The sequence below is a fragment of the Vibrio fluminensis genome (assembly GCF_015278125.1).
In the GTDB taxonomy this organism is placed as follows: domain Bacteria; phylum Pseudomonadota; class Gammaproteobacteria; order Enterobacterales; family Vibrionaceae; genus Vibrio; species Vibrio fluminensis.
In genome coordinates, this window is sequence record NZ_JADILO010000025.1 from 1 (window position 1) to 57,671 (window position 57,671).

Consider the following 57,671-nt stretch of genomic DNA (forward strand, 5'->3'; position numbering starts at 1 on the left):
TTCTGTATGCCTATGTAATGAATGGAAGCTTCTGCGCACGGTATAACAAAAAATATCGCGATCGCGACCTACGGTCGCTTCCAAAAAAGAACCCCGCTTGAAAAAGCGGGGTTCGTCATCAATCTGAAGCGCCATCACTGATGGCGCTTTTTTGTATCTGTACGTTTAGCGCTGGGAGCATCTCTGTATCACGTAGTTTTAAGTGTATCAATAAATGGAAACTCAATTAACAAACAACAAAAATACCTGATTAAGTGGTTAAATTGTTGTGTAAATCATTGCAATGATTATTTGCCACAATAATATTGACTGAGTTTTGTTCAAGCATGATATTTCGAGATGTACTGATGATGGATAGTTTAGTTAACCGATTTTTGCGTTATGTCTCTTTTGATACGCAATCTAATCCTGAAAACCCATTTTGTCCGAGTAGCAAAGGGCAATTTACTTTTGCTCATGAGCTAAGCAAAGAACTCATTGAACTCGGTTTAAGCGACGTGATATTAGACGATAATGGCTACGTTATGGCCCGTTTGCCGAGTAATGTTGATTACTCTGTACCAGCAATCGGTTTTATCGCTCATATGGATACCGCTCCTGATGCTTCAGGAGCGAATGTTAAACCCCAACTGGTTGAGAATTACCAAGGCGGCGATATTGCATTGGGAACAGGGGAAGAAGTGCTTTCACCAGTGCAATATCCAGATCTGAATAAGTTACATGGTCACACATTAATTACCACAGATGGTACGACTCTACTTGGTGCTGATAACAAAGCAGGGATTGCTGAAATCGTCACTGCGGTTGCCACTCTAATTGCAAATCCTGATATTCCTCATGGTGATGTTTGTATTGGTTTTACTCCAGATGAAGAGATTGGCCGTGGTGCGGATTTGTTTGCGGTAGAGAAGTTTGGCGCACAATGGGCATACACTATTGATGGTGGTCCGGTTGGAGAGTTGGAGTATGAGAATTTCAATGCCACAAATGCTGATGTGATTTTCTATGGCAATAACGTTCATCCAGGGACCGCAAAAGATAAGATGGTCAACTCGATGAATCTTGCGGCTCGTTTTCAGATGATGCTGCCTGCACAAGAAACGCCTGAGTGCACAGAAGGCTATGAGGGTTTCTATCACCTTAAATCCGCTCAGATGTCGGTAGCAAAAAGTGAATTGGGCTACATTATTCGTGACTTTGATCGCGAAGGGTTAGTTCAGCGCAAGGCGTTTATGCAAAATATCGCTGACGAAATTAATGCAAGCCTAAGCCGTGGTCGTATTGAGCTTAAAATGACAGATAGTTACTTTAACATGAAGGAAATGGTAGAGCCTCATCCACATATTATTGAGTTGGCGAAGCAAGCGATGATTGACTGTGATGTTGAGCCAATGATCAAACCAATTCGTGGTGGTACAGATGGTGCTCGCTTGTCTTTTATGGGACTGCCATGCCCTAATATTTTCACTGGTGGATACAACTTCCATGGTATTCATGAGTTCATTACCGTGGATGGAATGAAGCAAGCTGTTAACGTGATAGTAAAATTGGCAGAAAAAACTGCTTTAGAATACCGATAATAGCCTGAATGCTCTACGATTTAACTGTTGGAGCCAGAGAGTGGAGTGCTTTGGCTCATAAGCTATTATCAAGGAGCGTTTAATGCGAATTCTATTACTGATAAGTTCTCATCTTATCTTTGCTGCTGTGGGTTTTGCGTTAGGGATATATGCATTGCCCATTCTTACCCAACCGCAAGCTCCCAAAGTTGAAGATATTCAGGGCATCTCTCAACACGCTCTGTTTAATGCCACGTTTCAACGAGATCGTCTTGATAGCGATTTTCTTCATTGGGGAGAAGGGTCGGTTGCCATCAGTGATACCCAGATCGTATTCATGGGCGAATTGGCTCCGGGGCCGGACTATAAGCTCTATCTATCGCCAGTATTTATTGAAACTGAGGCAGCATTTAATCAATACAAAGATACCATGATTCAAATTGGTGATGTGCGAACGTTTGAGCGATTTAGTTTAGATTTACCGCCTGAGGTTAATGTTTCTGAATACAACACAGTGATAGTATGGTGCGAAAGCTTTGGCGAGTTCATCACATCGGCTCGCTACAATTAATTCAACATTGAATGAATCAATGTAAACATACAAACTGCTTACAGGAGTAACTCGTGGAGAAAGTACAAGTTGTAATCGATTTTCTTCTTACTCACAAAATAGTCTTTTCTGTTTTAATTATTACCTTTATCTCAATCATTCGTCGTATTGCCTTATCAAAAATACGTGGAGACGTCGCCTTCGTCTCTGAAGATCAACGAAAGTGGATGTCACGTACCAAAAATGGGTCTTTTACAACCATCGTCTTGTTGCTGTTTATCCTATGGCAATCTGAACTCAATGAGTTTGCACTCTCACTAACCGCTATTGCTGTTGCTGTTGTAGTAGCCAGTAAAGAGATCATTCTCTGCTTTACAGGCTCTATTCAACGAGCAAGTTCTCGCTCGTTTCGCATTGGTGACTGGATTGAAGTCGGCAAATTGTGTGGTGAAGTCATTGAACATAATATGATGGCGACGGTCATTCAAGAAATTGACTTATACCACGGTCAGTATCATTTTACGGGGAAGACAGCGACATTACCTAACAGTATGTTTTTTACCTATCCGGTAAAAAACCTGAATTTCATGAAGCGATTTGTTTATCACGATTTTTCTGTTGTGGTACGAGACTTTGTTAACCTATACCCAATGTTGCCACCGTTGACCGAAAAAATAGAAGAACACTGTCAAGATTTTATCGAAGTCGCGCGTCGATATAACTCGATCATTGAGCGCCATGCGGGTGTTGACCTACCGGGCTCTGAGCCACATATTCACATCAATAGTACCCCTACGGGTGAGCAAAACATTCACATCATGATCTTTTGTCCAACCGACCAAGCAAACCATATCGAGCAGCAAATTAGACAAGATTTTATGGTGCTATATGAAGAGCGTTTTTCCAACAAAATAGAGCAATAATTCAGCAGGTTACTACTACTTTAGGTCTGTTGGCTTAATTGTGATCTTGTTAATCGTTATGACAAAAAATCCCAATGGAAGTTTGGTTCCATTGGGAGTACTGTGCGCCGACTTGCTTATATATCACCCTGTGTGCTTATGAGTAAGTGAATTGATAATGAATAGTCAATTTGGCGCTGTTGATAGACCAACCACCTCTTAATTAAAGAGGCGACACCACAAGGAATGAATGGGGCGGCGTTTCTATTTGCACGGCTTATAAAAAAGCAAATAAAGAGAAAAAGCCCAACATGAATTTAAAATCGTTGTATCGCTTTATCGCGAGCACATCTGAGAACAGTTACATTAATGGCTTATGTAATGTGTTCTTAATGCTGTTGCCTATCAGTTTGATATCGGCTTTCTGTATGCTGCTAGGGAATGGCCTTAATGTCATTGGCCTGACAGGACTTTCAGAGAAAATATTGTTCACTAGCACCTTGATTTGGAAGTTGTTCCCGATCTTGTTGGTGGTCTATTACTCGCAGTTCTTGGCAACACTACACAAAACGTCTCGCACAAATGTAATCACACCTTCGCTATTGATCTACGTAATTTTGGGTCACGAGTGGGGCATGTTGCATCCAGGCACTTTTATACCTACTAATTATCCTCTTGCCATCATCATTCCTCTTTTGGTTAGTAAAACCACACAAATTTTAGAGCGCAAGAAGTTGTTTATGGAGAGCGATCTACCGAACGTCGTCGACCAGACGATTAACTTGGTCGGTGCATGTATTTTCATGGTAGTACTCTACGCTGGTGCAGGCTTTTTGTTCAAAGGCTGGATACAGTCGTTTAGTGAGTTCGCCCGTTTAATCCCTAGCCTAAATGAATACTCATTGGGTGATGCATTACTGTACGAATTGGTGCGTAACCTTTTTTGGAGTATAGGTGTGAATGGGCACATCATCCTAGCGCCATTAAAAAGCGAGCTTTACGAATTTAGTCTCCAGAGTTATGAGCTCTACCATTCATTTGGTACAGAGCTGCCAATTTTAACCAGCAATTTTTATGATATTTATGCGGCTATGGGCGGTTCTGGCAATACACTTAGCTTAGTGCTTTGTATGCTCTTTTTTACTAAAAATAAAGGCTACCGCACGTTAGCGGTGGCGACTTTGGTGTTGAGTATCTTTAACATCAACGAGCCCATTTTGTTTGGCTTACCGATTATTTTTAACCCTGTATTGGTTATCCCATTTTTGTTGGCACCACTTGCAGGCTTAACCATTGCGTACTTCGCGACATCAATGGGATTTGTGGCCCCAGTTTCTGGCTTTATTAGTTGGATGACTCCTGCATTTTTTAGTGGTTATCTTGCGACGGGCAATGATCTAGCAGCTCCAGTACTTCAGTTAGTGATTATTTTATTGGGTATGCTCATTTACCTACCGTTTTTCAAACAGATGGATAAAGTCGCCGGTTCCAACGAAATATTCACCAAGGGATTGTCGGATAACTTTTTTAATTACCGTGATTTGGGGAATAACCGTTCAGTTATGGGCGTGTTACCACAAATGAGTGCAAACCTATCTGCTCAGCGTGAAATCAGTCAATTACAAAAAGAGGGGGATTTTATTCTGTATTATCAACCTCAGTACGACATGAGCCGTCAGTGCGTCAATTCACTTGAAGTGTTGATTCGTCATAAAAGCTATGACGGTAAAATTACGCCTCCTTGGTTCTTATCGAGCTTTGCGAAACTAGGGTTAACCTCCGAGCTAGACCTTTGGGTTGTGAAGCAGGCATTGAATGAAGTGAGTTCATTGGCGGTAAATCCAAACTTTAAAGTTTCAATCAACATTTCACCCGATACGTTTCTCGTCGAAAATTTCGCGGGTATTGTGACTAATTTGATTGAGAAAAGCAGTTTGTCGTTTAAGCAAGTTGAATTTGAAATTACCGAAGATCTGTTGATCCAAGATGAAACGCGGACTTGGGGAGTGTTTCAAGAATTGCGTAACAAAGGTATCCGAATTGCGTTAGATGACTTCGGTACCGGTTACTCATCGATTGGTAACCTGAGTCGCTATGAGTTCGATAAAGTGAAGATTGACCGTTCATTGGTATTGAACTTGAACCAGAAGAACGGCAGAGAAATGTTCAGTCTAACTAGCCAATTGGTGAGAACCACCGGTGCAGAAATTGTTGTCGAAGGTGTAGAGACGCAAGAAGAGATTGATTTTATGTTAGAGCAAAACATCAATTTGATTCAGGGCTTCTATTTCTACAAGCCAATGCCATTCAGCGAGGTCGTCGAAGGCAAAATGTTCTGCTAAAACAAGTTCAGAGAGAATAGGAAAAGAGGGAGTTATCCCTCTTTTTTGTTATGTGAAGCGGTTTAGGCTTTGGCGAATATTGGGTAGCGCTGTTTTAGTTTCAGCGCGACATTCACTAATGCAATCAATACTGGTACTTCGATGAGTGGACCAATGACGCCGGCAAAGGCTTGGTCTGAGTTGAGGCCAAACACTGCAATAGAAACGGCGATAGCTAATTCAAAGTTATTACCCGTTGCAGTAAACGCGATAGAAGCATTTTTATCGTATTCAATCCCCATACGTTTACCAACAAAGAAACTCACAAAGAACATTAATACAAAGTAGATTGTTAGTGGGATTGCTACGCGAACTACGTCCATTGGTAACTCTAAGATCATTTCGCCTTTCAAGCTAAACATCAATACAATCGTTGCGAGTAATGCAATGAGCGTGATTGGTGAGATAGCAGGAATAAAGCGCTCGTTATACCAAGTTTCGCCTTTCGCTTTCACTAATAGTTTGCGGCTTAGGAAACCTGCTAAGAAAGGAATACCAAGGTAGATAAGCACGCTCTCAGCAATATCAAGCATTGAGATATCAACCGCAAAGCCTTGATAGCCAAATAATGGTGGCAACACAGTGATAAACAACCAAGCCATAAAGCTGTATGTCACGATTTGAAACGCACTGTTGATGGCAACTAATGCTGCGCCATACTCTTTGTTACCACCACCAATATCATTCCACACTAGCACCATAGCGATGCATCGAGCCAAGCCGATTAAGATGATGCCAACCATGTAACCAGGGTGATCGCCCAAAAATGTTAGCGCGAGAACAAACATCAGAATTGGACCCACAATCCAGTTCATAAACAGCGACAGTTTGATCGCCTGCTTATCTTTTTTAACTTTGCCGAGTAGGCTGTAGTCAACTTTAGCTAGGGGTGGGTACATCATTAGGATTAACCCGATTGCTAGAGGGATATTGGTTGAGCCAATAGACATTGCTTCATTCCACTGCGCTATTTCAGGAAATAGAGCGCCCAATGCAACGCCAATAGCCATAGCAAGAAATATCCATAGAGTGAGGTAGCGATCTAGAAAGCCCATTTTGGGTCTTCTAAATTGGTCAGTTGTAGCATTCATAATGTTTCTCTTCGTTTATCGTCGAATGGCGATTTAATTCGTTTAAAAAAATTTGTTGGTTTGGAGGTCATCCCCCCAAACTTAGTTCACTACTGAATGATTTGCTCAAAAATAGCGGTAAATTCTTTGGTCGCTTCAGGTGCAACGCGATAGCAGATTTTTGGTGGATTTGGTTCAGCAGTGATAAATCCTGCCGCTTTTAAAACACGTAGGTGCTCTGATACCGTAGACTGTGCTAGACCTAATTGAGATACCAAGTCACTGTTTAGGCATCCGCCCATACTTTCTAGAACGAGCAGTATTTTTAGAATACGAACCCTCGCAGGGTGTGCGAGAGCTTTTGCTTGCGCGGCAAACTTTTGTTCCAATTCTAACTGAGAGGGAGTGGCCTCTAGCAGTGATGAGTCAGTGGTATTGCATTGCATCATAGCGCGCCTGATAGTTAATCGTCGAATAACGATATGATGCGAGCCGAATATCATTTTGTCAACCTGTTTTACTTTATTGCGAGTATGCAGTTTTGAAAAATAGTGGCTAACTTCTGCTATGTTTCAGCCTAAATTTTGTCTGAATCGCAATTCGAACACTTTTTTTAACAATGGATAGGTCATTATATAGCCGTCACCGCAAAATACTTGGAGTTCTGATACTGTTGATACAAGCTTTTTTGGCAACTAGAGAGCTTGTTTGAATAAGCGTTTGTAATCCCATGTTAAGGAGGCTAAATGAAATGGAGACTTATTGCTTTGTTGCTCGCTGTTTCTACGGCTAGAAGTGTTCTTGCTGATACAAGTGTTGGCTATTACTCAAACGTTACATCACTTTCAGGAGAGCTCTCTGGTATAGAGTTTTTGGTCGTTAATAACGGGCGAGCAGGCTCCTGTGATAAGTCAGTGCTAGTCCAGATTTTTGAAGGGTGGCCACAGCAGCCCGAACTGCTCGATTGTTGTCAGTGTAACTCTAAACTGATTCGCTTTAAGTCCCCCAAATTGGGTACATTTGTGGGGGCGTTGGATACATCAGGCTTAGAAGGTCAATTTGTTGAATCAAATTATCAGGTTACTGCCCCTAAAGGTTTGAGTATTTGGCAAAGGCTGCCTTGAGTTTAGTCGCTAATTTACTCTGCAAATTTCGACTTATTGATTTGGTTCTATTGGCCTCTTTGGCTGATAAGGGCAATAACATGACGCTGAAATTTTCCTGCTAAATACTCTTTCTATAGTAGTGAGTCATTAAAAGAAGGAGAGAGTGATGCGGATGACAAAACGAGTGGCGATGATTTTATTGGTTTGGTTGGGAGCGATATCGACCGCTTTTGCGCTTGAACCTGTCTATAGCGATTTCTTTGGCAAAGCGATAAAAGGTTATGACCCTGTGGCTTATTTTTCTGACGCGAAGCCAGTGAAAGGATCAAGTGATCATCGCTATGACTGGAATGGCGCGACTTGGTACTTCTCATCAAACGCTAATCTAAATATGTTTATTCAAGATCCACAAAAGTTTGCACCACAATACGGAGGCTATTGTGCTTGGGCTGTGAGCGAGGGTTATACAGCAAGTATTGACCCAGAAGCTTGGTATATTCATGACGACAAGCTTTATTTAAATTACAGCCAATCCGTGCAGCGAACTTGGCAAAAAGATGTCACAGGCAATATTAATAAAGCGGATGCAAACTGGCCAAAATTACTGGTTCAGTAGACCGCAGCCAAGTGGGTCAGACTGATTTTTGTTAACCTATTCAATCTAAATGCTCAAAGCAATCATGCTTAATAAAGTAATCAATTTGCTTGGGCACGAACGAATTGTAAATCAAGCTGGTATGGGTACTTGGGCTGAGGATATGGTCTGTCATACCTTCGATTTTGGTCTCTTCTACCGTAACCGTTCCATCAGAAAGCATGGATTGATCCATTCCAAACAGTGCTCGAGCACCGAGTGGGATTGTGCCAGCAATGCAGCCGAGCTTTTGTTTAAAATCCCAAAGATCATCATGCAGGTTTAGACCATGTAGCGGAGAGTTGCCAAGCATGCCGCCAATGCCTAGCTGTTGCATGCGCTCGACAATCGAAGCCCCTCTTATCGGGCTGCCGATAGCGACGACGTGGCTGACTTTATTAAGGTTTGTTTGCCTCTCATTTAAGTAAGCTTTGATGATGAGGCCTCCTAAACTATGTCCGACTAAAACATTGGTTTGGTCTGAGCTAAGTGCACTGTCGATTTTCTCAAAAACGCGTTGTTTGTCGATCGCAACCGTGTTGTAGGTCAGAACTTGAGTTTGATAGCCTAATTTACGCAGTTTATGACTTAAGGGCTGCATGACTAAACCATGCATATACAAACCGTGCAAAATAATGATTTTCATCGCCACCTCAAATACATCCGTACAACATGAGCAAGAAATTATAAAGCTTGCTAAGCACTAACGCTATGGTCGGTGTCGCGATATTGGCTCGAAAATACAGTGGTGATATAACGGGATAAGTATCGATAAAAGGTTGGCACTGATGTTCGTGAGGGAGCGAAAGTAGAGAGCACAATCGCAGTCTTGTCGGACGTAATGAACACCAGTGCCAATTTGGAGAGTTAAGCGCTGCTGCTTAAAGCAGCGCCTTTACCAATTACTTCATTAGTACATCAGTAAATTGGAAACCATAGATAATGATTAAGCCAATGATGCCCGTCATCACCAAGTAGTAGAATGTCGGGATCACTGTCTTACGTAAGGTGGCACCTTCGCGACCCAATAGCCCCACGGTTGCAGAGGCTGCGACCACATTGTGAATCGCAATCATGTTACCCGCCGCAGCGCCTACAGCTTGTAATGCAACCACTACAACACTAGAGATAGTTAGCGTTTGTGCGACTTCAAATTGGAATTGACTAAACATCATGTTTGAGACGGTGTTAGAGCCCGCAATAAACGCACCCAGCGCACCAACGGTTGCACTCAACGCCGGGAAAGCGGTGCCAACAATACCAGCGGCAAAGTTCGCTGTTGTCACAGGCATGCTGGCGAGATCCGCACCGTTAACACCGGAATTGATGAAGATACGCACCATAGGGATAGTAAACAGCAGTACGAAACCGGCACCAATCAAAGTTTTACTTGATTCAGTAAATGCCGCGCCCAGTGGTTTTAAGCTCTTCGCTTGCATTAATACCGCAACTAGAGCAACGAATACCAGGATACCACCAGGCAGGTAAAGCGGTTGAATTGCCGTGCTAATCCCTGTTTCACCGAGGATATTAGTGAACGACACGCTGACACTGGTTAACATAGCTTTAAATTCAGTGCTGACACGGCTTGCGACTAAAACTACTGCTAACAAAACGTAAGGCGCCCATGCCATCACTAAGCTCATTGGCTTGCTTTGGTTATCTTTTAAGTCAATTTTTAGAGAGCCTAACCATTCCGCTGGCCATTTATCTTCTGATTCGAAATCCCACTTGGTTTTAGGTACTAAAAAGCCCTTTTTCGCTGCTGAGACAACGATAGCGAGACCAAATAGACCGCCAATCAGTGATGGAAACTCTGCGCCCAAAAATACGCCTGTTAACGCGTAAGGAACAGTAAATGCTATGCCCGCAAATAGCGCAAACGGCAGAATATCAAGACCTTCACGCCAGCTTTTATTTTTACCGAAAAAGCGGGTCAGCATCATAGCCATGAGTACTGGGATTAAGGTACCAACAATCGCATGAATAATCGCCACGCTAGAGGTAATTTGCTGTAGGTAGGCATTCCACGTGGAGCCATTTTCAATCAGTACATTACCAATTCCGTGAGTATCCAGACCTTTATTCACCCCGACAATGATAGGCGTGCCGACCGCGCCAAACGAAACGGGTGTGGACTGAATCATCATACCCATTAAAACCGCCGCAAGGGCAGGGAAGCCAATCGCGACCAACAGTGGAGCCGCGATGGCCGCAGGCGTACCAAAGCCAGAGGCACCTTCGATAAATGAGCCAAAACACCAAGCGATGATGATGGCTTGGACACGGCGATCTTCTGAGATGTCGGTAAAGCCGTTGCGAATGGTGGTGATAGCGCCGGTGTGTTTAAGAGTGTTAAGTAAGAAGATAGCGCCAAACACAATCCAGAGCACAGATACGGTAATACCAAGCCCTTGGAAAATCGAGGCGAACACACGGGTTGGTGACATGTCCCAGAGGAGTATTGCAATGAATACGGTTAAAGCAAATGCAATCGGCATGGCTCTTTTCGCTGGCCAGTTAAGACCAACCAATAATATTGCCGCCACCACAATCGGTGAGAATGCGGCTAGGGCAAGTAGGGTTTCATTCATAGGGAAATTCCTTTCTCGGGCAGAATAATCAAATGCTGACGAATGGTTTCTAGTTATATTTATTGTGATTTATGTGTTAATTGGATGTGAATGTTACGCTTTATTTTTTGTTAATATAGGGAGATAATGAAAATTATTAGTTCCAAAAATGGTGTAATGGATGCGAGCGGACGATTTGATTTTGTTTTCACAAGTTTTTGAACTGGGGAGTTTTAGTAAAGCAGCTGAGCAAAATAATCTTACAAATTCGGTAGTTAGCAAGAGAATTGCGCGATTAGAAGAACAAGCCGGCGTTCAGTTACTCTACCGTACGACTCGTAAACTTACTCTGACGGAAGCGGGACGCGCTTTGTTACAAGGTGCTAAAAATGTGAAGCAAGCCACGCAAGAAGCGGCTGACTCTGTCTCTGGGTTTGGTGAGAGAGTAACCGGTCACATCAAAATGTCTGTGCCAACCATTTCTGGTGATCTTCTTTTGGCTGATGCGGTGGCAGAATTTTGTAATACTCACCCGGGTCTAACTGTTGATATGTCGCTTGATAACCGCTTTGTTGACTTAGTTGATGGTGGCTATGATCTGGTGATCCGCACTGGTTATTTAGAAGATTCAAGTCTCATCGCACGACATATGCTCGACTCACAATGGGTGGTGTGTGCGTCTCCCGCATATATCACTAAGTTTGGTCGTCCGGTTAAACCGAATGATTTGCTAAACCATAACTGCCTGCAGTATGCGTATCAGACTACTGGGGCGAGTGAGTGGGAGTTTAAAGGCCTAAAGCGCAACCAAATAATCAGGGTTTCCGGTAATTTCTCCACCGATAATGCCACTGCGCTACGCAAAGCGGCGATGGGGGGGCATGGTATCGCTTATGTACCGCGCTGTTTGGTCTACCATGATCTTAATGACGGTGAGCTAATTGATCTATTTCCTGAGCAGGTCGGTAAGCGATTGGGGATTTATGCGGTGTATCCGTTTACACGTCAGCCGCCTAAAAAAGTAAAAATGCTGATTGAACACATTAAGAATCGTTATCTAGAAATCGCCCACTACTTCTAGTGGGCATAAATCTTAATCATTATTCACTATCAATGTATTAAGCGACGAGCTCATTATTATCCTCGAGATCAAAAGAGGCACTAATGAGCTTTTTAGTGTAGTCATGTTTTGGGTTAGCGAATATCTCATCAGCGGAACCCTGCTCCATGATTTCACCTTTTTGCATTACGAGCACTCGATCAGAAAGAGCTTTGACAACACTGAGGTCATGGCTGATAAAGAGGTAGCCGATATTGTGCTTGAGTTGAATCTCTTTTAGTAGATCAATCACTGTCAGTTGTACCGAGCGATCTAGAGCTGAGGTTGGCTCATCGAGCAAGATGAATGAAGGCTCTAATATTAGAGCTCGCGCTATCGCAATACGCTGTCTTTGACCACCCGAAAATTCATGAGGATAGCGATTGATTGCATTTGGGTCTAAACGTACTTCCGTTAACGCTTTTCTTGCACGAATTAAGCGTTCACTTTTACTAAGCTGAGGCTGGTGGACTGTTAAACCTTCAGTAATGATCTCGCCGATAGTCATTCGTGGAGATAGTGAACCATAGGGATCTTGGAACACCATTTGAATATCTTTTTTTAATTCGTGACGCTGCTTGTTACTGAGTTGGCTAAGATCTTGCCCTTTATAGACGATTTTTCCTTCGCTCGGCAACAGGCCGATAATCGCTCTACCGAGAGTGGATTTTCCTGAGCCTGACTCTCCTACAATTCCTAAAGTTTCGCCTTGCTTTAGTTGCAAAGAGATCCCTTTTACCGCTTCAAAATAGACGTTATTACTCGCAATAAAATGAGGTTTTACTAGGAATTTTACTCTTATCTTTTCGGCTGATAATAGTTGTATCGCATTATTATTTACCGTTTGTTTACTCCCCTTAGGGATGGAATTAATCAACATCTTGGTGTAACTATGCACCGGATTATCAAATAGTGCTTGGCATGCGCCGGACTCCACGATTTCTCCGCTGCGCATTACAACCACACGGTCAGCAAAGTGCTTTACCACACCGAGATCATGGGTGATAAATAGAATTGCCATTCCCATCTTTGTTTGTATTTCTTGGATGAGATTGAGTACCTCTGCTTGAACCGTTACATCTAAAGCGGTTGTTGGTTCATCAGCAATAAGGATGTCAGGCTCGTTAATTAAAGCCATTGCAATCATGATGCGTTGCAATTGACCGCCTGAAAACTCATGAGGAAACTTAGTATAAGCTGTCTCAGGGTCTGGTAGGTGTACAAGGTCGAACAACTCAAGTACTTTCAGCTTTGCATTGTGTGCACTGATTGTCTTGTGGCATTTGATCGCTTCAGCGACTTGCTCTCCAACCCTCATATATGGATTCAGTGATGTCATCGGCTCTTGGAATATCATCCCAATTCGGTTGCCGCGTATCTTACGCATCTCGCGCTCTGATAAAAGAGAAAGGTCTCTGTCTTCAAACTTAATACTCACATTAGGGTCAACCAAAGCATTGGCAGGTAGTAAGCGCATGATTGCGCTAGTAGAGACTGATTTACCGCTGCCTGATTCACCAACTATCGCAAGTGTTTCACCCTTGTAGAGTTTGAAGTTGACGTTTTTAACGGCGTTAACCGTACCATCATTGGTTTTAAAGTCGACAGAGAGATTGTCGACTTCAAGGATTGGTCTTTGTGACATTGTACTTCCTTATCAATTAATCACATGAGTTCTTGTTGACTTGTATTGCGCGAACTTTAGGTTATCAAAGTAGTGTTGAGCTTTTTGTAGCAGCTCATATTCAAACATCCAACTGGCATTCCGCTGCGATGAACAAAACGCGCCAATATGGTGCAGTAAGTCATCACTCGCTTTGGTAATTAAGTGTTCTGTCGCGCGGATTAAGTCCCCTTGTTCAATCGAGAGAAATTGAAGCAAAGCATGGGCTTGATTTAGGCAGTCGAAAGCAGCTTGATACTGTCCCATTCTATTGAGTATTTGTGATTGAGAGACGGTAGCATCACGATAGCCAGTAATCAGGCAAACAAACTGACACGGTTTAGTTTGTGAACATTCTGCCGCATTTTGAATATGTGTTGGCATATGAGAGAGCACTTGGTCGTATAAATACTGAGCTTCGGGCCAATGGCCTTGCTCTAACAGTTGCTCTGCTTTTTGATAGTGACTCCAGCACTGATTTAGATCCATATCAGTGAACTCCTTAAAACGGTAATGCATGCAATCAAAAGTAACTGCTGTTATTTAAATGCAATTGAATATCAATTGCAAATAATTATCATTGCAATCTATATTGGTTAATGTTTGAGCTGTTGGGCGTGATTACAGCCTAAGTCACTAAAAGCTAAATAAATTTAAACTAGACTTGTTTTATCCATGTTGCTTAGTAGGCTGGATTTAGATTCTCAAAGTCGATGAAATTAGAAGGTCGAATGAGTGAGAAGGTTTAAGGCGCAGTATTGAGGGAATAAAAATGGCGATTGAAAAGCTATTGGCAAGTCAGCTGTACCATTCTACAGAGTTAGAGCAGCTGCCGAGCAAGTCGACAAAGGATTTACCGCCGATTGATGAGATAGTCGGTCAGGAACGCGCGCAAAAAGCGGTTGAATTCGCGATGTCCATAAAAGAGAAGGGTTACAACATCTACGCCATTGGGCAAAATGGCTTAGGTAAGCGCACCATGATTTTACGCTATCTGAATCGACATAAAAATGATGTCGCTGAGCTTTATGACTGGTGTTATGTCTCGGATTTTTCCAACAACCGAACGCCTAAAGTGCTTAAGCTCCCTTGTGGGGTAGGTAAGACGTTTAAACAAGATATTGAGAAAATGATTGCGAAGCTTGTGGTTGCAATGCCACTTGCGTTTGATAACGAGCTCTATATTACTCGCGCGGAAAAGCTAAAAGCGCAACTTGCGCAAAAGCAAGCGATTGAGCTTGAATCAATCAGTAAAGAAGCAAAAGAAAAAAGTATCAGTCTTACTGTTACCACCCAAGGCGATTATCAATTTGTCGCGATGGATGGAGAAGAGCTGCATACCGAAGAGAGTTTCGACCAATTATCTGATAAAGAACAAGAACTTTTCAGTAGCTCGATTGATGAGCTTGAAGTTAAGTTGCGTACGATGGTCAGAGAGCTGACTGAGTGGGAAGAAACATTCAGCGAAAAGATCAAAAAGCTTAATGATGACGTAACGCTGGACGTAATCGCACACTTTATCAAAAAACTGAAAGCGGACTATTCTCAGTACCCAGAGATTAAAGGTTACTTGTCTGAACTGAAGAAAGATATTGTTGAAAATGCAGATATCTTTTTAGAGCAAGGGAACGAGCAAGCAGAAATTGCGGCGGCGTCTTTGGACAAGAAGTTGCCGCGTCGATACAAAGTCAATATTTTGGTCAATCGCAATGGCTGTGAATTTCCAGTGATTGTTGAGGAAAATCCGAATTACCACACTTTGTTTGGCTACATTGAGACCGCGACCTATAAAGGCACAGTATTTACCGACTTCTCGCTGATCCGCGCCGGTAGTTTGCATAAGGCCAATGGTGGTGTATTAATGATGGATGCTCAGAAGGTACTAGAGCAACCTTATGTGTGGGATGGTCTAAAACGGGCGCTTCGCTCACGTCAATTAAGTTTCACCTCTTTAGAGAAAGAAGTGACCTTGACCGGGGCGGTTACGTTGGATCCTGAACCAATCCCATTAGACGTTAAAATTATTCTTTTTGGCGACTATCGCACATACCAATTGCTGCAACACTATGATCCGGAGTTCAGTGAGCTATTTCGTGTGACGGCTGATTTTGAAGATGAAATGAAGCGTACGCCAGATTCGGAAAATCACTATGCTCGTTTCATTTCCAGCGTAGTGCATGACAATGGTATGTTGCATTGCGACCGTAAAGCGATTGCGCGCATTATCGAGCACAGCTCGCGTTTGGCTGGCGATCAAAACAAACTCTCATTACATTCGGCGAACATTGCTAACTTATTGCGAGAATCAAATTACGTGGCTAAGCAAGCGAATGCCAATATGATTCGCGCCAGCCACGTTGAAGAGGCTTTGGCGAATCAAGAGCTGCGTGTTAGCCGATTGAAAGATGCGGTGATGGAAGGCTTTATCAATGGTACCACTTTGATTCATACCGAAGGTACGGCAGTGGGGCAGGTGAATGCGTTGTCAGTATTAAGTACGAGTGAGTATATGTTTGGTGCGCCAAACCGTATAACCGCGACGACTTGCTACGGTGATGGTGATGTGATTGATATTGAGCGAAGTGTCGACCTAGGTGGCAGTATCCACTCTAAAGGGGTCATGATTCTCACTGCTTACTTATCATCTGTCTTTGGCAAAACTGCCAAAGTGCCATTGACCACAACCATTACTTTTGAGCAATCCTATGGTGGTGTCGATGGCGATAGTGCCAGTATGGCCGAGTTTTGTGCGGTGGTGTCGGCGTTTTCCAAACAACCAAACCGACAAGATATTGCAATAACCGGTTCAATGAACCAGTTTGGTGAGTCTCAGCCGATCGGTGGGGTTAACGAGAAAATAGAAGGCTTCTTTGATGTGTGTGGCATTAAGGGGCGCTCTAATCAACAAGGGGTGATCATTCCTCGTTCGAACATGCACAACCTAATGCTGCGCCCGGATGTGGTCAAGGCAGTGGAACGTGGGGAGTTCAATATTTGGGCGATTGACCATGTGACCGAGGCAATTGAAATATTTACCGGTAAGCCTGCGGGCACGCCAAGTGATGAGGGCAGCTATCCGATTGATACGATCTACGGTATCGCCCAAGCTAAACTCAACGCATTACGCAAGTAATCGATAAACAAGGCTCTGAAATTTCAGAGCCTTTTGCTTTATGCTCGGATTAATTTTGGCGAGTAATCAATTCGTTGCCACTGGATTGATTGTGACTAAAGGCTTGTACGTTGCTCAGTGTGGTATGAGCGATGTTTGACAGGGCTTCATTGGTTAAGAACGCTTGGTGACCCGTAAACAGTACATTGTGGCAAGCGGAGAGACGGCGGAAAACGTCATCGACAATGATGTCATTCGACTTGTCTTGGAAAAACAGCTCTTTTTCGTTGTCATAAACATCCAATCCCAACGAGCCAATTCTGCCTCTTTTGAGTGCTTCGATAGCAGCCGCGGAGTCCAGCAATTCGCCTCGGCTGGTATTGACGATCATTACGCCATCTTTCATTTGGTCAAACGCTTGTTGGTTGAGTAGATGATGGTTCTCTGGCGTCATCGGACAATGGAGCGTTATGATGTCACTGGATTTAAGCAGTGTTTCTTTATCGCAGTAAGTAACCCCGAGCTCAGCCGCAAGAGGATTCTCATAAGGGTCAACGCACAGGATATTCATGCCCAAGCCTTTAAGAATTCGCATCGTTGCTAAGCCTATTTTTCCACTGCCAAATACGCCGACGGTTTTACCGTGAAAATTAAATCCAACTAACCCTTCTAATGAGAAATTGGCATCTCGCGTTCTTTGGTATGCTTTGTGAAAACGTCGATTGAGACACATCATCATCCCAACCGTGTGTTCTGCCACCGCTTCTGGAGAGTAGGCTGGCACGCGAACCACTTGCAAATCTAAGCGCTCGGCAGCGTCGAGATCGACGCGGTCAAACCCCGCGCAGCGCATTGCGATGAGTTTGACACCATGGCGCGCTAACTCTTCAAGTACTGGTGCGGAAAGATCGTCGTTCACAAACGCACATACCACACTACAACCTTGCGCCATACGAGCAGTCTTCGTTGTCAGTCTAAAATCGTGATAATGAAGTCTGAAGCCAAACGCCTGATTGACCTCTGCGAATGATTTTTCATCGTAAGATTTACTGCTAAACAAGGCGATATTTGTCATAGATACCTCTCCCTCTCCTACAAAGGAATCGCTACAAAGGAATTTCAACGAGGAAATCCCAAAATAAGAATCGAACCTATCTTTCAATCTTAAGTCATGATCAATAAAGTTCGTTAAGTTAGAAAATAATCTTTGTTACTAATCTGAGTAATTTAGGATCATTAATAGCGCTGTTTGCTAGCGAAATAAACCATGAATTTTGTGTTGGATTAGATGGAATTCCCACAAATGTAGCGAACGGTCAGTGGGAAACTTGGCAAAATTTGAGTTTTCGATGCGATCGCCACTATGGTAGCATCTCCGCCTAAATCTATAAGCAGTAAGACAAACGATGCGACACCTACAAACCACGATTCATCCTGAGATTGACCATCTAGACGATAAAACCGTATTTCAACGCAAAGCCGCTCGCGCTATTGTTGTTGACGGTGAAGATATTCTGTTGCTCTATACTGAGCGTTACCACGATTACACCATTCCTGGTGGTGGTATTGATGAGAATGAAGATGTGATTGCAGGGCTTGTACGTGAACTGCAAGAAGAAACAGGCGCGCAGAACATTCACAGCATTAAGCCATTTGGTATCTATGAAGAGTTTCGCCCTTGGTACAAAGATGATGCTGATGTGATGCATATGACTTCATACTGCTATACCTGTAAGATTGATCGTGAGCTTGGTGAAACCGCTTATGAAGATTATGAAGTTAAAAATGGCATGAAACCGGTCTGGTTGAACATTCATGATGCGATTGCCCATAATGAGAAAACCATGGCAGAAAGCCCGAAAAAAGGCATGAGCATTGAGCGCGAAACCTTCTTGCTGCAGTTAGTGGCCAAAGAAATGCTGTAAGCAGTACAGACTTTATGAACATCAGTAGACCCGCTTAATGCGGGTTTATTTTTATGTACATGAATCGAGAGAGGTGGATGAAAAATAACAAATTCTCACCGTTTGACTTATACCTGAAGGCAAAATACGGTATATACTTACCTCAAGTAATTGAAATATAAAAACAGTATAAAATGCTAAGGGAGTAGCCATGGGGAAGTTTCAACGCCTAGTTATAGGAAGCGTATTCACGCTTGTTAGTACAACCGCACTTTCAGCCGTGATCGAAAGTACCTCTTTAGTCGGTTTTGGTGAAGCCAAATATCCAGACGCTTTTACTCATTTTGACTATGTAAACCCTGACGCGCCAAAGTTTGGTAAGATCACCTATGGGGTTGTCGGCACATACGATAACTTCAACCGCTTTGCTTCTCGTGGTGTTGCGGCTCGTGGCTCTGGTGAGCTCTACGATACGCTGATGTTTAGCCCGAGTGATGAAATTGATGCATTCTATCCTTTGATTGCACAAAAGGTTCGCTACTCAGACGATTTCACTTGGATGGAAATCGACATTAACCCCAAAGCGCGTTTCCACGATGGTCAGCCCATTACCGCACACGACGTGGCGTTTAGCTTTGATAAGTTTATGACTGAAGGGGTGCCTCAATACCGCGTTTACTACGAAGACATTAAGTCAGTAACGGCAAAAAGTGACTTGTTAGTGCGAATTGAGATGGCGAAACCAAATCGTGAGAAGCTGTTCAGCTTTGCTCAATCAACCCGCGTATTACCCAAGCATTTTTGGCAGGATAAAAACTTTTCCGAGCCACTTTCCGAGCCACCAGTTGGCAGTTCTGCATACAAAGTCAGTGACTACAAAGTAGGGCAAAGCGTGACTTATTCGCTAGTTGAAGATTACTGGGCTAAAGATTTGCCTGTGAATGTCGGTCGCTACAACTTTGAACAAACCCAATATGATTACTACCGAGATGATACGGTAATGCTTGAAGCGTTTAAGGCGGGTGAGTTTGATTTTCGCTTGGAAACGTCAGCAAAGTTTTGGGCTAACTCATACACGGGACAGAACTTCGATAAAGGTTTTATCGTTAAACAAGAGATTCCTCATCAGAAGCCGGAGTCTACCCAAGCGTTTGTGTTTAACACCCAACGTGAGTTCTTTAAAGATCCAAAAGTGCGTGAAGCGATTAACTACGCGATGGACTTTGAATGGATGAACGCCAACATGTTCTATGGTCAGTATTCTCGTACTCGTAGCTTCTTCCAAAATACAGATTATGAAGCAAGCGGTTTACCTTCTGAAGAAGAAGTGAAGATACTGACGCCGTTTAAGCAGCAAATTCCGTCGCGCGTCTTTACTGAGGAGTATCAACCATCAGTCACCGACGGTTCAGGGCGAATTCGTTCTCAAATGCGTACCGCATTTAAGTTGCTTAAAGAAGCGGGTTGGGAACTTCGCAACAAAGTGATGACTAATGTGGAAACAGGTCAGCCTTTAGTCTTTGAGTTCTTGGTGTATAGTCCAACCACTGAGCGTATTGCGATCCCATTGCAAAAGAACCTAAAACGCATGGGGATCGATATGAAGATCCGCACGGTTGATACCACCCAATACATTAAACGCTTGCGTGATCGCGATTTTGATATGTTGTCGTCGCCATATTCGGCTAATCCGTACCCGAGTCCAAACTTGATGATCATTTGGAACTCGAACTATATGGATTCAACTTACAACACGGCGGGCGTCAACGATCCTGTTGTGGATGCGCTTACCGAAGAGATAGTCAAAAATCAGCAACATCCAGATAAGTTATTGCCACTTGGCCGGGCATTAGATCGAGTTCTACAATGGAATTTCTACATTATTCCTCAGTGGCACATCAGTACGTATCGCGTCGCGATGTGGGATAAATTTGAGCGTCCTGATGTGATGCCAAAATACGATTTAGGGATTGATACTTGGTGGATATCACAAGATAAAAGCCAACTTCTACCAGAAAAACGCCGTTAAAGAGGGATAAATGGCCGCCTATATTTTTCGACGCTTGTTGTTGGTGATCCCTACGCTGTGGGCGATCATCACCATCAACTTCTTTATTATCCAAATCGCACCGGGTGGACCGGTGGAGCAGGCGATCGCACAGATTGAAGGTCAATCTTCAGGCATTATGGAGCGTTTTGCTGGCGGTGGTACGGAAGTTGAACTCGACATATCCAAAGAAGCGACAGCCACAGGGTATAAAGGCTCTCGTGGCCTTGACCCAGAAGTCGTTGAAGAAATCAAAAAGCAATTTGGTTTTGATAAGCCGCTGCATGAGCGTTACTTCGATATGCTGAAAAACTATGCCACGTTTAATTTTGGCGAGAGCCTGTTTAAAGGTGGCAATGTCATCGATTTGATTGTCGAGCGTTTACCAGTGTCGATATCGCTAGGTTTGTGGAGTACGTTGATTATCTATTTGATATCCATTCCGCTTGGGATCATGAAGGCGATACACCACGGGTCGCGTTTTGATATCTGGTCGAGTGCGCTGGTGATTGTTGGCTATGCCATCCCCGGTTTCTTATTTGCGATTATCCTTATCATTATCTTTGCGAGTGGTAACTATTTCAGTTGGTTCCCGCTGCGAGGGTTGGTTTCAAGTAACTTTGACCAATTGACTTGGTATCAGCAGATCATTGACTACTTTTGGCATTTAGCTCTACCTATTTTAGCCATGGTAATCGGTGGTTTTGCAACGCTCAGTATGTTGACCAAAAACTCGTTTCTCGACGAAATTAACAAGCAGTATGTAGTGACCGCGCGTGCCAAAGGCTTAGATGAACGCAATATTTTGTATCGCCATGTTTTCCGCAACGCCATGTTGATCATCATCGCTGGTTTCCCGAGTGCGTTTATTAGTATCTTCTTCACCGGTTCGATGCTGATTGAGGTGATGTTCTCTCTTGAAGGGATTGGTTTACTTGGGTTTGAGTCGACGATTCAACGTGATTACCCAGTGGTATTTAGCTCTTTGTATATCATGACGTTATTGGGGTTAATCCTCAGTATTATTTCTGATTTGACCTATACCTGGGTCGATCCTCGCATTGATTTTGAGGCGCGCTAATGACCAAAAAGACTAAGATGCGCAATCCTCTTAACGAAGCGCGCTGGAATAGGTTTAAAGCCAACAAACGAGGTTTAACCTCGATGTGGGTGTTTGGTATTTTGTTCTTTTTAAGTCTCTTTGCCGAATTTATTGCCAATGATAAACCGCTGTTAGTTCACTACGATCAACAGTGGTATATGCCGATCTTTAATCAATATGCGGAAACTGAATTTGGTGGTGAGTTTGAAAGTGAAGCTGACTATACCGACCCATATGTAATCGAACTGATTGAAGAGAACGGCAGTATTGTGTGGCCGTTAATTCGCTTTAGTTATGACACTATCAACTACAACGTGGTTGGTGCCGTGCCATCAGCGCCGGATGGCGTAAACTGGCTAGGGACCGATGATAAAGGGCGCGATGTACTGGCGCGAATCATTTATGGCTTTCGTATCTCGGTGATCTTTGGTTTTGTCTTAACTATCATATCCAGCATTATCGGTGTCGCCGTTGGTGCGACCCAAGGTTACTACGGCGGTTGGCTTGATCTGTTTGGTCAGCGTTTTATCGAAGTATGGTCGGGTATGCCAACACTATTCCTATTGATCATTTTATCCAGTTTTGTTGAGCCGAATTTTTGGTGGCTACTCGGGATCATGGTGCTGTTTAGCTGGATGAGTTTGGTCGGTATTGTACGTGCAGAGTTTCTGCGTTGTCGTAACTTTGATTATGTCCGTGCAGCTCAGGCGATGGGCGTTAACGATAGCCGTATTATGCTACGCCATATGTTACCCAATGCAATGGTCGCGTCATTAACTATGATGCCGTTTATTCTTTCCGGCTCGGTGACAACCTTAACGTCATTAGACTTTCTCGGTTTTGGCTTACCTGCGGGCTCGCCATCACTTGGCGAGTTATTGGCACAAGGCAAGGCGAATCTGCAAGCGCCATGGCTTGGTATTTCCGCATTTGTGGTGCTGTCATTAATGTTGACCTTACTGGTCTTTATCGGTGAAGCCGTACGTGATGCGTTTGATCCACACCAACAAGGTAGATAATCATGAGTGAAAAAATATTATCGATTGATTCGCTATCGGTGGGTTTCGGTAGAGCAAGCAAAGTTGAGCAAGTGACGTTTGATGTCTCGCTCGATATTAAACGTGGTGAAACCCTCGCTTTAGTTGGTGAGAGTGGTTCGGGGAAATCGGTCACCGCAAACTCGATCTTAAAATTATTACCTAAAGGTTCATCGCATTACCTCAATGGTAAAATCCATTTTGATGGTATCGATATGTTGGCGTGTACTGAGCGCCAGCTGCGGGGCATTCGTGGCGCGCGTATTGGAATGATTTTCCAAGAGCCGATGGTTTCGCTCAATCCACTGCATAAAGTGGGCAAACAGTTGGTCGAGATTGTTGGTATTCACCGTGGTATTCGTCAGGGAAAAGCAGAGCAACTGGCGATTGAATGGCTAGGTAAAGTGGGGATCCGTCAGCCTGAGGCGAAGATCAACGCCTATCCTCATGAGCTATCCGGTGGTGAAAGGCAGCGCGTAATGATCGCCATGGCACTGATCAATGAGCCAGAGCTATTGATTGCCGATGAGCCAACGACAGCACTCGATGTGTCAGTGCAAGCGCAGATACTGGATTTGCTTAAATCTTTGCAGCAAGAGTTGGGTATGGCGATGCTGTTTATTACTCACGATTTGAGTATTGTGCGCCGTATTGCCGATCGAGTCGCGGTGATGCGTGATGGACAACTACTTGAAGTCGGTGAGTGTCAGCAAGTCTTTACTCAACCGAAACATCCTTATACTCAGCAGCTTATTGATTCAGATCCGCGAGGCTTACCAGTCGAAGTTACTGGCAATGCGCCGTCACTACTTAGCGTCGAGCAACTTAGAGTCTGGTTCCCAATAACTGGTGGTTTGTTTAAACGGGTGGTGTCCCATGTTAAAGCGGTCACCAATATGGGTTTTGAACTGAAGCGCGGTCATTCTATTGGTCTGGTGGGCGAGAGTGGTTCAGGCAAATCCACTACGGGAATGGCTATCTTGCGGTTGGTTGGCTCTGATGGTTCAATTAGCTATCAAGGACAAGAGCTGCAAGGGTTAGACCGTAAGGCGATGTTACCTTATCGCAGTAAGATGCAAGTGGTGTTTCAAGACCCATTTTCTGCGCTTAATCCGCGTATGTCTGTGGCGCAAGTCATCGGTGAAGGTTTGTATGTTCACACTGAGATGAGTGAGCAGGAAATTGATACTGCAATCGTAAAAGCGATGCAGGAAGTAGACCTAGACCCTGAAACGCGCTTTCGTTATCCCAATGAGTTTTCTGGTGGGCAGCGCCAGCGTATTGCGATTGCGCGCGCGCTGGTATTAAAACCAGAATTTATTCTGTTAGATGAGCCCACATCATCGCTTGATCGCACCGTTCAGGCGCAAATCTTGGAATTACTTAAATCACTCCAAGCGAAGTATGGCTTAACGTATTTGTTTATTAGTCATGACTTACATGTGGTGAGGTCGCTATGTCATTACACTATTGTGATGCGTAACGGAGAAATCGTCGAGCAGGGTGAAACACAGTCACTGTTTACTCAACCAAAACAGAGCTACACCCAAGAGCTGGTGGCACTGTCGTAGTTACATTTGAGTAATGTAGCTCGCGCTGGCGACACATAGAGGTTTGCTAAACCAGTAACCTTGAAGATAGTTCACGCCAATATCAGTGAATTGACGCTGCATATTGGCATCCTCGATTCCTTCAATCACGATGTCCACCTGCTTTGAGTGACACAATCGGGTGATAAACTTCAAATACTCGAGGGTAGCCGGGTTTTCCAGTGCCTTCCAAGCCATGGCTTTGTCTACTTTGATTTGTTTAAGTGGCAGGTCGAAAAAGCTGTTGAGTGAACTGTAGCCTGAGCCAAAGTCATCGAGAGAGAGTCTAAAACCAAACTTATTGAGTTGGTTGAGTTGAGAAACTGCACTTTTATTGCCATCAAGAATAACCGTTTCGGTTAACTCTAAGACGATTTGTTGTGGGTCGATCTGATATTGTTCAGCAAGTTGTTTAGCTTGTTCTGGGAACTTGCTATTGAGTAGCTGTAACACTGAGACATTAATGTTAACCCGGATTTGGCGTTTATGGCGCTCTTGGTATTGTTTGATAAACAAGCAAGCTTGGTTGAACACTAGGTAACCCAAATCGACAATTAGACCTTTTTTCTCCGCTACGGGGATGAATTCATCAGGGAATAATTGTCCAAGCTCAGGATCTTTCCAACGCACTAGCGCCTCAAAACTAGCAATCTCACACTTTGCCGCATGGATAATGGGTTGAAAACGGACGGTGAGTTTGTTGTTTTTGATGGCTTGTGCCAGTTCTCGTTCGATGTAGAAGTATCTATCGACATTTCGCAGTGTCTTATCGTGATAAATGGCCAATTGGTTGTGGTGTTTCTCTCGGGCAAACTGACAGGTGCGAGAGGCCACTTTAATAATATCTTCACTGCTTAATGCACAGTTAAAGTTAGGGTAGATGCCAACACTAATATCGTTGCCCCAAAGAGAACCGTTGGCTTCAATCGAACATTGGTAAGTCTCGAGGATACGTTGCCCTAGCTGCTCAATTTCATCAACCGTATAGTTACCAGAGACTAAGATGGCAAAATCATCACTGCGTACACGATAGATATCGACAAACTCATCCGGTAACTCACTCAATGATGAGAGGAGATGAGCCATTAAATCGCGCAGTGTCTGCGGGCCGTAAGCAGACAGATAAGTGCGTATATCTTCAAGGTGGATGTAGATCAGGGAATGCTTGAGCTTTTTGCTTAAACACAACGCATCAATATCCATGGCTAACTTTTGTGCGTTGGCAAGGCCAGATGCACTGTCGAGAAATGCGGCTTGATGGACATAGGTCTCCATCAATTTAGCTTCAGATATATCGCGATGACATCCAATAAGAAAGCGCTCACCATTGACGGTTTTAGTGATGGCGGTGCCTTCAATCCAAATGAACTGACCGTCTTTGTTGCGCACTCGAAACTCTGAAGTGACAAGGCTCTCTTCAGCGTTCATATGTTTAATAATGTTTTGCTGAAGCTGCGTACGATCGAATGGGTGAATTTTAGCTAACCACTGTTCGATATCGATATGGCCACTGTCTAAACCGAATTGGTGGTAAAAAGTCGGATTGTAGAAAAATACCTGATCGTCACGATTCATATAAAACAATCCATCGCTCAATACATCAAAGACATATTTAAAGTGATCGTTCATGACCGAATCGAGTTCTTTTCCTGACAAAGGTTGATTGGGTTCTATTCGGCGCACAGCACTCCCTTCAAGCAGCTTAATAGAGTTAAGCGTTTTATCTTGTTGGGTTTGATAAGTGTGTATGATGTCTGCCATTTGATTTTAAACCTAATCCAGTTTCTCATAGCCGTTTCGCTTATTGAAAAATTGGTTACTACTAGTCCTTTAGGGTAGGAGTTTTACATTAATATCTTGTGACGCGCTATCATTGATTTGCACAATGAGATACTTATTGAACAAAAAGCGTTTAATTGCTTTAACAATGAGCGAGTCAGGCTAAGGAAATAGCTTGAGACTATTGTAAATACAAGGCAGACTCAGCGTTTTCCTTAAGAGATTAGATGATGTCAGACTACAACCAGCATGAAGAGTGGGAAGAGCAGGGCGAAGAAATTGAGATTGAAGCGATTGGTATTGATGTTTCCTCTCAGCCTATCGAGCTGTATAAAGTATTTAAAATTGCCAACTTAGTCGGTGGTGGTGGCGAAGCCAAACATCTAATTTCTGAAGGTTATGTTGCAGTAAATGGTGAGCTAGAAACTCGTAAACGTCGCAAGATGTACGATGGTGATTTCTTCGAATTTAACCAAGAATACTACGTAGTAGTTTGCGATGCGCCAGTCACTGAGCCTGAAATCGAAGAAAAACCTGAACCGAAAGCCGCTAAACCGGCAAAGCAAAAGCCAGCAGAGAAAAAGAGCAAGCCAGCTAAAACAGCGAACAAGCAATCTAAACCTGCAAAATCGAACAAAGCGGGCAAGGGCGGAAAATCCGCGAAAGCGCCAGCAGACAACAAGCCAAAGAAAAAGAATGAAAACGGCCGCGGTAGCATCGATTTCTTCTAATTTGTATTAATTCAGACTAGATCTGACACTTCAATTTGAAAAGAAGAGAGTTACCCACTTTGATTAAAGGTGCTTAATCACGAATCAAAGACAATAGAGGTAACTCTCATGCTTCATACTAGCAACCCAATCATCAAACACAAAGCTGGGCTTCTCAATCTTGCTGAGGAACTTGGTAATGTATCTAGAGCTTGCAAAGTTATGGGTGTCTCTCGAGACACGTTTTATCGCTATCAAGAGCTGGTTGAAACTGGCGGTATTGATGCTCTGATTAATCAGAGCAGAAGAACACCAAACTTAAAGAACCGAGTCGATAGTGAAACTGAACAAGCGGTCCTAAAATACGCCATCGACTTCCCTGCTCACGGGCAAGTCAGAACAAGCAACGAGCTGCGTAAACTTGGGGTCTTTATCTCTCCAAGTGGCGTGCGCTCAATCTGGCTTCGAAACGACCTAGAAAACTTCAAAAAACGCCTCATTGCCTTAGAAAAACAAGTTGCTGAGAACGGTATTATCCTAACGGAAGAGCAAGTCGCTGCTCTTGAGCGCAAGAAGCATGATGATGAAGCTTGTGGTGAGATAGAAACAGCCCATCCAGGTTATCTCGGTTCTCAAGACACATTCTATGTCGGTAACCTCAAAGGTGTTGGGCGCATCTATCAGCAGACGTTCGTTGATACCTATAGCAAAGTTGCCTTCGCTAAGCTCTACACGACCAAAACACCAATCACCGCAGCGGACATGTTGAACGATAAGGTTCTACCGTTCTTCGAGGCTCATGAGYTGCCAATGCTTCGAATCTTGACTGACCGAGGCACTGAATACTGTGGCCGTGTTGAACAACATGATTATCAACTCTATCTTGCCATCAATGATGTCGACCACACGAAAACTAAAGCAATGTCGCCACAGACAAACGGTATCTGCGAACGCTTCCACAAGACCATATTGAATGAGTTCTACCAAGTAATATTCAGAAAGAAACTGTATGGGTCGATGGAAGAGTTACAGAAAGATCTGGACGAATGGATGGACTACTACAACAATCATCGTACTCATCAAGGAAAAATGTGCTGCGGCAGAACGCCGATAGAAACATTAGAGGATGGGAAATCAATCTGGGCTGAAAAGAATCTAGCCCAGATATAATCTGACAGGCACCGAGTCTAAAAGTGGGTAACTGTCAGATCAGGTCTGAATTAGTACAGACGAGTTGCTTCAATTTCAACTTGAACTAACTCTTCAGTGATCATTTCAGGGCGTTCTAGTGTTACCTGACCTAACGTACCGCCACGGAGTTCATGTAGCAGGATTTCAGATACTTTGTGCAGGTCAACACGACCACCTGAACGAAGGGCGCCACGACGACGACCAATCTCTTCCATGATATCGATGTCTGCTTCTGGAAGTTCTTCGATTTGGTATCGTTCTTTAAGTCGCTCAGGGTAGGCTTGCGCTAAGTACTCTACTGTATAGAACGCAACTTCATCATATTCCATCGCCGTATCTTTTACCGCACCAGTTGCAGCAAGGCGGAAACCACTGTGTGGGTTTTCCACTTTTGGCCACAAAATCCCAGGAGTATCTGAAAGTACAATACCGTTTTGCAGATTAATACGTTGTTGGCGACGCGTTACCGCAGGTTGGTTACCCGTTACCGCGATAGTACGACCTGCTAGCGTATTGATGATGGTGGATTTACCCACGTTAGGGATACCCATTATCATGGTGCGAATGTTTTTACCGATCTCTTCTCGGTGAGGTGCCAGTTTACGACAAAGTTCAAGGATTTTTTGTACCTCTTGTGGTTCAGAAGTCGTTATCGCCATCGCTTTAACGTTGCTTTCTTTCTCCAAGTGGTCAATCCACAATTGTGTCATTTCAGGATCGGCAAGATCGCGTTTGTTCAGCACTTTTACTACTGGTTTGTCGCCACGTAGTTCAGAAATCATTGGGTTTTCACTACTGAATGGAATACGAGCATCAAGCACTTCGATAATCACATCGATTTGAGGAATCGCTTCTGCAATCTCCTTCTGTGCTTTGTGCATGTGGCCCGGAAACCATTGGATAGAGTTATTAACCATTTGTATCTAATACCTTTATATTGTCTATTCTAACCGTGTTTATTTTGATCTTAATACTGCGTCTTAGACGTTTTTTTGAGCGATTTCTATCAATCTTTCTCATCAGTTTAGTCTGTTCAAAAACACACGATTGATGTCTTTGGTTATTGTACCACTTTTCATTGCAGGATCGTCTTTTGTCTGCAAGTTACTTAATTCGCGAGATTTTTCGATACCACAATAAGTACTATCAAAATCAATGCGTCTATGTTATTCGTTAACTCTGATTCCGAAAATTTTGCAAGGATGGCGAAATGATAAGGTTTTATTTGATACTGGCATTGTTAGGTTTTTTGTTACCTTATGGTGCTTTAATTCCTTGGTTGGTCGCTAATGGTTTAGATATTGGCCTTTTGTTTGAAGACGCGATGGCCAATCCAATTAGTATTTTAGCTTGGCTAGATGTTCTGGTGGCGGCAGTGGCTTTGTTGGGATTTATCGTTGTTGATGGACACAGACACAAAGTGAGATATCGATACTTTGCGGTGCTGGGTACGCTAACCGTTGGCGTATCATTGGGCCTGCCGCTTTATCTCTATTTCAAAGAGAAACAGTCCACGTAAAAGGGCGTTAATTTTCTATTTCGTTAAGGGGTTAAACGTCCAACAAACGCAAATTATATTGCTCTGTTAAGTTGGCTTGTTTTGATACAGCGTTAGCTTATAGGGACAGAGCGTATTTAAAGCATAGGGGAGTCAGTATGTTAAAAACAACAACCTCAACCGTCGATGGTCGAGAAATTGAAGACTACTTGGATGTAGTGGTCGGCGAGGCAATCTTAGGCGCAAATATTTTCAAGGATCTCTTTGGTGCCGTTCGCGATATTGTCGGTGGTCGATCGGGTGCCTATGAACGCGAAATGGGTAATGCGAGGAAGATTGCTTTTCAAGAAATGGAGGAGCGTGCGAAGAGTTTAGGCGCAGACGGTATCGTTGGTATTGATATTGATTATGAAGTTCTTGGCCAAAATGGAGGAATGATGATGGTCAGTGTCAGTGGTACCGCCGTTAAGTTCAAACGTTGAAACACACGCCCAAATAACTTCAGAATGTTTGAGTAAGCGAGTACGACTTCGTTTGCAGACAAGGAAATGCTCAAAGGTAGTACCTTTGAATTGAAATGCACGAAATGGCGTTTCGTAAGTGCCTATCTCTCAGTTAGCTGCATCAAATTATTCGTGTTGCCATCGAGAATGAGATCTTGTTAAAGAGTCAGGAAAATTGGTGCTTTTTTACGACTAATGGATGAGAGTCATTTTCTTGTAACACTAACTCAATCAGTTAAGCTGATTAGTAAGTCAATAAACAGAGAGGCTCTGTCATGTACAAGGTCTTAATTGCAGACGATCATCCATTATTCAGAGATGCCATCGTGCACATTTTAGGAAGCAAGTTTCCTGATTGTACTACCTATGAATCCGAAGATATTGCCGCGACATTAGAGCTTGCGAGAGAAAATCAAGATATTGATCTGATCATGTTGGATCTCAATATGCCGGGCATGTCGGGGTTAAATGGCTTACTCGATTTAATCAATGAATGCCCAACCACGCCGGTGGTAGTGGTGTCTGCTGAGAATAAGAAGCAGGTGATCCTGCAGACGATGGCCTATGGCGCGGTCGGCTTTATTGCGAAATCTTCCTCTAAAGAAGAAATTTCGGACGCTATCGCAACAGTGTTAGACGGTAATGTCTATTTACCTGCGGATATTTTACGCGCGCAAACCGCGCCCTCGAGTAAGCAAGAATCCCCAATTGTTCCTGAAATGCTTTCTTCTTTGACTCGCCGCCAACTTATGGTTTTGAAATGCATGACCAAAGGGGAGGCGAACAAGCAAATCGCTTATAATCTTAATGTCTCCGAAACTACAGTGAAGTCCCATGTTTCTTCTATTTTGAAGAAATTGGGTGTGACAAATCGTGTTCAAGCCGTTTTAGGTTGTAGCGGGATTGACTTTAACCAATATCTCAAGCGATAAGCTATTTAAGTAAGTAGATTATTGATGTTTTAAGTTTCATTGGCTTGACTGGCTTATTGAGCAACACGATGCCATGAGACTTTACTTGGCTTTTGAGCTCTTCACTGTAGTTGGCAGTGATCATCAAAGTAGGCAGTGGCTTTGCTCTTGATTGGTTGATTTCAATCGCAGCATCCCATCCATTCTTATCATCATCTAAATGGTAATCAACGATCAGCAGGTCAACGTCATCAGAATCAAGCGCAACATACTGGTTAAGCTGCTCGAGACTGGTGGCGGTTGTTACCTCACATTGCCAATTGCTTAGTAGTTGCTCCATTGCGTCACAAATACTGGCGTCATTATCAACCAACCATATCTTGCGACCGGCTAAGTTGGTGTTAGCGAGGGCGAGATTAATTGCACTTTGTTTGTTTCTTTGTTCGTACAAATGACCTAGTGGTACGGTGACTGAAAATACAGAACCTTTGCCTTCAACTGAGTCAACTTCAATAGGGTGTTCGAGCACACTAGAGAGCTTATCAACTATCGCTAAACCCAAGCCTAATCCATTACTAAATGCTCTTTGCGATGCTTTCAGTCGTTTGAACTCTTTGAATATTTCGCTAAGTTGGTCTTTCGCTATGCCCGCACCATTGTCCCAAACTTGAATGGTGATAGCGTTGCTTTTCTTTCTGCAACCAAGGAGAACTTTACCGTTGTCGGTGTAACGAAACGCGTTGGAAAGAAAGTTACGGAGAATGCGCGCGAGTAATACACTGTCTGAATGGACAATTGCATCAACAGGTACGTGCTTTAATGTTACATCAAACTGCTCTGATTGGTGATGGTATTCATTAACGAGGTTATTGAGTAGTTCACCGAGGTTAAAGTTGTTTTTATCTGCTTTGACAACGCCCGCATCAAGTTTAGAAATATCGACTAAGGTACTGATTAAATTTTCTAAATCATCAAGCGAGTTTGATATTGAGCCGACTAATCTGCTGTTACCTTGCTGCACAATTTGTCCTTGCAAAGTGCTGGTGAAGAGTTGTGCGGCGTTGAGTGGTTGAAGTAAATCGTGGCTGACTGCGGCAAGAAATTTGGTTTTGGATAGGTTGGCTTTCTCTGCCTCACTTTTTGCTTTACTGAGATCGAGTTGAGTTCGGCGCCGTTCTTCTACTTCGATTTGCAGCATTTGATTGACTTGCTGCAATTGTGCAGTACGCTCATTCACCCTAACTTCAAGAGAGTCATGGGCTTTTTGTAACGCGAGGGCGCTCTTGATGCGCGTGGTTATATCTCGAACTAAAACAAAAAAACCAAGTACAGAACCATTGTGGTCCTTGTTCGGCACGTATGATTTATGCAAATAAACCGAGGAACCGACATGATTACTTTCCTCTACTTCGAAGCTTACACTTTCACCCTGTAAAGCTCGTGCAACATAAGGTTGGAGTTGTTCAAATTTGCTATTAACGCGTTGATTTTTCAGGTCAACACCAAAGTGCTCACCTTTTTCTCTTCCATACCAATCTTGATAGACTTTATTGGTAAACTGAAATCTTAGATCGGCGCCGACGTATGCAATCATGGCAGGCACATTGTCCGTGATTAATCTCAAGCGGCTTTCGCTTTCGCGGAGTGACTCTGCATATTGGTGTGCAGTTGTAATGTCTGTGTAGGTTTTTATTGATTTACCATTACTTAGACGATGGCTACGTACTTCCAATACCGTGCCATTGGAAAGCTTTTGGACACTATGACTGTCCGCCGAATGATCATCGGAAAACGCTAAGTCTAGCTCTGTTGAAGCGGAGAGATTCTGTAAAAATGGATTTGAACGAAGCATTTGTGTTGAAAGCTTGCTCATCTCAACAAAACGTTTGTTCCAAACTTCCAGTTGATTGTTGCGACTAACCATTATCACCCCTTGCGATAGGTTATCGACAAGGTTTTGTAATAGCTTAGATTTTTGCGCCATGGCTTGCTCATAGCGCGCACTCTCGGCCATCTTTAATGCCGTGATGTCGGTATAGAGCATTACCCATCCGCCTTCGCGAGTGCGCCGCTCACTGAGTTGAAACCACCGATTATCAGAAAGCTTGTAAACAGGGCTTTGGTGATCGTTACCAGGGTACGCTTGAGAAATAATTCCGCGTGTTTTTGCTAGTGCTTTAAAATCATTGAGGTTAGTGCCTACCTCCGTTTTTAGACCAACTTTTTTCCAATAGTTTAAAAAATGACTGTTTTGGAGAATGATTCGGCCATCACTGTCAAGCAACACAAATGCATCTGAGATGCTTTCTATCGCATCAACAAACCGTTGCTTGAAGATGTTTGCTTGGTCATTGGCGTCTTTCAAAGCCCGATTACTGCGTTCAAGTTCCGCGAGTGTTTCGTTCAAAACCCGCGTTTTTTCTTGTACTTGTTCTGCGAGTTGCACCGAGTGTTCGAACGTAGCATACGGCTGGTTACTTAAGCTGCCGCCATCTTCGATACGTTGCATCAGCACACGATTAATTTTGATGAGCTTTTCATTTTGTGTTTTGAGTCGGTCTAACTCGTCATGCATCTCTAAATCAGTCATAGAGCTCTCCGGAAATGTAGACGCCGGTAAAGGTTTGATTGAGGTGCATGCCGTTAATGTGCTCGCCGTAGGTATTGAAACCGAAAATTCGATATTGCTGTTGCAACTTGGTCATTTCATTTAATACTCCTCTTTGCTCAATTTCGAGTCGACGCAGAACACAGTCGCATGCTAATACCGAGTCGGGAGCGGAGAATTTATTACGTAAACTTTGTAATTCGGTTGCCAGCGAGTCAACGATGTCACCCATTTGAACAGCACTTAACACTATGCCGGTATCTACCGCGCAATAAAATGAAAGACTTAAATCATCATGATTCACTTTTTGAATAGATCGTGCGTAGTAGTTTGCTCCAATCTTTACGGCTAAAGGATAGAGAGAAAATACTTCAGGATTGAGATCCTCGACCTTCATACCGAGAATTCGAGCATACTCGTTGGCAGCGGGCTCGGAGTTGAGCTCGTAAACGGTACGCGATAAAGGGTCTGCGGCGGTCACCACCATTTTTTCTTTGCAAGAAACAATGTGGTGACTATTAAATACTTCAAACTGGCAACGGGAGTTAATCATGATAACGACGGCTGCATTGTGAATAAACTGCCCATGGTGGTAAACATGCGTATTGGCGAGGTTGATGTCATCACCGGCAGAGCCGCCAAAATGCGGGATCCCGTTTGCAGCAGAGTTTAAGGTATTAAGAAACTCTTCTTCACGGGTAGAGAGCCCATCGATCAAAGTCATGAGAAATGGTTGATACTTATCATTTGGATCGATGTTTGAGCCACATTGCTCGTGAAGTTGATTTATCTTGCGTTGAGCATCAATTAACTCAAATTGATCGATAGATTTAACAATACTGCTGCTGATTGAAAAATAGTCAGGACTAAACCATATCGCGACTAGTGAATGTTGCTGGTAGCCCTGATGAGTCACTTCGCCAGCAGTGGTACATCCGGCTAATTGCACGTTTTTGAATTGGGCTCTCATCGCACCAGCAAGTTGTTCCAGCGCATAGGCGGCGGAACAGTAGAACAGGATAAATCCGTCGCAGGGGGCGTCTAGTTGTTGATAGATGTCTTGGCTAGCTTGAAGCGGGTCAAGTGTTAAACTGACGGCTTGTTTCGTGATTGTTCGCGACATACTATTCCCTGAATTTGTTTTATCGGCTATATCGAGATACAAGCCCAGCCATTGAGCTAATTATTTGGATATAGCGATCGTCGTCCCTAACTGCTCAATAAAATCTGCCAACACCTTGGTTGTGATGAGATTGAGCTTGGTTTTTAATCCTTTGGCATCATGCCGTTTTCCTATCATTTGATTCAGTTTGAGTTGCTGCTGATGACTGAGGTAGCCAAGTTTGCTAGTCGCTTGATCCTCGAGTTGCTGCTTGGTTAACGCTAACGCCAACTCTAGGTATAAATTATCTTTGGCGATATCAGTTAAAGCTGCGCATATTCTCTTTATACGATGCTCTGCCCAAGGGTCAAAAACACTAAAAAGATATAACGCATTGCTATTTTGGCAGTAATTTATGCCTATGGAATAGCAAGCACCTTCGACTCTTGGTGCGAGAAAGGGTGATGAAGCCGAGATCACTTTGCTTGCAATTTGAGCAACCAATTTAGAGTCCTCTGACACATTTACACAGCACAAACTATGTAACTCACTGAAAATCAAATTTACACTTGTTAACATAACGTTAAATTTGGTGCTTTGCCTGTTTTTTCTGATTTGTGTCGCAGAGAGTTGTTTAAAACATCGACTAGATAACTTTTTATTGTCTCGTTTTTCATTGAGTTGCTTATAAAGTTCAGTAACGACAGCCGGAATTGACGGATTCGTAATACTTGGATGTTGAGAGATAAGATGATCTAATTGACGCATTACATGCGCATGCTGTTCGTTTATGACTAAGCCACTTTCAAGAGGGATAGTGTCGATAGAGTGAACCTTGGTGACAATGTCACTTAACGTGTTGGCGTTTACATTTTTGTCGAGCTTAAAATAACGAAACTCTCGCCATTGCTCTTTGAATGTCGAGGTATGACTTTGCGTCCCATTGCTGGCGCAAGCAAGTTGTTTAAGTGTGTGTAGTGACGTGGTTTTGGTTGGTGGCTCTAACGGGGTTATGGATCCAAGATTACAGGTAGTTTGCAATAATTTAGCGATATTTGAAGTCGCGGGACGCTTGGTGATGGCCGCGGATATTGAGCTTGATTGTGAGCAATCAATGTTATCTAGATAACGATAATAGACTGATAAAAGCAGATTGATTGCCGGGCAAAATTTGCCACTGGTAGTGTAGTTGGGAATGCTGGGTACTTTTAAAGCGTGCAATTGTTTGATTAGAGCTGAGTGAATCACATCAATTTGGCTTGATGTCGTGATAACTCGGAGTGCAAATTTCCTTTCGCTATTGCAATCATTGGTTATAGAGAGCAACTTGCCGTTTAGATGTGCTATTTGCTTTTTTAGCAAGCTTTCTAGAGACTTTATCGAAGCAAAGTGCAATAAATTGAACCACCACGTAAATACCTTACGAGTGTCATCCAGAAGACTGACTGGAGCAGTTGTTAGTTGACTATCACTTGGGGTTCTTCGTGGTACTATTTTTTTTGGGGTATTTAATTGCTCGCTCTCACCTAGGTTAAGCGCTTTATATGTTTCAGCAATGGTGGAATGGATTAGCTCGGGGTGATTGGTACTGGTGAGCAAAGTGATATTGCTCGGCTGATAATATTTAGCGTGATACTGATATAGCGCTTCTAACGTAATGGCATTGATGGTTTCTGTTGTTCCGCCATGGCAATGAACTCGTTGCTCACTCACGTCACCACGAAGTACTTGTACTAATAGCTGGTTTTCAGCGCCCGATTGGTAACCGCAAAGTTCATGATAGATAACGCCACCCGTTTCCGGGTTGAAAACCTCTTGTTGAATATCCTGAAGATTAAAACGTGGCGCGAGTATTCCTGATAACAGGTACTTTATCGCAAGTCTTAAACTCGTTTCTGATTCAGCTGAAAAATGAAAACAGGTAGTTGTATCTAATGTTGAAGCATTGATTTCTATGTCGCTGAACGTGTTGAGTTGAAACAATGTTTGTGGATCGGGAAATAGGGCGCTTTTTCGAAACACTAAATGTTCGAGAGCATGAGCCAGCCCGGAATCATCAAAGCTGGGAGTGTTGAGCAGAAAAACGCCAACGTGGCGCTTTAGAGCAGGCAGATTGAGGTTGTGGTGAGACAAGCCTGATGGGTGTTGATAGTGAAAGATTTGTCCTTCAGTGCAATCGATAGATGCCAGTTGCTTGAATGTCCCTTTCATTGTACGACCTGTTAAAGCTTTACAAGAGCGATATCTGCAATCCTGCGTCGCTCTTTGATTGGATGGGATGGACGTTGTGCTGCCACAATGGCTTGTTCAATAAGATGGTGGTCACCCGATTTACTGCACACTGGGTCTGCTCGATACATATCTCCGGTTAACATATAGGCTTGGCAACGGCATCCTCCATGGTCAGTATTCTTTTCGTTGCAGTCACGACAAGGTTGCTTCATCCAACTATCTCCTCTGAAATGATTGAATGAAAAATCTTGATACCAGATGTGCTCGATTGATTTTTCAATCACATTTGGGAATTTGAGAGGTAATATTTTCGCACTATGACAGGGCAATGCACTACCATCGGGTGTTACGGTTAAAAAGGTGCTACCCCAGCCGTTCATACAGGCTTTAGGGCGGTCCTCGTAGTAGTCGGGGGTGACGAAAATAAAATGAGGTTGTTTTGTCGTTTGTTGCGCTCGGAACTGATTAACCATGGCCTCTGCGAGTTCGAGTTGCTTTTGACTGGGTAACAGGTGATCTCGATTGTCATAAGCCCAGCCATAGTATTGCGCGGTGGCGAGTTCGACATAGTCGGCATTCAGCTGGCAGCTGAGCTCTAATATTTGCGGAATTTGCGAAATATTTTGTTTTGATATCACAAAGTTGAGCACCATAGGGTAGCCAGCTGCTTTGACAAGTTCTGCCATCTTCTTTTTTTGCACAAAAGCGTTGCCACGCCCTGCGATAGCATCATTGAGCTCGGGGTCTGCGGCTTGAAAGCTAATTTGTATGTGGTCGAGTCCAGCTTGCTTTAGTTGATTGATTTTCTTCTCGGTTAACCCAATTCCTGAGGTGATTAAATTGGTATAGAAACCAAGAGCACGGCCATGTTTTATAAGTAGGTCCAAATCTTTGCGCAGCAGTGGTTCGCCCCCTGAAAACCCGAGTTGAACAGAGCCGAGTGCTCTGGCTTGAGTTAGCACTTGTTGCCATTGTTCAGTGGTTAATTCATTTTCTCTATGACCTAAATCAGTAGGGTTAGAGCAATAAGCGCAGTGAAGTGGGCATTCATAAGTCAGCTCGGCTAATAACCAAAACGGCGGGCCCACAGAGGCTTGTTCAACCATAATGAATCCACCGTTTGTTCTCAGCATCGTCGAGAAACTCAATAATGTCACTTTGAATATCGCCTGCTTCAGGGAATTGCTCAGTTAATTGCTGGTGGATTTGTTCAATTGTGTTGTTGCCATCGATTTTAATTAATATTTCTGCTGCACTTTGGTTCAATTTGACCATTCCTTCGGGGTAGAGCAAAACATGACATTGCTGGGCGGGTTCAAACTGAAAACGAAAGAGTGAGTTTAGTCTTGGGATTTGGTGCAGTTTTTCCATTAATAAATCCCCTTATGACAAGTTGGTCTGTGGTCAAGATGTGAGTATGGTGGCTGCTCGTAGTGATAGGCGATGGTCATGGCATCGAGCATTGACCACAAAATATCGAGTTTAAATTGCAGGATGTTTAAAGCGTGCTCTTGTTGTTCTCGCGTCACGAAATGATCGAGGGTGATCGCTAAGCCGTGATTTACATCTCGCCTCGCCTGAGATAAGCGCATTTGAAAATACTCTAGACCCTCTTGTTGGATCCAAGGGTAGTTGCTTGGCCAAGAATCGAGTCTACTTTGATGTATCTCAGGGGCAAACATTTCAGTTAGAGACGAACATGCAGCTTCTTGCCATGTTGCTCGGCGAGCGAAATTAACATAAGCATCAACGGCGAAGCGGACACCAGGCAGAATGTATCTCTCATCAAGCATATCCTGACGGTTTAAGCCGACGGCTTCCCCAAGCTTTAGCCACGCTTCAATCCCACCTAATGTGTCATCATGAATAGAACCATCATGATCGAGAATACGTTGTATCCATTCTCGACGTATTTTGATGTCGCGGCAGTTAGCCAGTATTGCTGCATCTTTAACTGGGATATTGATTTGGTAGTAGAAACGGTTAGCTACCCATCCACGGATTTGTTCAATGCTGCATTCGCCATTATGCATCATGACGTGAAATGGGTGATGAATATGGTAAAGCTGGCTCTTTTCTCGTAGTTTCTGTTCAAATTGCTGTTTTGTCCACGCTTGCATCCTAGCTCCTTAAATGGTGATTTCCATGCCATCTGTGGCGATTTCTACACCGTTGTCGATAACAAATTGGTGAGCAGAAGAGTCTTCGTTAAGAATTGGATTGGTATTGTTGATATGAATGAGGATTTTTCTTCTTATTTCGAAATGATTAAGTAAGGCGACACTGCCATTTTCCCCATTAACTGGCATATGACCCATCTGGGATCCCAGTTTGTGGCCGAAGCCGTTTTTTATCATTTCATCATCTAGCCATAATGTGCCGTCAATTAACGCGCACTCCGCTTTAGATAGCATCGACTCAACGAGTGGTGTCGATTCTACGATGCCTGGGGCATAGAATAGATATTTTCCACTGGCATTATCAACAACCTTTAAGCCGATATTATTACCAGGTACCACATCATCTCTGTAAGGCGAATACGGTGGTGCATTGGACTCGAGATGCACAGGAAAGAAAGTCAGTCCGGTCGCCTGTTGAATGGTAAAACCGTGCTGATGATCTGTGCCGATAAGGTGGTGTTTTAGTCCGCCATGCCAGTGTTGCAACATCGGAAATAATGGAAAAGCGGTGGTGAGATCTTCATGTACAACATTGGTGCAGTAAACATCTAACGGTAACCCTTCTCGGAGTGTTAATAACCCTGTTGTGTGGTCAACTTGGCTATCAGTTAATATTGCGGCCTTAATGTTGCTGCCACGCTGTTGGTTCAGCGGCCAAAGTTGAGGTGATTGGTTGATTTGTTGGCGGATATCGGGTGATGCGTTAATCAATACCCAATTATTGCCATCTGCACTAACTGCGATAGAAGATTGGGTTCTTGCTTGGGCGTTGATTGTTCCGTTTCGCACCCCTGAACAATTTTCACAATGACAGTTCCATTGTGGAAAGCCACCACCAGCAGCTGAGCCTAGGATAAGTATTCGCATATAAAAATCCGCGCTGAGTAATATAGAGACAAAAATCCCCGCAATAAGGTTAGAGCGGGGATGTAAACGCTATCGGTTACTAATGTATAAAGTAACTTCAAAGCCTAAGCGCATATCTTCATATTTTGGTTTGGTCCACATATACCTTGCCTCCTTGGTTGTTATATGAATTCCTAACGTTGTCTGCATATCCTCAACTTAAAGGTAAGTTTATTTGGGATATACGTTTTGGGATAACACCCATTCAAATATAAAGTCTTGTGAGTGAGAACAGTATTGTACTTTGGAAGGAGAAAAGGAGGATTAAGGTTCTACGACTTCAACTACTTGAGTGGTATTACGGTTATTTCTAGTTTGATTTTTACGTCCGTATTTGTTTACTACACATACGCTCGGATCTTTGATGGTCACTAAGCACTCCATACATTGAACACATTCAGAGTAATTGATGCTACCGTCAAGGTTAATGGCATCAATACCACATTTCTTGCTGCGGCATAGATGGCATGGTGAGCCGCATTCTTTTCGGCGCTCTAACCATTTAAACAGAGGGTAACGGCCTAAAATGGCAAGACCTGCACCAAGAGGGCATAGATAACGACAATAAAATTTATGAATTTTTAGTCCTAAAAAAAGTAGCCCCAGTGCATAGAGCGTAAATGGCCAGTAACGGATAAAGTTTAAGGTAATGCTGGTTTTAAAAGGTTCTACTTCAGACAATTGCTCAGCGACGGTGAGTGAATAGAATGAGGTGATAATCAGTGCGAACAATAAAGCATATTTGATCAACCGAGCGTAACGGTGAGTATCATGCTTAACACGCCACTGCTTGAGCTTGAGCTTGGTCGCCAACAGTGCCATGAGTTCTTGTAAAGCTCCGAATGGGCATAGCCAACCACAAAATAGGCCTCTTCCCCAGAGAAAAAGCGTGCTAAAGACAAAACACCATAAGAGGAAAATAATCGGATCTAACAGAAATACTTCGATCTGAAAGCCGTTGTAAAGTGAATGAAGTAAGGTGTATATGTTTACTACCGATAGTTGCCCTTGGCTATAAAATCCGACAAAACCGAGCGTAAATATTAGGGCTAAGAGCCTAACTTGATGCATGAGACTACTGTGTTTCGCAAGGCGCCTCTGATTGACAAAAAGAGCGCTGATAAAGAGTAAGTACAGTGATAGTAGCGCAATCTCTAATACTCGGTTTTGCCAAATGGTCACCCACAATGGCGTGTTTTTGGTGGCTTGAGGCAGTACCTGTTCGACGAAAAATTCCGGAGGAAACTTGATTTGTTGAGTGAAAGGATATTGTTTTTGGTTTAAATAGTTTTGTTCATATATTAAGGAGAGGGATAGCTCGAAATCACGTTGCAGTTCGAATCCTGATTGTGACTTAATACGAAATACATTTAGATCGCTGTGCACTGGTATCTCAGTGGCAAAACTTGGCTCGCTAAAGCTATAGAAATCGATATCGCGAAGCTCAACAGGCAATTGGTCTTGAGTGGCGCTTAAACGCTCTGAAAGTGTTTGTGGGATAAATTCCTCACTAATATATGAATACTGACCTCGGTTTATAAACATTACCGCATGCTCACCCTGTTGGAGGTTATCTTGAAGACGCTTGAATTCAGCTTCTCCCAGTAAGTTTTTACCCACGATCGGTATATCTAGAAACGCAATGTAGAGATCAATCAATGGAGTATTGAGTGAATACTGCTGTTGGATATGGTGGAGAACATCAGTAGGCAATGTCGCGATTTGGTTAGGCGTTGTTTGCCAATGAATCAAGTAGCCGCGATCAAGTAGTTGTTGGAAGTCGAGAGACTCGAAATAGCTATCATCAATAGTAAATGGTGTGGATTTTGTGAATCCTTGCAACTTGTTCCGCGCTACTTTCAAAGCAGAAGCAATAATGGTGTCGTGGATGACTAGAATGGATACTGTAGCTCTGCTCACACCATTAAAATAGGTAGCCGCATTGAGGGCCTTATCGTCAGCGCCGATAATGTATTGTTCTTTCACTGAGTGATGTTGATATTGCTGCACGAAGTCCATCATTGGCTTTTCACCTAAGCCATGGAGAAATATCGGTTCGTGATGACTGAGTACTTTTAGCCCAGAGAAATGACCTTGAGTATCCAAACCAATCAGTAGATTGATTGAATCGCCGGAAAAACCGACGAAGTCTGTAAGATCATCCGTTTGAAATACATAACCTAGTAGTTCGCTAAGTTGAAATACTGGAATTACTGGCAGGTCAGTTTCAGCAGGAGCGATACGTGTAGCACTTGGGAACAGTTCAATGATTTCCGGAGGAATTTCGGTAATATCGCTGTCTGCAACTGCGATTGAGCAGGGTAATAGCCAAAAAATCAGACTAAGAAGTGACGTAAGCACAGACCTTATTTTAAGAAGAGATAAAGGCAAGTAAGTACTTGTGAGAATTAGAGTAAACATAGAAGATTAATCCGAGCCTATGAAGGCTCGGATACGTTTAGCGTTTAGAAGAAGCCAAGCGGACTAGTGCTGTAGCTTACCAATAGGTTTTTAGTTTGCTGGTAGTGATTGAGCATCATTTTATGCGTTTCACGACCAATACCTGACTTCTTATAACCACCAAATGCGGCGTGCGCAGGATATAGATGGTAGCAGTTAGTCCAAATACGACCCGCTTGAATGCCTCGTCCCATTCGATAAGCTCGATTGGTGTCGCGAGTCCAAACTCCGGCGCCAAGACCGTATGCCGAATCATTGGCAATGGCTAAAGCTTCTGCTTCATCTTTAAAGGTAGTCACTGCGATAACTGGACCAAAAATTTCTTCTTGGAAGATGCGCATTGAGTTATCGCCTTGAAGGATTGTTGGCTGAATATAGAAACCATTGTTTAGTGCATCACCTAGGTTCTCTTCGCTACCACCGCTAAGCACTTTTGCACCTTCTTCACGGCCTATATCTAGGTAACTCATGATCTTATCGAACTGTTCTTGTGAGGCTTGCGCACCCACCATAGTTGTAGTGTCTAGCGGGTTTCCTCTTACGATATCTTTGGTTTTTTGTAGTACTTTTTGCATAAACTCATCAAAGATATCTTCTTGAATCAGAGCGCGTGAAGGGCACGTACAAACCTCGCCTTGGTTAAAGAAGCCCAAAACAAAACCTTCGGCACACTTATCTAGATAATCATCTTCGTGTTGAGTGACGTCATTGAAGTAAATGTTTGGTGACTTACCGCCAAGTTCTACAGTTGAAGGAATCATATTCTCAGCGGCACATTTCATTATGTGGCTACCGACAGCCGTTGAACCGGTGAAAGCAATTTTAGCGATGCGAGTGCTGGTTGCCAATGCTTCGCCAGCTTCTCTACCAAAACCGTTTACTACGTTAAGTACGCCTGGTGGAAGTAGGTCTTCAATTAGCTCAACCAGTAGTAGAATACTTGAAGGCGTTTGCTCGGCAGGTTTTAAAACAATGCAGTTACCAGCAGCAAGGGCTGGTGCGAGTTTCCAAGCCGCCATAAGCAGTGGGAAGTTCCATGGGATAATTTGACCGACAACACCTAGCGGCTCATGAATATGATAGGCGACAGTTCCGTTGTCAATTTCAGACAAACTCCCTTCTTGTGCTCGAATACATCCAGCAAAATAGCGGAAATGGTCTGAACTTAGAGGAATGTCAGCGGCAAGGGTTTCACGTACTGGTTTGCCATTTTCCCACGTTTCAGCAACCGCCAGTGCTTCAAGATTTTGATCGATACGATCGGCAATCTTTAACAGAATGTTTGAACGCTCTTGAACCGATGTTGCACCCCATGCATCTTTAGCGGCATGAGCAGCATCTAATGCTAGCTCGATATCCTGCGCACAAGAACGTGGTATGCGACAAAACTCTTCACCTGTTACTGGTGAGGTGTTGCTAAAGTACTCACCTTTAACCGGTGCTACCCATTTGCCACCAATGAAGTTTTCATACTGCGCTTTAAAAGAAACGACAGAACCGTCGCTACCAGGATATGCATAGATCATATGTCACCTCGAAGTAAGACCCGTAGAGTTTTATTTCTTCCATGGTCTGGTTAATTTTTGCTTTGATAAGCCAAAGCACCTTGATGAATTCATATTAGTACTGAGTAGTCAGAGTAAACATGCTCCCTTGGCACAAAAAAACTCATACTTTAGAAGGGTAAACGAGTGGGTTTCTTCGAGGCGAGTCTGCCTACAAATGGCAAAGGACTGCAATAATGCAGCCCTTTCTAGTTAGACAATATATTGGCTTAGCTCTTAGGCAATTTAAACGTCCACACCATACCACCTTGGTTAAAGTGTTTGACGCGTTTGGCTACTTCGCCACCCCATAGTGGTACTGCGCCACCCCAACCGGAAAGTACCGAAATATATTGTTCGCCATCCATTTCCCACGTGACAGGGGATCCGACAATGCCAGAACCGGTATTGAACTTATATTTTACTTCGCCTGTTTTGGCATCAAATGCCAAGAGATAACCTTCAGGGTTGCCCATAAAGACAAGGTTACCAGCTGTTGCGAGTACGCCCCCCCAGAGTGGGGCGAAGTTCTTGTAACTCCAAACTTCTTTACCTGACTTAGGATCAATCGCACGTAAAACGCCAATATAGTCATCGTTTATTGCTTTGATAGTAAAGCCAGCACCGATATAAGCGGCCCCTTTTTTGTAAGTTACAGGCTCATTCCAAACATCCATTTCCCATTCGTTTGTGGGAACATAAAACAGTTCAGTATCTTTGCTGTACGCCATTGGCATCCAGTTTTTTCCGCCTAAGAAAGAGGGGGCAGTAACCACTGCTTTACCTTTTTTACCATCTTCTGAATCTATGGGGTTACCGGGACGGTTTTCTTCGACAAATACAGGACGACCGTTATCATCTAACCCTGATGCCCAGGTAATTTTATCTGCGAAGGGGAACCCACGGATAAAATCGCCGTTTTCCCTATTTAGAACATAGAAGAATCCATTTCGATCGGCAGTAGCGGCTGCTTTTACTGTTTTACCTTGGTCGCTATAGTTGAATGAGATCAACTCATTAACGCCGTCATAATCCCAGCCATCATTTGGAGTGGTTTGGAAATGCCATTCGATTTTGCCGGTATCAGGGTCGATACCTAAACGTGAGGAAGAAAAGTAGTTATCACCAGGTCTCAAATGCGAGTTCCATGGCGCAGGGTTACCGGTACCAAAGAAGAGTAAGTCGACATCGGGATCGTAAGTTCCCCCTAGCCAAGGTGCGGCTCCACCAGATTTCCATAAATCGCCGGGCCAAGTTTGTCCTGCTTTGCCTCCAGATATGCCATTCTCAGTTTTTTTACCATCTTTCCAGATGTAACCCATATGGCCTTCAACAGTAGGACGCTCCCAGACTAATGCGCCGTTTGTCGCATCATAAGCGGTGACTTTACCGACAATACCAAACTCACCGCCAGAAATACCGGTGATAACTTTGCCTTTTACAACGATTGGGGCGGCGGTTATAGAGTAACCCGCTTTATAATCGCCCACCTTTTTCTTCCAAACGGTTTTACCCGTGTCCTTGTTCAGAGCAACTAACTTAGCATCAAGAGTGCCGAAGATAACTAAATCACCATACAAAGCGGCACCACGGTTAATGACATCACAGCAAGGCATTATCCCGTCAGGAAGACGCGCGTCATACTGCCAAATTTCTTCGCCAGTTCGAGCATTGATTGCATACATACGCGAGTAAGAGCCGGTTATGTACATCACGCCATCTTTGATTAGTGGCTGAGATTCCTGACCACGTTGTTTCTCGCCACCGAGAGAGAATGCCCAAACTGGGCGCATTTCTTCAACTGTGTCGGGATTGATCTTACTTAAAGGACTGTAACGTTGTCCTTTGAGACCTAAACCATATGAGACAACATCATCAGTTGTCATTTGATCATCCATAATATCTTTGTCAGTAACATTGGCATACGCAGTTGCGCTAAACGCCATAGTAATACAAAGACCTAATGATAATTTTTTACTTTTGTAGGCTGTTATCATTGTTCTTCCTCGAGGGATATTATTTACAATTTGTTAGCAGGGTAGGTGCCTAAGCAGTACTGGTTAGGGAGGTTGGACTGCTTAGACACCAAAACCTGAGTGAGAAGGGAGCGTTTCCAGTGTATTGTCTTCTTTATCAGGATAAGACAAGCGTATGGTCATTCTCGACTCTCGCCAATTACACTCCAGTAGCGTTTGCACTCATCCCTTAGTAGGATTTTGTTCATAATGCGGCTTAATAGAGCGTTGGTTCTTGATACTCTGAGTGATATTTGGCGAAGATAGCCTGCATATCACCTTGTTTAATCATTGCCTCAACAATGTCACCGACGGCATAACCTAACTGACGATAGTTAGTTTTAACGGCCATGCCTATTTCCCATTGTTGTTGACCAAGCATAGGGAAAGCGTTTTCAGCGAGCTTGAATTGGGTGGTATCCATTCCGCCCTGAAGGTAGGTGATTTGGCTACGAAGTCCCATTGCAGCGTCTACTTCACCTCTCTGTAATGCTTCTACCGCTTCAATTGTGCTGACATAGTGCTGCGCACTGTCGCGCATTCGACCACCGAAAGCGGCTGATAAGTAGAACTGAGGAATAGAATCGACTTCAACACCGACAGGGTGGTATTGAAATACCGCCATTGTGGATACAGATTCGATTTTTTTCTGATCAAAAATGATTTGCCACGATTCGGTATGATATGGCGCAAACATGTGAACTTGTTCATGAACCAATTCGCCAATGTCGTCACGACTATGCGAATAGGCGCTGTCATAAGGTACGCGCAACATTAAGTCGGCAACGGTTCGCGTTAAGTAGTGGCCTTTCCACAGGTTATTGCGTAGGTCATCTTCTACGTTTTCGTCTGCTGTCATCCATTGAAGACGCAACTCAACTTGCATCTCGTTGGCAATGTGCTTAGCAATATCATAATCGATGCCTTTAGGATTACCGTCTTCTTGATAGGAGAAGGGGGGATAATCTCTGTATACCGCGACAGTTATGAACTCACTGTCGATGATGTCATCGTACGATCGAGCATTACCTATTGGGCTCAACAACGTACTCGTAAGGCATAGACTTAGTAAGGTTGGATTAAATATCTTCACTGATAGACTCTAACCAAGTTTTGATCGACCAAAGGGCTTCTTGTGACAAATGTTCTGTCATTTTAGGCATGTATACGGCCCCATTACGTACCGCGCCGTTTTGCACTCGATATCCATACCACTCATCACCATCAAAGTCGGGTGTTAATAGGCGAAGATCGGGTGCAATGCCTCCGGATATACCCTCTAAACCGTGGCAACGAGCGCAGTTCTGGTTATACGCTGATGCGCCAACTTCAATAATTGTATTTAGTGTTTCGCCCGTTTGTTCACGATATGGATTTTCTTCTAGCCACTCTTCGCCTAGTTGTGGAAGTTCAGAGGTGTCAATTGATTGGGGAGTAACGGCGCCATGGGCGTAAATATTAAAAGATGTACATAGCAATAATGAAGTTAATGCTATTTTTTTAGTCGACATTGCGAATCTCATTTTAAATCCTCTCACGGTTTGTAATTCTTGATTTGTTCCAATATTAGTAACAGTGAGAGTCGATTCTAATTGCACTTTGGATCGGTTTTTTCTCATCCTTTAGTAGGTGAAATTCATTATTTTTATTTTTAAAGTTACAAAAAGTCACTTAAATTCAATGGCTTAAAGTTGAATTTCTGCGGCGTGGTCTGGTTTTTAACTGTGGTTTTTTTGCTATATGCTCAATTCTAAGTGGTGAGTGATGATTAATTAATCTTGGATGGACCTGTAATGTTAAATTCAAACTTTTGGCTTAAATCATTATGTTTATTCTGTTTTTCTCTGTATTTATTCTCTAGTCTTGTTAATGCTAAAGATTTGTTAGTTGTTAATATTAACTACTTCAAAGAAAATATTAAGAAGCCACCTGCGTTATCAAATGTTTTAGAAACCCCGAAAGACAGTGGCTTTCAAGGTGCTGCATTGGCTATTGCTGATTCGAATAGTACAGGGAAGTTTTTAAAGCAGTCATTTAATTTGCAACAGAGTGAAGTCGAAAGTTCAGAAGAACTACTTGAGCAGTTGGATAAGGCTTTTGAAGGTGGAGAGCACCTATTTGTACTGGATGTTCCTACATCAACGTTAGTTCAAGCGAACCAATGGGCACAGAAGAAACCAGTATTAATATTCAATGTTAACGACAGTGCCGATGAATTGCGAAGTACTCAATGCTTAACTTCGGTACTTCATACCGCCCCTAGTAACGCCATGCGATCTGATGCTATCGCTCAGTGGTTATTGAAGAAGCGTTTTAATCAGGTGTTGATGGTAAATGGTAGTAAAGAAGAGGATAGGGCCTTAAGCGAGTCTTTTAAGCGCTCAGCTAAACGTTTTGGTTTAGAGATCATTGAAGAAAAAACGTGGACATTTAATTCGGACCTAAGGCGCAGCGCCCAGCAGGAAATTCCGTTATTTACTCAAACTCTCAAAGACTATGACGTTGTATACGTTGCTGATCAATCGAAAGACTTTGCCGAGTACCTGCCATTTAACACCTATATCCCTCGTCCGGTTGTTGGCTCTGCAGGACTAGAGGCTTTGACGTGGCACGCTGTGATAGAGCAATGGGGCGCAGCGCAAGTCCAGAAACGTTTCCGTGAGCAAGCTAATCGCAGTATGAATGAGCTAGATTTCAGTGCTTATCTTGCGGTGCGTAGCGTCGCTCAAGCGGTGCATAAACAAAAGAGCAATCACAGCCAAGATATTGCTGCTTTCATTAAATCCGATGACTTTGAGTTAGCTGCATATAAGGGGCGAAAACTGAGTTATCGTCCTTGGAGCGGCCAACTAAGAATTCCAATGGCTCTAGTACAGCCAAATGGACTCGTGTCACTTTCGCCACAAGCGGGCGTTTTACACCCTAGAACGGAACTCGATACTTTAGGATTTGATATCGAGGAAACTCAATGTGTTTCGCAAAAGGAGCTACTATGAAACAGTCACTGATCCTCCCAATGTTAGTCGGTATGACTTTTGGCATGTCGGCAAGTATGGCATTTGCTTCAGAACAAGCATACGTTACGAACGAGAAAGATGATGATATCTCAGTTATTGATATGCAGAGCTTGGAGGTCGTCAAACAAATTCCTGTTGGTCAACGTCCTCGTGGGATCATTTTCAATAATGAGCACACTCAAGCTTATATTTGTGCAAGTGACTCAGATACGATCCAAATTCTAGATTTGGCTACCGAGAAAGTGATAGGCGAGTTACCTTCGGGTGAGGATCCTGAAACTATTGCTCTTCATCCAGATGGAAAAACTATTTACACCGCGAATGAAGATGACGCATTGTTAACCGTTATTGATATTGATTCTCGCAAGGTTAAAACCCAGATCGATGTAGGTGTTGAACCAGAAGGTTTGGCGGTGAGTCCGGATGGAAAGATAGTAGTGGTGACGTCAGAGACAACCAATATGGTTCACTGGATTGATACCGAAACATATGAAAATTTTGAAAACACATTAGTGGCAGATCGTCCTCGCTCTGCAATGTTTTCTGATGATAGCAAACGTCTTTGGGTAAGTTCTGAGATTGGCGGTGAAGTTGTGGTCATTGATGTCCCAACTCGACAAATAATAAAGACATTCAAGTTTGAAATTGATGGTATTCATAAAGACAGAGTTCAACCTGTCGGTGTTGAGCTTAGCGATGATGGTCGCTTTGCGTTTGTTGCGTTAGGCCCAGCTAACCATGTTGCTGTTATTGACCGTAACGATCTGGAAATTGAGGAATACCTTCTTGTTGGGCGTCGTGTATGGCAGCTTGGTTTTAATAAAGATCAAAGCTTGTTGCTGACAACCAATGGTGTTAGTGGTGATGTTTCAGTTATCGATGTGAGCAAAATGAAAGTGGTTAAGTCCGTTAAAGTAGGTCGATATCCTTGGGGTGTTGCAATCAAGGACGTGTTATGACAATAACGGTTAAAGACTTGTCATATGACTATGGACCACAGCCCGTTCTTGATAATTTAAGCTTGGTGATTCAACCCGGTTTTAATGTATTACTTGGACCAAATGGAGCGGGTAAGAGTACGCTGTTTTCATTGTTGACAGGCCTTTATCAAACCTTACAAGGAGAAGTTGGCTACGGCCAACTTTCTTTACAGCAACATCGTAGAAAAGTGCTTTCTCAGCTAGGGATAGTCTTTCAACAGTCGACCTTAGACATTGATCTAACGGTAAAACAGAACCTGATTTATCATGCTTGTCTGCATGGGTTGTCGTTTAGTACTGCTTTAAAAAACATCGAACATATCCTAGACGCTCTACAGTTATCCTCAAGGCTTAACGATAAAGTTAGAACGCTAAATGGCGGCCATCGACGTCGTTTAGAAATTGCAAGAGCGATGATGCATAAACCAAACTATCTACTTTTAGATGAACCGACGGTAGGGCTTGATAATGAAAGCCGAAGTCTGATTGTTGGATATATTCGTCAGCAGTGTAAGCAACAACGCCTATGCGTGTTGTGGACGACGCACTTGATGGATGAAGTGGAGAGATCCGACTTCCTGATCATTCTCAGTAAAGGGCAGGTGAAAGCAGAAGGGTCAACAGAACAACTTTGTCGAGAGTTTCAAGCAGATGATGTCTATCAACTCTATCGTCAACTGACTGAAAGTGTGGAGATCGTGTGACGTTCTATCAATACAAAAACTGTTTTTCCGGGGTAATTAAGCGTGAATTTTTGCGTTTTCTTCAGCAAAGGACGCGATTACTCAGCGCACTCATTCGCCCTTTACTTTGGCTGGTAGTTTTCGCTGCGGGTTTTCGTGCCGCCTTAGGTGTTTCAATTATGGAGCCCTATGGTACCTATATCACGTATCAACAGTATATTGCGCCTGGATTATGCTGCATGATTGTGCTTTTTAATGGGATGCAGAGTTCGCTATCAATGGTATATGACAGAGAAATGGGCAGTATGAAGTTACTCTTGATGAGCCCACTACCTAGACCTTTTCTGCTGATGTCGAAGCTTGTAGCAACAGCGATACTGTCGCTTGTTCAAGTTTGTTTGTTCCTAATAATTGTACAGTTTGTTGGAGTTGATACCCCATTACTTGGGTACTTATCCGCGGTACCAGTGATTTTTCTTATCTCGTTTTTTTTAGGGGCGCTAGGGTTACTCTTATCCAATATGATTAAGCAGTTGGAAAATTTCGCAGGTGTAATGAACTTCGTCATTTTCCCGATGTTTTTTTTATCAAGCGCGCTATATCCGTTATGGAAAATGAAAGAAGCCAGTTTATGGCTTTATTGGATCTGTGCGTATAACCCATTCAGCTATTGCGTAGAGTTGTTAAGGTTTGCTTTCTATCAAGAGGTGAATTTGCAGGCTCTAGTCGTTGTACTAAGTGCGACAATAGTGGTTTCAGTCACTGCTATTGTAACCTTCTCGCCTAGACAAGTGAGCCGTAAGGGATAACGTCTGTGCGAACATACTATCCTGCGATTCAGCCCTATCATATCCAATTGATTGATATGCCTGTAGGGGACGGTGAAACCAGGCATCAGATTTATGTTGAAGAGTGTGGCAACCCGGATGGGGTTCCCGTTCTATTTGTTCACGGGGGCCCCGGTTCTGGTTGTAACGTCAATCACAGACGTTATTTTAATCCCTCGCTATATCGAATCATCCTATTTGACCAACGTGGCTGCGGAAGATCTAAGCCTTATGGTTGTACAGATTCCAATACGACCCAACATCTTGTTAGGGACATAGAGTACATACGTAAAAAATTGAATATAAGTAAATGGATACTTTTTGGCGGTTCGTGGGGAGCAACTCTGTCACTTGCCTATGCCAGAAATTATTCCGATAGAGTCAAAGCATTAGTGTTAAGAGGGGTCTTTCTTGCTCGTCAAGAAGACATTCTTTGGGTTTATGGAGATCAAGGTGCGGCTAAGTACTTTCCCGAGCAGTGGAATAAACTCATGTCCTCGCTTGCGACGCAAAAAAGCCAACAGCCTTTACTTGGACTTTGGCAAGCGCTAGTGAATAACGACCCAAATCAAGCGGCTAAGGTCAAGCGGGCACTATGCCAATGGGAAAGTTGTTTAGTGAAACTTGACTCTCAACCGACTGAGTTTGATGAGCACAAGCTCGCACAAGATCTATCGAAAGTGATTCAGTTGTATTACTGTATAAATGGTTGTTTTCTTAGAGATGACCCCATTATTGACTCGTTAGATGCCCTAAAAAACCTGCCGATTTATATTGTACATGGTCAATACGATATGGTTTGCCCTCCAGAACAATCTTATTTCTTACACCGAACATTGCCTAAATCTCACATGAAGATGATACCTCAAAGTGGTCATGTGGCTGATGAACCCTTGATACTAAATTATTTAGTCAAAATCATGGATGAAATTGTCACGCTATGATCGAGCGATAAGCTAATCACTAAAATATAATTTCCATGACTACTGGTTTATAAATTTAGCTTAGTTTAATGATATCAACTAAATTGGCATTAATTAGCTTTGATTTGACTAATATAAGATATGCCTCGAGATTGAGGTTTATTATATTGATTGGTTTGTCATTTTTATAGCTCTGACATTCTGTCTCATTACCCAACTGTTAGTTTTGTTATTTATTTTAGTTGTGCAAATTGTTATTGCGCATTGCGATCTAACTATTGAGATAAATTACATCTATTTTATATATAACCTGAATGAAGATCGTTTATATAAATTGGTTGGTGAGATTGACGTTGTTTCTAGTTAAAAACGCTTTTTATACTTGCATTGGTTTTTCTCGATTCCTCACTCTGATAATTCTCAATAATGATATTGAAAGAAATTTTTGTGTCTTTTACCCAATAAAAATGAAAGTTGATGCAAATTAAATTTCATTGTTAAGAATGTTTCTTAATGATGAGTCAGATGCGCTTTAATGCCAATATAAGTAAGCAGGAAGTGGGCGTTTTATCTATTGGTTGAAGCGTGGTGGTGGGTGAGGGTTTGCACGTATCCTCTCTGGTTATTTGTGGTAAGTAATTGTTTTCAAATGTTATGTTTTTTCTATTTTGCTCTGAGTTAAATTATTTTAATACTGATTAAATAGTCATTTAATGATTTGTGGATTATTGTTGAATGGCGAGTAATTACTTTTCTCTGACATTGTTTTTTGTTTTTATCTATAGGCTTTAATGGCATTGAAAGTATGGTTTTTTAATGGAAAATTCGTTCCAGTTGTATGAAATAATTTAGTGTTACAAACTTGAGAATGTAATATGCGTCATGGTTTGGTTAAATTAATTTGTTTTGTTGTCGACTTGGATATTTAATGCGCATCAATAATATTCTGCTAAGTGTTATTCATTGTTTCATGGATTGCTAATATGGCAGTTGGCTATATATACGGAGATAAATTATGTCTAAAGAAGGAAGTGTTGCCCCTAAAGAAAGGGTCAATATTAAGTACATTCCCGCTACAGGAAATGGACAAGCTGAAGTTGAACTTCCTCTAAAAACCCTAGTTGTGGGAGACTTCAAAGGATATGCAGAAGAAACACCTTTAGAAGACCGAGAAACAATTAGTGTCGACAAAAACAACTTCTCTGCAGTTATGCGAGAAAGTAATTTGGGTTTAGCTACAACCGTTAAAAACAGATTAAGTGAAGATGAAGATGCTCAACTGTCTGTTGATCTAAAGTTCAATTCCTTAGAAGACTTTAATCCGGATCAAGTCGCGGATCAGGTGCCGGAGCTGAAGAAGTTAATTGAGTTACGCGAAGCATTGGTGGCTCTGAAGGGACCTCTTGGAAACGTACCAGCATTTCGTGAGCGTTTGCAAGCAATCTTGAGTTCAGAAGAGTCCAGAGAGAAATTACTTTCTGAACTTAATTTGCTTGGCGAAGAAGAGAATAAAGAAGCTTAGTTTTGACTAGGTTTCAAACTTAATCACGAAAGGATTTGATTAATGTCTACTACTGAAAAACTGGCAGAAAGCCAAGGTGTTGAAGAGGTTAGCCTCCTTGACGAAATAATGCAGCAGACGCGTATAGCACCAAGTGAAGATGGCTATGAGATTGCTAAGAAAGGTGTGGCTGCGTTTATTGAGAATCTATTAGCTTCGCCGACTGAAGAAGATTCGGTGAATAAAGCACTTGTTGACCAGATGCTGGTGGAGTTAGATAAAAAAGTCAGCGCACAAATGGATGAGATTCTGCATAACGAAGAGTTGCAGAAACTGGAGTCATCTTGGCGTAGTTTAAAACTATTTGTTGATCGAACTGACTTTAGAGAGAACAACAAAGTTGAAGTTCTTAATATCACTCGAGAAGAGCTTCTAGAAGATTTCGAGTACTCGCCAGAGATTAGTCAATCTGGTTTGTATAAGCATGTTTACTCTTCAGGTTACGGACAGTTTGGTGGTGAACCTGTCGGCGCTATTATTGGTAATTTTGCCTTCACGCCTTCATCACAGGATATGAAACTTTTGAAATTTATGGGCTCGCTTGGCGCAATGGCACATGCTCCGTTTATTTCTAGCGTAGGACCAGAATTTTTCGGCATAGATTCGTTTGAAGATTTGCCAAATATCAAAGATCTTAAATCGACCTTTGAAGGTCCAAAGTACACCAAATGGCGTGCTTTACGTGAGTCTGAAGATGCGCGATACATCGGTTTAACCGCGCCAAGATTTCTACTTCGAGTCCCGTATAGCCCAACGGACAACCCAGTTAAATCATTTAACTATACTGAGAACGTTACTTCTGAACACGACCATTACTTGTGGGGCAATACGGCGTTTGCATTCGCAACTCGTCTAACAGATAGCTTCGCAAAATACCGTTGGTGTCCAAATATCATCGGGCCTCAAAGTGGTGGTGCGGTAGATGATTTACCTGTCCATTTGTACGAATCATTAGGAGCACTGCAAAGTAAAATTCCTACTGAAGTGCTGATTACAGACCGCAAAGAATTTGAATTAGCAGATGAAGGTTTCATCGCACTTACCATGCGTAAAGGGAGCGACAATGCGGCTTTCTTCTCTGCCAACTCAATTCAGAAACCACAAGTATTCCCTAACAACAAAGAAGGGAAACAAGCGGAAGTTAACTTTAAATTGGGTACACAAATCCCTTACATGATGATAGTTAACCGCTTAGCTCACTATCTAAAAGTGCTGCAGCGTGAACAGATTGGCTCGTGGAAAGAACGTCAAGATCTTGAAAGAGAGCTAAATACTTGGATTAAGCAGTTTGTCGCCGATCAAGAAAACCCACCAGCAGATGTACGCAGTCGTCGTCCTTTACGTTCAGCTCGAGTTGAAGTTGCGAATGTTGAGGGGAATCCTGGTTGGTATCAAGTGTCACTAGCGGTGCGCCCACACTTTAAATATATGGGTGCAAATTTTGAACTATCCCTAGTGGGTCGACTGGATCAAGCTTAATTATGTCCTATATTGCGCCAGAAGAATCTGTATTTGGTGTCGGTCTATTCGAACGACTGGTAGCCGATGCTAAGCCAATGTCTCTGACCGCAGGCCCTGATGCTGTGGATGTACTTGAGTCTATCAAGAGCAATGTATCGAACGTTTTAAATTCTCGATTAGGCGGCGCGCAAAGCGCCCCTGATCTTGGGTTGATCGATTTTAATGATGCGACACTGGAAACGATAGACCTTTCCGTACGTATCAAACTAGCGATTAAGCATTGTTTAGAGCGTTATGAACCGCGCTTAACCGGAGTGATAGTCAGTGCTAACGCTGACACGTTTAATCCGTTATCTCTGAGGTTTCAGATCGTAGCTCAAATTAATAGTGAAGTAATACACGAGAAAGTTCAGTTCAGTTTGTTGTTGGACCAAAATAGACAGTACCAAGTGTTTTAACTATATGACTCAAGATAAGTACTTCCGAGAAGAGCTCGCTTTTCTTAAAGAACAGGGGAAAGAATTTACCGAAATTCATCCTCAACTATCCCGTTTTTTGCATGGGCGCACGACAGATCCTGATGTTGAGCGTCTTCTGGAAGGGTTTGCCTTTCTAACTGCGAGATTACGTCAGAAAGTTGAGGACGAATTCCCGGAGTTAACCCATTCATTGATCAATATGCTTTGGCCGAATTATCTCAGGCCAATTCCAAGCATGAGTATCGTGGCGTTTGAGCCGGACAAAGGTGTTAGCGAACGACATTTAGTTAAAAAAAATGCTCAGCTAGATAGTAAGTCAGTGTTAGACACGACTTGTCATTTTCGGACTTGTCGAGATGTTGAGCTTTATCCGCTTGAGTGTAGAGATGTTCATGCAGAACACTCTCGCGAGGCTTCGATTATAGAGTTGTCGCTGCACATGCTCGGTGAGGTTACCGTTGGTGAATCAAAGCTTGATAACTTACGCTTTTACTTGGGCGGTGACGAGCATAGTTCTCAGACATTGTATCTTTGGCTCAATCATTATTTGGACAAAATATCAGTTGAGGTTGATGGTGTTGAGTTTTCACTTCCCAACAACTCATTTTCTGCGGTTGGTTTTCAAAGTGAACAGTCGATTTTACCGTATCCAAAGAATGTATATGACGGCTATCGCATTCTGCAGGAGTACCTCTCTTTTCCTCAGGCGTTTCATTTTATTGATGTTAAACATTTGGCAGATTCATTGCCGAAATCGGTGACTGGGGATTTTTCATTAAAGATCTATTTCTCCAAAACTCTTCCGACCGAGACTCGGGTCAGAAAAGAGAGTTTTCAGCTTTATTGTACTCCGATTATCAACTTATTTCAGCATGATGCTGACCCCATCGATTTGAATGGACAGAGAAGCGAATATCGAATTTTTCCTTCGAATCGTAATCCGGCACATTACGAGATATTTAGTGTCGACCGTGTCGTTGGTTGGCAAGACTTTGAACTCGAGGGAAAGCGCGTTCGGGGAAGAAAACGGATATATGAACCATTTGAGAGCTTCCAGCACGAAGTTGAGCGCGTGAGACACCGCCAAGCTCTCTATTATCGAACAAGGGTTAAAGAGAGCATCCGTAATGATGGTTTCGACTCATATATCTCATTCGTGCGCTGTGATGAAACGAGTTTGATTGGTCACAATGAGGCGGTTTCAATAAAGCTGACTTGTACCAATCGACTTTTGCCTCTTGAACTCGGCATCGGTGATATATGCGTGCCAACAGACAGCTCTCCGCCATTTGCAACGTTTAAAAATATTACGGTGCCATCTCAATCATTACGTCCGATATTGGATGGGAGTTTGTTGTGGACGCTGATCTCTAATTTGTCTCTTAATTATCTGTCTTTGCTATCAAAAGATGCATTGAGTTGTGTATTGAGAGCGTATGACTTCCGAGCTTTGGTTGATCGTCAGGCCGAGCGTGTCGCTAAAAAGCGGCTCGATGCGATTGTTAAAGTAGAGTCTAACCCGATAGATAAGATTCTAAAGGGATTACCGGTTAGAGGACTGCAGTCAACGTTACATATTGATCAAAGTGGTTTTGGTTCTGAAGGGGATCTGTTTCTCTTTGGAACTGTTCTGAGCCATTTTTTCGCATTATACGCAAGTATCAACTCATTTCATGAACTCGTTGTGGTGAATGTTACAAACAAAGAGAAGTACACATGGGGAACACAGAGTGGAATGCAGCCACTGATCTAGACGGTGATGCTTTTATCTCA

The 57,671-nt window shown here is 43.0% G+C and carries 48 protein-coding genes and 2 pseudogenes (1 of these 50 running past the window's edge); 28 read left to right on the plus strand and 22 right to left on the minus strand.

Going from position 1 to position 57,671, the window contains the following annotated elements; all coding sequences use genetic code 11:
* Window positions 1-350 precede the first annotated feature (350 nt).
* The 4 genes from pepT (at window position 351) to IRQ95_RS15445 (ending at window position 5,353) form a co-directional block, all read left to right on the plus strand.
* A complete protein-coding gene (pepT, locus tag IRQ95_RS15430) occupies window positions 351-1,580 on the plus strand; it encodes a peptidase T (RefSeq protein WP_194437832.1) in 1,230 nt (409 codons plus the stop codon).
* 82 nt (window positions 1,581-1,662) lie between these two features.
* Window positions 1,663-2,130, plus strand: coding sequence for a DM13 domain-containing protein (locus tag IRQ95_RS15435; protein WP_194437758.1), 468 nt, complete (start codon window positions 1,663-1,665; stop codon window positions 2,128-2,130).
* Window positions 2,131-2,183: 53 nt separating this feature from the next.
* On the plus strand, window positions 2,184-3,032 hold the full coding sequence (locus IRQ95_RS15440) for a mechanosensitive ion channel domain-containing protein (RefSeq protein ID WP_194437759.1): 849 nt from the start codon (window positions 2,184-2,186) through the stop codon (window positions 3,030-3,032).
* A gap of 290 nt (window positions 3,033-3,322) precedes the next feature.
* Window positions 3,323-5,353, plus strand: coding sequence for an EAL domain-containing protein (locus IRQ95_RS15445; RefSeq protein ID WP_194437760.1), 2,031 nt, complete (start codon window positions 3,323-3,325; stop codon window positions 5,351-5,353).
* 62 nt (window positions 5,354-5,415) lie between these two features.
* Here the strand turns inward: IRQ95_RS15445 and arsB are convergent, their stop codons facing one another.
* Window positions 5,416-6,483, minus strand: coding sequence for an ACR3 family arsenite efflux transporter (gene arsB / locus IRQ95_RS15450; protein WP_194437761.1), 1,068 nt, complete (start codon window positions 6,481-6,483; stop codon window positions 5,416-5,418).
* Between the two features lie 89 nt (window positions 6,484-6,572).
* Window positions 6,573-6,911 (minus strand): ArsR/SmtB family transcription factor, encoded by a 339-nt coding sequence (locus IRQ95_RS15455; protein ID WP_194437762.1) that lies wholly within the window; start codon window positions 6,909-6,911, stop codon window positions 6,573-6,575.
* A 297-nt stretch (window positions 6,912-7,208) separates the two neighbouring features.
* Here IRQ95_RS15455 and IRQ95_RS15460 point away from each other — a divergent pair, with 297 nt between their 5' ends.
* Together IRQ95_RS15460 and IRQ95_RS15465 are read left to right on the plus strand one after the other, a co-directional pair.
* A complete protein-coding gene (locus IRQ95_RS15460) occupies window positions 7,209-7,586 on the plus strand; it encodes a hypothetical protein (RefSeq protein WP_194437763.1) in 378 nt (125 codons plus the stop codon).
* A gap of 148 nt (window positions 7,587-7,734) precedes the next feature.
* Entirely contained in the window at window positions 7,735-8,184 is a 450-nt protein-coding gene (locus IRQ95_RS15465) for a YHS domain-containing (seleno)protein (protein WP_194437764.1), read from the plus strand.
* Between the two features lie 40 nt (window positions 8,185-8,224).
* Here the strand turns inward: IRQ95_RS15465 and IRQ95_RS15470 are convergent, their stop codons facing one another.
* Window positions 8,225-8,848 (minus strand): esterase/lipase family protein, encoded by a 624-nt coding sequence (locus tag IRQ95_RS15470; protein ID WP_194437765.1) that lies wholly within the window; start codon window positions 8,846-8,848, stop codon window positions 8,225-8,227.
* 256 nt (window positions 8,849-9,104) lie between these two features.
* Window positions 9,105-10,796: an L-lactate permease gene (locus IRQ95_RS15475; protein WP_194437766.1), complete on the minus strand. Its 1,692-nt coding sequence runs from the start codon at window positions 10,794-10,796 to the stop codon at window positions 9,105-9,107.
* 160 nt (window positions 10,797-10,956) lie between these two features.
* Here IRQ95_RS15475 and IRQ95_RS15480 point away from each other — a divergent pair, with 160 nt between their 5' ends.
* Window positions 10,957-11,856, plus strand: a complete 900-nt coding sequence (locus tag IRQ95_RS15480) for a LysR family transcriptional regulator (RefSeq protein WP_194437767.1) — start codon at window positions 10,957-10,959, stop codon at window positions 11,854-11,856.
* Between the two features lie 37 nt (window positions 11,857-11,893).
* Here IRQ95_RS15480 and IRQ95_RS15485 read toward each other — a convergent pair whose 3' ends face one another.
* Window positions 11,894-13,519, minus strand: a complete 1,626-nt coding sequence (locus tag IRQ95_RS15485; protein WP_194437768.1) for an ABC transporter ATP-binding protein — start codon at window positions 13,517-13,519, stop codon at window positions 11,894-11,896.
* A gap of 12 nt (window positions 13,520-13,531) precedes the next feature.
* On the minus strand, window positions 13,532-14,026 hold the full coding sequence (locus IRQ95_RS15490) for a hypothetical protein (RefSeq protein ID WP_194437769.1): 495 nt from the start codon (window positions 14,024-14,026) through the stop codon (window positions 13,532-13,534).
* 283 nt (window positions 14,027-14,309) lie between these two features.
* Here IRQ95_RS15490 and IRQ95_RS15495 point away from each other — a divergent pair, with 283 nt between their 5' ends.
* Window positions 14,310-16,670, plus strand: coding sequence for a Lon protease family protein (locus tag IRQ95_RS15495; RefSeq protein ID WP_194437770.1), 2,361 nt, complete (start codon window positions 14,310-14,312; stop codon window positions 16,668-16,670).
* Between the two features lie 49 nt (window positions 16,671-16,719).
* On the opposite strand, the gene IRQ95_RS15500 is transcribed toward IRQ95_RS15495, so the two are convergent.
* Window positions 16,720-17,724 carry a 2-hydroxyacid dehydrogenase gene (locus tag IRQ95_RS15500; protein WP_194437771.1) on the minus strand — a complete coding sequence of 335 codons (1,005 nt, stop codon included), beginning with the start codon at window positions 17,722-17,724 and terminating at the stop codon, window positions 16,720-16,722.
* 331 nt (window positions 17,725-18,055) lie between these two features.
* On the opposite strand from IRQ95_RS15500, the gene IRQ95_RS15505 reads away from it, so the two are divergent.
* The 5 genes and pseudogenes from IRQ95_RS15505 (at window position 18,056) to IRQ95_RS15525 (ending at window position 24,310) form a co-directional block, all read left to right on the plus strand.
* A complete protein-coding gene (locus IRQ95_RS15505; protein WP_194437772.1) occupies window positions 18,056-18,574 on the plus strand; it encodes an NUDIX hydrolase in 519 nt (172 codons plus the stop codon).
* Window positions 18,575-18,827: 253 nt separating this feature from the next.
* Window positions 18,828-20,582, plus strand: a pseudogene (locus tag IRQ95_RS15510) (extracellular solute-binding protein); the annotation flags it as partial.
* Between the two features lie 10 nt (window positions 20,583-20,592).
* Window positions 20,593-21,681 (plus strand): microcin C ABC transporter permease YejB, encoded by a 1,089-nt coding sequence (locus IRQ95_RS15515; protein ID WP_194437774.1) that lies wholly within the window; start codon window positions 20,593-20,595, stop codon window positions 21,679-21,681.
* Window positions 21,681-22,721 carry an ABC transporter permease gene (locus tag IRQ95_RS15520; RefSeq protein ID WP_194437775.1) on the plus strand — a complete coding sequence of 347 codons (1,041 nt, stop codon included), beginning with the start codon at window positions 21,681-21,683 and terminating at the stop codon, window positions 22,719-22,721. Before IRQ95_RS15515 ends, IRQ95_RS15520 begins: the two co-directional genes overlap by 1 nt.
* Window positions 22,722-22,723: 2 nt before the next feature.
* Window positions 22,724-24,310, plus strand: coding sequence for an ABC transporter ATP-binding protein (locus tag IRQ95_RS15525; RefSeq protein WP_194437776.1), 1,587 nt, complete (start codon window positions 22,724-22,726; stop codon window positions 24,308-24,310).
* Here the strand turns inward: IRQ95_RS15525 and IRQ95_RS15530 are convergent, their stop codons facing one another.
* On the minus strand, window positions 24,311-26,089 hold the full coding sequence (locus IRQ95_RS15530) for an EAL domain-containing protein (protein ID WP_194437777.1): 1,779 nt from the start codon (window positions 26,087-26,089) through the stop codon (window positions 24,311-24,313).
* A gap of 245 nt (window positions 26,090-26,334) precedes the next feature.
* Between IRQ95_RS15530 and IRQ95_RS15535 the strand changes: the two genes are divergently transcribed.
* Both IRQ95_RS15535 and IRQ95_RS15540 read left to right on the plus strand, forming a co-directional pair.
* Window positions 26,335-26,838 carry an RNA-binding S4 domain-containing protein gene (locus IRQ95_RS15535; RefSeq protein ID WP_194437778.1) on the plus strand — a complete coding sequence of 168 codons (504 nt, stop codon included), beginning with the start codon at window positions 26,335-26,337 and terminating at the stop codon, window positions 26,836-26,838.
* Between the two features lie 108 nt (window positions 26,839-26,946).
* Window positions 26,947-27,987: an IS481 family transposase gene (locus IRQ95_RS15540; RefSeq protein ID WP_194437779.1), complete on the plus strand. Its 1,041-nt coding sequence runs from the start codon at window positions 26,947-26,949 to the stop codon at window positions 27,985-27,987.
* Between the two features lie 59 nt (window positions 27,988-28,046).
* Here IRQ95_RS15540 and ylqF read toward each other — a convergent pair.
* Window positions 28,047-28,925, minus strand: a pseudogene (gene ylqF / locus IRQ95_RS15545) (ribosome biogenesis GTPase YlqF); the annotation flags it as partial.
* 293 nt (window positions 28,926-29,218) lie between these two features.
* Here ylqF and IRQ95_RS15550 point away from each other — a divergent pair.
* From IRQ95_RS15550 to IRQ95_RS15560, 3 genes are all read left to right on the plus strand, one after another.
* Entirely contained in the window at window positions 29,219-29,527 is a 309-nt protein-coding gene (locus IRQ95_RS15550; protein ID WP_194437781.1) for a DUF2834 domain-containing protein, read from the plus strand.
* 137 nt (window positions 29,528-29,664) lie between these two features.
* On the plus strand, window positions 29,665-29,988 hold the full coding sequence (locus IRQ95_RS15555) for a heavy metal-binding domain-containing protein (RefSeq protein ID WP_194437782.1): 324 nt from the start codon (window positions 29,665-29,667) through the stop codon (window positions 29,986-29,988).
* A 296-nt stretch (window positions 29,989-30,284) separates the two neighbouring features.
* Window positions 30,285-30,941 (plus strand): response regulator, encoded by a 657-nt coding sequence (locus IRQ95_RS15560; RefSeq protein ID WP_194437783.1) that lies wholly within the window; start codon window positions 30,285-30,287, stop codon window positions 30,939-30,941.
* A gap of 1 nt (window position 30,942) precedes the next feature.
* Here the strand turns inward: IRQ95_RS15560 and IRQ95_RS15565 are convergent, their stop codons facing one another.
* The 13 genes from IRQ95_RS15565 to pedF form a co-directional block, all read right to left on the minus strand.
* Window positions 30,943-33,510 carry a hybrid sensor histidine kinase/response regulator gene (locus tag IRQ95_RS15565; RefSeq protein WP_194437784.1) on the minus strand — a complete coding sequence of 856 codons (2,568 nt, stop codon included), beginning with the start codon at window positions 33,508-33,510 and terminating at the stop codon, window positions 30,943-30,945.
* On the minus strand, window positions 33,503-34,651 hold the full coding sequence (nosP, locus tag IRQ95_RS15570) for a nitric oxide-sensing protein NosP (protein WP_194437785.1): 1,149 nt from the start codon (window positions 34,649-34,651) through the stop codon (window positions 33,503-33,505). Before nosP ends, IRQ95_RS15565 begins: the two co-directional genes overlap by 8 nt.
* Before the next feature lie 60 nt (window positions 34,652-34,711).
* Complete coding sequence (locus tag IRQ95_RS15575; protein ID WP_194437786.1) at window positions 34,712-36,841, minus strand: insulinase family protein; 2,130 nt, start codon at window positions 36,839-36,841, stop codon at window positions 34,712-34,714.
* Between the two features lie 11 nt (window positions 36,842-36,852).
* The gene (pqqE, locus tag IRQ95_RS15580; RefSeq protein ID WP_194437787.1) at window positions 36,853-37,968 is read right to left on the minus strand and encodes a pyrroloquinoline quinone biosynthesis protein PqqE; all 1,116 of its coding nucleotides are present in this window, start codon (window positions 37,966-37,968) and stop codon (window positions 36,853-36,855) included.
* Window positions 37,961-38,233: a pyrroloquinoline quinone biosynthesis peptide chaperone PqqD gene (gene pqqD / locus IRQ95_RS15585; protein WP_194437788.1), complete on the minus strand. Its 273-nt coding sequence runs from the start codon at window positions 38,231-38,233 to the stop codon at window positions 37,961-37,963. Before pqqD ends, pqqE begins: the two co-directional genes overlap by 8 nt.
* The gene (pqqC, locus tag IRQ95_RS15590; protein ID WP_194437789.1) at window positions 38,233-38,982 is read right to left on the minus strand and encodes a pyrroloquinoline-quinone synthase PqqC; all 750 of its coding nucleotides are present in this window, start codon (window positions 38,980-38,982) and stop codon (window positions 38,233-38,235) included. Before pqqC ends, pqqD begins: the two co-directional genes overlap by 1 nt.
* A 9-nt stretch (window positions 38,983-38,991) precedes the next feature.
* Window positions 38,992-39,909, minus strand: a complete 918-nt coding sequence (pqqB, locus tag IRQ95_RS15595) for a pyrroloquinoline quinone biosynthesis protein PqqB (RefSeq protein WP_194437790.1) — start codon at window positions 39,907-39,909, stop codon at window positions 38,992-38,994.
* A 69-nt stretch (window positions 39,910-39,978) separates the two neighbouring features.
* Window positions 39,979-40,050 (minus strand): pyrroloquinoline quinone precursor peptide PqqA, encoded by a 72-nt coding sequence (gene pqqA / locus IRQ95_RS15600; protein ID WP_123782182.1) that lies wholly within the window; start codon window positions 40,048-40,050, stop codon window positions 39,979-39,981.
* Between the two features lie 162 nt (window positions 40,051-40,212).
* Window positions 40,213-42,309, minus strand: a complete 2,097-nt coding sequence (locus IRQ95_RS15605; protein WP_348541618.1) for a 4Fe-4S binding protein — start codon at window positions 42,307-42,309, stop codon at window positions 40,213-40,215.
* 104 nt (window positions 42,310-42,413) lie between these two features.
* Window positions 42,414-43,934, minus strand: coding sequence for an acetaldehyde dehydrogenase ExaC (gene exaC / locus IRQ95_RS15610; protein WP_194437792.1), 1,521 nt, complete (start codon window positions 43,932-43,934; stop codon window positions 42,414-42,416).
* Between the two features lie 248 nt (window positions 43,935-44,182).
* On the minus strand, window positions 44,183-45,898 hold the full coding sequence (locus IRQ95_RS15615) for a PQQ-dependent methanol/ethanol family dehydrogenase (protein ID WP_431358059.1): 1,716 nt from the start codon (window positions 45,896-45,898) through the stop codon (window positions 44,183-44,185).
* 286 nt (window positions 45,899-46,184) lie between these two features.
* On the minus strand, window positions 46,185-47,009 hold the full coding sequence (locus tag IRQ95_RS15620; RefSeq protein ID WP_228481446.1) for a substrate-binding periplasmic protein: 825 nt from the start codon (window positions 47,007-47,009) through the stop codon (window positions 46,185-46,187).
* Between the two features lie 37 nt (window positions 47,010-47,046).
* Window positions 47,047-47,478, minus strand: a complete 432-nt coding sequence (pedF, locus tag IRQ95_RS15625) for a cytochrome c-550 PedF (RefSeq protein WP_228481447.1) — start codon at window positions 47,476-47,478, stop codon at window positions 47,047-47,049.
* A gap of 282 nt (window positions 47,479-47,760) precedes the next feature.
* On the opposite strand from pedF, the gene IRQ95_RS15630 reads away from it, so the two are divergent.
* The 10 genes from IRQ95_RS15630 to tssG form a co-directional block, all read left to right on the plus strand.
* Complete coding sequence (locus tag IRQ95_RS15630; RefSeq protein ID WP_194437796.1) at window positions 47,761-48,963, plus strand: ABC transporter substrate-binding protein; 1,203 nt, start codon at window positions 47,761-47,763, stop codon at window positions 48,961-48,963.
* The gene (locus tag IRQ95_RS15635) at window positions 48,960-49,943 is read left to right on the plus strand and encodes a PQQ-dependent catabolism-associated beta-propeller protein (RefSeq protein WP_194437797.1); all 984 of its coding nucleotides are present in this window, start codon (window positions 48,960-48,962) and stop codon (window positions 49,941-49,943) included. Before IRQ95_RS15630 ends, IRQ95_RS15635 begins: the two co-directional genes overlap by 4 nt.
* A complete protein-coding gene (locus IRQ95_RS15640) occupies window positions 49,940-50,668 on the plus strand; it encodes an ABC transporter ATP-binding protein (protein WP_194437798.1) in 729 nt (242 codons plus the stop codon). Before IRQ95_RS15635 ends, IRQ95_RS15640 begins: the two co-directional genes overlap by 4 nt.
* The gene (locus IRQ95_RS15645; RefSeq protein ID WP_194437799.1) at window positions 50,665-51,456 is read left to right on the plus strand and encodes an ABC transporter permease; all 792 of its coding nucleotides are present in this window, start codon (window positions 50,665-50,667) and stop codon (window positions 51,454-51,456) included. The genes IRQ95_RS15640 and IRQ95_RS15645 overlap by 4 nt, the downstream gene beginning before the upstream one ends.
* 5 nt (window positions 51,457-51,461) lie before the next feature.
* Complete coding sequence (gene pip / locus IRQ95_RS15650) at window positions 51,462-52,418, plus strand: prolyl aminopeptidase (RefSeq protein WP_348541620.1); 957 nt, start codon at window positions 51,462-51,464, stop codon at window positions 52,416-52,418.
* 994 nt (window positions 52,419-53,412) lie between these two features.
* Window positions 53,413-53,919 carry a type VI secretion system contractile sheath small subunit gene (gene tssB, locus IRQ95_RS15655; protein WP_194437800.1) on the plus strand — a complete coding sequence of 169 codons (507 nt, stop codon included), beginning with the start codon at window positions 53,413-53,415 and terminating at the stop codon, window positions 53,917-53,919.
* A 42-nt stretch (window positions 53,920-53,961) separates the two neighbouring features.
* A complete protein-coding gene (tssC, locus tag IRQ95_RS15660) occupies window positions 53,962-55,437 on the plus strand; it encodes a type VI secretion system contractile sheath large subunit (RefSeq protein WP_194437801.1) in 1,476 nt (491 codons plus the stop codon).
* Between the two features lie 2 nt (window positions 55,438-55,439).
* On the plus strand, window positions 55,440-55,877 hold the full coding sequence (gene tssE / locus IRQ95_RS15665) for a type VI secretion system baseplate subunit TssE (protein ID WP_194437802.1): 438 nt from the start codon (window positions 55,440-55,442) through the stop codon (window positions 55,875-55,877).
* 4 nt (window positions 55,878-55,881) lie between these two features.
* On the plus strand, window positions 55,882-57,651 hold the full coding sequence (tssF, locus tag IRQ95_RS15670) for a type VI secretion system baseplate subunit TssF (RefSeq protein WP_194437803.1): 1,770 nt from the start codon (window positions 55,882-55,884) through the stop codon (window positions 57,649-57,651).
* On the plus strand, window positions 57,615-57,671 hold the 5' end (the start) of the coding sequence (gene tssG, locus IRQ95_RS15675; RefSeq protein WP_194437804.1) for a type VI secretion system baseplate subunit TssG. Its footprint extends 960 nt past the window's final position; the window shows 57 of its 1,017 coding nt (coding positions 1-57); its start codon is at window positions 57,615-57,617; its stop codon lies off the right edge, out of view. The genes tssF and tssG overlap by 37 nt, the downstream gene beginning before the upstream one ends.

Coding starts and splice junctions, on each gene's coding strand:
- IRQ95_RS15535 (WP_194437778.1), top strand. CDS start 26,335: ATGATGTCAGACTACAACCAGCATGAAGAGTGGGAAGAGCAGGGCGAA.
- pqqB (WP_194437790.1), bottom strand. CDS start 39,909: ATGCGAATACTTATCCTAGGCTCAGCTGCTGGTGGTGGCTTTCCACAA.
- IRQ95_RS15575 (WP_194437786.1), bottom strand. CDS start 36,841: ATGAAAGGGACATTCAAGCAACTGGCATCTATCGATTGCACTGAAGGA.
- nosP (WP_194437785.1), bottom strand. CDS start 34,651: ATGTCGCGAACAATCACGAAACAAGCCGTCAGTTTAACACTTGACCCG.
- pqqE (WP_194437787.1), bottom strand. CDS start 37,968: ATGGTTGAACAAGCCTCTGTGGGCCCGCCGTTTTGGTTATTAGCCGAG.
- IRQ95_RS15640 (WP_194437798.1), top strand. CDS start 49,940: ATGACAATAACGGTTAAAGACTTGTCATATGACTATGGACCACAGCCC.
- IRQ95_RS15480 (WP_194437767.1), top strand. CDS start 10,957: ATGCGAGCGGACGATTTGATTTTGTTTTCACAAGTTTTTGAACTGGGG.
- IRQ95_RS15500 (WP_194437771.1), bottom strand. CDS start 17,724: ATGACAAATATCGCCTTGTTTAGCAGTAAATCTTACGATGAAAAATCA.
- IRQ95_RS15445 (WP_194437760.1), top strand. CDS start 3,323: ATGAATTTAAAATCGTTGTATCGCTTTATCGCGAGCACATCTGAGAAC.
- pqqC (WP_194437789.1), bottom strand. CDS start 38,982: ATGCAAGCGTGGACAAAACAGCAATTTGAACAGAAACTACGAGAAAAG.
- IRQ95_RS15490 (WP_194437769.1), bottom strand. CDS start 14,026: ATGGATCTAAATCAGTGCTGGAGTCACTATCAAAAAGCAGAGCAACTG.
- pepT (WP_194437832.1), top strand. CDS start 351: ATGGATAGTTTAGTTAACCGATTTTTGCGTTATGTCTCTTTTGATACG.
- tssB (WP_194437800.1), top strand. CDS start 53,413: ATGTCTAAAGAAGGAAGTGTTGCCCCTAAAGAAAGGGTCAATATTAAG.
- IRQ95_RS15475 (WP_194437766.1), bottom strand. CDS start 10,796: ATGAATGAAACCCTACTTGCCCTAGCCGCATTCTCACCGATTGTGGTG.
- IRQ95_RS15455 (WP_194437762.1), bottom strand. CDS start 6,911: ATGATGCAATGCAATACCACTGACTCATCACTGCTAGAGGCCACTCCC.
- IRQ95_RS15465 (WP_194437764.1), top strand. CDS start 7,735: ATGCGGATGACAAAACGAGTGGCGATGATTTTATTGGTTTGGTTGGGA.
- tssF (WP_194437803.1), top strand. CDS start 55,882: ATGACTCAAGATAAGTACTTCCGAGAAGAGCTCGCTTTTCTTAAAGAA.
- IRQ95_RS15525 (WP_194437776.1), top strand. CDS start 22,724: ATGAGTGAAAAAATATTATCGATTGATTCGCTATCGGTGGGTTTCGGT.
- IRQ95_RS15635 (WP_194437797.1), top strand. CDS start 48,960: ATGAAACAGTCACTGATCCTCCCAATGTTAGTCGGTATGACTTTTGGC.
- IRQ95_RS15555 (WP_194437782.1), top strand. CDS start 29,665: ATGTTAAAAACAACAACCTCAACCGTCGATGGTCGAGAAATTGAAGAC.
- IRQ95_RS15550 (WP_194437781.1), top strand. CDS start 29,219: ATGATAAGGTTTTATTTGATACTGGCATTGTTAGGTTTTTTGTTACCT.
- IRQ95_RS15615 (WP_431358059.1), bottom strand. CDS start 45,898: ATGGCGTTTAGCGCAACTGCGTATGCCAATGTTACTGACAAAGATATT.
- IRQ95_RS15520 (WP_194437775.1), top strand. CDS start 21,681: ATGACCAAAAAGACTAAGATGCGCAATCCTCTTAACGAAGCGCGCTGG.
- IRQ95_RS15460 (WP_194437763.1), top strand. CDS start 7,209: ATGAAATGGAGACTTATTGCTTTGTTGCTCGCTGTTTCTACGGCTAGA.
- tssC (WP_194437801.1), top strand. CDS start 53,962: ATGTCTACTACTGAAAAACTGGCAGAAAGCCAAGGTGTTGAAGAGGTT.
- IRQ95_RS15630 (WP_194437796.1), top strand. CDS start 47,761: ATGTTAAATTCAAACTTTTGGCTTAAATCATTATGTTTATTCTGTTTT.
- IRQ95_RS15435 (WP_194437758.1), top strand. CDS start 1,663: ATGCGAATTCTATTACTGATAAGTTCTCATCTTATCTTTGCTGCTGTG.
- exaC (WP_194437792.1), bottom strand. CDS start 43,934: ATGATCTATGCATATCCTGGTAGCGACGGTTCTGTCGTTTCTTTTAAA.
- IRQ95_RS15560 (WP_194437783.1), top strand. CDS start 30,285: ATGTACAAGGTCTTAATTGCAGACGATCATCCATTATTCAGAGATGCC.
- pqqD (WP_194437788.1), bottom strand. CDS start 38,233: ATGGAAAAACTGCACCAAATCCCAAGACTAAACTCACTCTTTCGTTTT.
- IRQ95_RS15530 (WP_194437777.1), bottom strand. CDS start 26,089: ATGGCAGACATCATACACACTTATCAAACCCAACAAGATAAAACGCTT.
- tssE (WP_194437802.1), top strand. CDS start 55,440: ATGTCCTATATTGCGCCAGAAGAATCTGTATTTGGTGTCGGTCTATTC.
- pedF (WP_228481447.1), bottom strand. CDS start 47,478: ATGTCGACTAAAAAAATAGCATTAACTTCATTATTGCTATGTACATCT.
- IRQ95_RS15495 (WP_194437770.1), top strand. CDS start 14,310: ATGGCGATTGAAAAGCTATTGGCAAGTCAGCTGTACCATTCTACAGAG.
- IRQ95_RS15470 (WP_194437765.1), bottom strand. CDS start 8,848: ATGAAAATCATTATTTTGCACGGTTTGTATATGCATGGTTTAGTCATG.
- arsB (WP_194437761.1), bottom strand. CDS start 6,483: ATGAATGCTACAACTGACCAATTTAGAAGACCCAAAATGGGCTTTCTA.
- IRQ95_RS15515 (WP_194437774.1), top strand. CDS start 20,593: ATGGCCGCCTATATTTTTCGACGCTTGTTGTTGGTGATCCCTACGCTG.
- IRQ95_RS15485 (WP_194437768.1), bottom strand. CDS start 13,519: ATGTCACAAAGACCAATCCTTGAAGTCGACAATCTCTCTGTCGACTTT.
- IRQ95_RS15505 (WP_194437772.1), top strand. CDS start 18,056: ATGCGACACCTACAAACCACGATTCATCCTGAGATTGACCATCTAGAC.
- IRQ95_RS15565 (WP_194437784.1), bottom strand. CDS start 33,510: ATGACTGATTTAGAGATGCATGACGAGTTAGACCGACTCAAAACACAA.